This is a genomic window from Eleftheria terrae, assembly GCF_030419005.1.
In the GTDB taxonomy this organism is placed as follows: domain Bacteria; phylum Pseudomonadota; class Gammaproteobacteria; order Burkholderiales; family Burkholderiaceae_C; genus Caldimonas; species Caldimonas terrae.
Genome location: NZ_CP106951.1, coordinates 2,443,636 through 2,501,306, shown reverse-complemented (window position 1 = coordinate 2,501,306; position 57,671 = coordinate 2,443,636). Strand labels below are relative to the sequence as shown.

Genomic DNA, 57,671 nt, shown 5'->3' with positions numbered 1-57,671 from the left:
CTCCTTGTCGCGCACCTTCACCACATGCTCGTCGCCCGCATAGGCGGCCTGCAGCTGCGGCCACTGCGTGAGCAGGTGCCGGGCATGCGCGCTCAGCTGCGCCTCGCGCTCGGCGGCCAGGCCTTCGAGCGCCTGCACCGCCTTTGCCTCGCCCGGATGGGACGCCTCCAGCAGGCGGCCCGAGGCGCGCAGCTGCTGCACCTCGCGGGCCAGGACGGCCTGGCGCCGGGCCGCGTGCTTGTAGCCGCGCACGGTGTCGGCGATCTCGGCCAGGTAGCGCACGCGAGCGCCAGGCACGATGGGCGTCTGGTTGCTGCTGTGGCGCGTCTCCACGCGCGGCAGCCGGCCCGGGCCGGCCGGCAGGCCGAGGGCCTGCAGCCGCGGCAGCAGCGCCTGGTAGAGCGCCGTCACGCCGTCGTCGTTGAAGCGGCTGGCCATCGTGCCGAACACCGGCATCTGCTCGGGCCGCTGGCCGAAGGCCTCCCGGTTGCGCTGCACCTGCTTGGCCACGTCGCGCAGCGCATCGAGCGCACCCTTGCGGTCGAACTTGTTGATGGCGACGAATTCGGCGAAGTCGAGCATGTCGATCTTCTCAAGCTGGCTGGCGGCGCCGAACTCGGGCGTCATCACGTACAGCGGCACGTCCACATGCGGCACGATGGCCGCGTCGCCCTGGCCGATGCCCGAGGTCTCGACGATCACCAGGTCGAAGCCGGCGGCCTTGCAGGCGGCCACCACGTCGGGCAGCGCCTGGCTGATCTCGGAGCCGAAGTCGCGCGTGGCCAGGCTGCGCATGTACACCCGCGGGCCGCTGCCCCAGGGATGGATGGCATTCATCCGGATGCGGTCGCCCAGCAGTGCGCCGCCGCTCTTGCGCCGCGAGGGGTCAATGCTGACGACGGCGATACGCAGGCGGTCGTCCTGGTCCAGCCGCAGGCGGCGGATCAGCTCGTCGGTGAGGCTGGACTTGCCGGCGCCGCCAGTGCCGGTGATGCCGAGCACTGGCACGCTGCGCGACCCGGCCTCGGCCTGCAGGGCGTCACGCAGCGCAGCCGGGGCGCTGCCGGCCTCCAGCGCGGTGATCAGCTGGGCCAGCGCGCGCCACGCCGCTTCGCCATGGCCCTGGATGGCGGCGACATCCTGCGGCGCCAGGCCGGCCAGGTCGCGGTCGCTGCGCATCAGCATCTCGCCGATCATGCCCTGCAGGCCCATGCGCTGGCCGTCCTCGGGGCTGTAGATGCGGGTCACGCCATAGGCCTGCAGGTCGCGGATCTCCGGCGGCACGATGACGCCGCCGCCGCCGCCGAAGACCTGGATGTGCTCGCCGCCGCGCGCCTTGAGCAGATCCACCATGTACTTGAAGTACTCGACATGCCCGCCCTGGTAGGAGCTGATGGCGATGCCGTGGGCGTCTTCCTGCAGCGCGGCTGTCACCACTTCGTCCACCGAGCGGTTGTGCCCCAGGTGCACCACCTCGGCCCCCATGCCCTGCAGGATGCGGCGCATGATGTTGATCGAGGCGTCATGGCCGTCGAACAGCGAGGCGGCGGTGACGAAGCGCACCTTGTGCCGCGGCCGGTAGTCGGTGAGCGCTTTGAGGTCGGACAGGTCGGTCATCGGGCGGGCCTCCTGGCGGGCGCGAGCGGCGGCAGCGCCTCGCGGTTCGGTTCAGACAGGCGAGGCCGTGCGGGGACGGCCTCTGATTGACGTTTACGTCAACGTCAATCATGCCACAGCGGCAGGGCCGCATTGCGTCATCGCAAACCCGGTGGCCCTGGCGGCAATGCCAGGGGAGGGGGAGCACGCGTCCCGCGGCTATTCGAGCTTCAAGTCCTTCAGCCCCACCGTGGCCGGCGGATGGCGCAGCTTCATGCCCTGCAGCGTGCGCTCCATCAGCGTGGCCACCATCAGGTTGCGGTGACTCTTGGAGTCCGCGGGGATCACGGTCCACGGCGCCCAGGCGGTGCCGGTGGCGGCCAGCGCCTCCTGGTAGGCGGCCTGGTAGGCGTCCCACTGCTTGCGGGCCTCGACGTCGGCGAGGTCGAACTTCCAGTGCTTGGCCGGATCATCGAGCCGCGACTGCAGGCGGCGCAACTGCTCGTCCTTGGAGATGTGCAGGAAGCACTTGACGATGACCGTGCCGCTCTCGGTGAGCAGGCGCTCGAAGTCGTTGATCTGCCGGTAGCGCCGCTTCAGCTCTGCAGCGTCGATCCACTGCCGCACGCGGGGGACCAGCACGTCTTCGTAGTGGCTGCGGTTGAAGACCACCAGCTCGCCGGTGCGAGGAACCTTGGCATGCACGCGCCAGAGGAAGTCGTGCGCCAGCTCCTCGCTGCTGGGCGCCTTGTAGGACACGCTGTGCACGCCCTGCGGGCTCATGCGGCCGAAGACGTCACGGATGGTGCCGTCCTTGCCGCTGGTGTCCATGCCCTGCAGCACCACCAGCAGCTTGAAGCGGCCATCGGCGTACAGCAGGTCCTGCAGATCGTCCAGCCGTTCGGCCTGCCGGGCCAGCGCCTCGCGGTCGCGCTGCTTGTCGCCGAGCGTGAAGGGCTTGGCCGCCGGGTCGAAGGACTTGAGCTTGAAACCCGCGGCCGGCGGCTTGTCGCTGCTCACCTGCCACGGACGGAAGGGGGCGGAGTCGGAGGTGTTCTTGGCCATCGTGGCTGCAGCATGCCGGCAGGACGGGCACCTGGCAATAGGCAGGGGTCTGGCAGCGGGCTGCTGCGGCCCAGGGGCGGGAGACGCGCACGAGCGTTCGAATTCGGGATAATGCCGCTCGACATGTTCCTCGCCATCGACATCGGCAACACGCGCCTCAAGTGGGCGCTCTACGAGGCGCCCCAACCGCAAGCCCGGTTGCTGGCGCATGGCGCAGCCTTCCTGGAAACCATCCACCAGCTGGCCGAGGGCGACTGGAAGGACCTGCCCACGCCCACTTTGGTGCTGGGCTGCTGTGTCGCCGGCGATGCGGTGCGCCACGATGTGGAGGAGCAGCTCGAGTTGTGGGACGTCACGCCGCGCTGGGTCGTGTCCAGCCCCGCGGAGGCAGGCGTCGTCAACGGCTACGACCACCCCTCGCGCCTGGGCGCCGACCGCTGGGTGGCGATGATCGGCGCGCGCTCGCGCCTGCTGCGCGAGTCGGCACCCGGCCCGGCGCTGGTGGTGATGGTGGGCACCGCGGTGACGGTCGACGCCATCGACGCCTCGGGCTGTTTCCTCGGCGGGCTGATCCTGCCCGGCCACGGCATCATGCTGCGGGCCCTGGAGTCCGGCACCGCCGGCCTGCATGTGCCGACCGGCGAAGTGCGCGACTTCCCCGCCAACACCAGCGATGCGCTGACCAGCGGCGGCACCTATGCCATCGCCGGCGCCATCGAGCGCATGCACCGCAACATCGTGCAGCATTGCGGGCAAGCGCCGCGCTGCATCATCGGCGGTGGCGCTGGCTGGAAGATGGCGCCCTACCTCACCGTGCCCTTCGAGCTGGTCGAATCGCTGGTGTTCGAGGGCCTGCTGCACATCGCACACAGCCGCGCCAGCGGGCGCGGCTGAGGCACGGCCTCAGAGGATGTAGCGCGACAGGTCCTCGTTCTTCGACAGCTCGGCCAGCTTGCTTTCCACATAGGGTGCGTCGACCGTGACGGTCTGGCCGCTGAGCCGGGTCGCCTCGTAGGACACCTCGTCGAGCAGGCGCTCCATCACGGTGGACAGCCGGCGTGCGCCGATGTTCTCCGTTCGCTCGTTGACCTCGTAGGCAATCTGGGCAAGGCGGCGGATGCCTTCGGGAGTGAATTCGAGCTGCACGCCTTCGGTCGCCAGCAGCGCCTGGTACTGGCGCGTCAGGTTGGCATGCGTCTGCGTCAGGATGGCCTCGAAGTCGTCGACCGACAGCGAGCCCAGCTCCACCCGGATCGGGAAACGGCCCTGCAGCTCGGGAATCAGGTCGCTGGGCTTGCTCAGGTGGAAGGCGCCCGAGGCGATGAACAGGATGTGGTCGGTCTTGACCATGCCGTACTTGGTGTTCACCGTGGTGCCCTCGACCAGCGGCAGCAGGTCGCGCTGCACGCCCTGGCGCGACACTTCGGCACCGCTGCCCTCGGAGCGGGAGGTGACCTTGTCGATCTCGTCGATGAACACGATGCCGTTCTGCTCGGCATTGGCCAGCGCCTGGGTGCGCACCTCGTCCTCGTTGAGCAGCTTGGCGGCTTCCTCGTCCACCAGCAGCTTCATCGCCTCGGCGATCTTGAGCTTGCGCTGCTTGCGCTTGCCGTTGCCCAGATTGGCGAACATGCCGCGCAGCTGCTCGGTCATTTCCTCCATGCCGGGCGGGCCCATGATCTCCAGCGAGGGCTTGACGTCGGCAACGTCGATCTCGATTTCCTTGTCGTCCATCAGGCCCTCGCGCAGGCGCTTGCGCATGGTCTGGCGGGCGGTGTTGTCGGTGGCCGGCGCGGGTGCCAGGCCGAAGTCGCCACGCGGCGGCGGCACCAGGGCGTCCAGCACCCGTTCTTCGGCTGCGTCCTCGGCCCGGGTGCGGACCTTGCGCATCTCGGACTCGCGGGTCTGCTTGACCGCCATGTCCACCAGGTCGCGGACGATGGAGTCGACGTCCTTGCCCACGTAGCCGACCTCGGTGAACTTGGTCGCCTCCACCTTGATGAAGGGCGCGTCGGCCAGCTTGGCCAGGCGGCGTGCGATCTCGGTCTTGCCGACGCCGGTCGGGCCGATCATCAGGATGTTCTTCGGTGTGATCTCCGGGCGCAGCTTCTCGTCGACCTGCTGGCGCCGCCAGCGGTTGCGCAACGCGATGGCGACCGCCCGCTTGGCCTGCGCCTGGCCGATGATGTGGCGGTCGAGCTCGGAGACGATTTCCTGCGGGGTCATCGCACTCATGGGGTGTCTTTCAGCAAACGGTGGGATCGGGGACGGCAACAGGCATCAGCCCAGCGTCTCGATCGTGTGATGGTGGTTGGTGTAGATGCAGAGGTCGCCGGCGATTTCCAGTGACCGCTTCACCACGTCCCGCGGGGCCAGCTCGGTGTGGTCGAGCAGCGCCCGCGCTGCTGCCTGGGCATAGGCACCGCCGGAGCCGATGGCGACGATGCCGTATTCCGGTTCCAGCACGTCGCCGTTGCCGGTGATGATCAGCGAGGTGTCCTTGTCCGCGACGGCCAGCATGGCCTCCAGGCGGCGCAGCACCCGGTCGGTGCGCCAGTCCTTGGTCAGCTCGATGGCAGCGCGCGACAGGTGGCCCTGGTGTTTCTCCAGCTTGGCCTCGAAGCGCTCGAACAGCGTGAAGGCGTCGGCCGTGGCGCCGGCAAAACCGGCCAGCACCTGGTCGCGGTAGAGCTTGCGCACCTTGCGGGCCGAGGCCTTGACGACGATGGTGCCGAGCGTGACTTGGCCGTCGCCGCCGATGGCAACGCTGTTGCCGCGGCGGACGCTCACGATGGTGGTGCCGTGGTAGGGTTCCATGAAGGGTCCGAATGAGTCTAGTGCAAGCCGCGCCACGCCGGCTCGCCTCCGTCCGGCCGTGCCTGGCCGGCTCGGACGGCGGCGCGCGCGTTGCGGGCCATGACTGGAGGATGTGGGGACGCCGGGCCGGCCTTCAAGCGGGCCGGCCGTGAAAGTGGCGGCCGCGAATGTGACAGCCTCGAACGTGACGGCCGGCGGCCGGGTGCGCCGCTGGCGACTCAGATGTTGCGCACCTTGACCCGGGCATGCTCGGTGATGCCCATCGCGCCGAAGAACAGGGCCACCAGGCGGTGGGTTTCCTCGAACTGGATGGCGCGGTTTTCGCTGCGCCGGTTCAGCACCCAGTTGAGCAAGTCGCCGGCGGCGATGAAGTCGACGCGGATCAGGCGGGTGCAGGCGACCTTGACGATGGCGGCCTTGCCCAGTCCCTGGTCCAGGACCTTGAGGGTCTCGGAGATGTCGCCGACCAGCTGGCCGGACAGCTCCAGCGACGCCACCTCGATCACCCCCGGATCGTCCATGATCTGTGACTCGACAAAGCTCGTCGAGACGTCGCTCACCACGGACAAGGGAGCCGAAGAGGTGTTGGTCGCGCCGGTGTTGCCGCCGATCTTAATCTGGCAGCGCGCCGCTTCCCAGGAGGGCGGCGAGACTTCGTAGGTGACGCAGTAGTCGATCGCCACCTCGTCGAACTGGTCCGGCCGGTTGGCCAGGCGCAGCACCTCCAGGCGCAGCAGCCAGAATGCCGGGTCGGCGTCCTTGACGCCGGTGGGTGCCGCGTCCTGCAGCACCTGGATCAACCGGTCGCCCGACAGCCAGCGCATTTCCAGGTTGTCATCGGCCCAGCCGCGGAACACCTCGCTCAGGCGGGCCGACGCTTCGGCGTCGATGCTCTGCAGCGGCGCCCAGTCCAGCACCCAGGGCAGCGGCATCTGCAGCGTCTGCGAACGCAGCTGCGCGACGGCCTCGACATCCAGCAGCTCCGGGCAGACCCAGCCGACCTGGCCTTCCAGCTTGGCCTGCACGGTGGTCGGCACGTCCTCCACGGTGGCCTCGGCCACCATGCGCGGCAGCGAGAACCACTGCGGCGCCGACCAGCCGAACTGGTGCACGTAGTCGAGCGCCAGGCTCTCGAACTTCACCTGCTGTGCGGTGGCGCGGTAGAGGTCGAACAGCACCATCCAGGTCTCGGCGTGCTGGTTGCGGCTGGCGCCGCTCTGGATCAGCTCCGACAGCGACTGCTCGCAGGAGGTGAAATCGGCGTTGGCGAAGGCGATCACCGCCTCGTCCAGCTCAGGGTCGTGGGCGACCTCGTTGACCTCGACCGCGAATTCCTCGCCGAAGGCGGCCAGGTTGGCGCCCAGCACCGGGATCGGGCTGTGCGACGGCGGGGCCGCGGGCGGGGGCGGTGGCTGCAGTGCCGGGGCGGCCACCGGCACCGGTGCGGGCTGCACCGCGCCATTCACAGGGGCTGCGGGCGGCACCGGCAGGGCCGGCGGCATGGCGGCTGGCTCGTGCAGGGGCGAAGGCTGGGTCGGCGCGTTGTAGAACGAGGGCGAACGCCGCAGGCCGATCTGCTCGCCGACCATCTGCTGCTCGATCTCGTCGATCTTGGCCTTGACCACCCCGACGTCGGACTTCGCCACCAGGTCGCGGTCGTTCTCGTCGAGGTTGGAGGTGGCTTCCAGGGCGCCCACGGTGGCCTCGGTCAGGCCTTCGCGGCGCACCTTGCGCAGCATGTCGAACTCGCGCTTGCGGACGAAATCGTTGCGCCGCTTGCGCTCGATCATCGCCTTCAGTTCGGACTTGGCGTACTCGCTTTCGCGCGACTCCGTGCTGTTGGTGCTCAGGTCGGACCAATCGGTGGTGGGGTTCGCCACGAACCTCACCACCTTGCGCAAGAAACTCGGATTGTCTTTGTCTTTGGGGTCCGACATGGGGCTTTGCGGGACGATCAGTCTCCGAACAGCTTTTGTTTCAGCTCGCGTCGTTGCTGAGCTTCGAGAGACAGTGTAGCCGTCGGCCGCGCGATCAGCCGCCCGAGGCCGATCGGCTCGCCGGTTTCGTCACAGAAGCCGTAGTCGCCGGCGTCGATGCGCGCCAGCGCCTGCGAGATCTTCTTGAGCAGCTTGCGCTCGCGGTCGCGGGTGCGCAGCTCCAGCGCGTGCTCTTCCTCGATGGTGGCGCGGTCCGCCGGGTCGGGGACGATGCTGGTGTCCTCGCGCAGGTGCTCGGTGGTTTCGCCGGCATTGCTGAGCAGGTCTTCCTTGAGGCTTTCCAGCTTGGCGCGGAAGAACTCGAGCTGCTTGTCGCTCATGTATTCCGCCTCCGGCATGGCGAGCACCTCGGCGTCGGACAGTTCGCGCCCGGGCTTGTTCTTCCAGGCGTTGGCGAGTTTGGGGTCGGCTTGAGGCATGGTGGGGCGGGGCTGATCGAGAACCGCTGTAGCAGATGAAGGGGTCATGGATGTTCCGGAGGTGGCACGCCCGGCAGTCGCGGGCGCTGACGAAAGCGCCGGCACCGACTCGGGCGCCTCTGCCGGCGCCTGGGCGGCCCCGGCCTTGCCAGCCGTGCGCCGAGGCGCGGCCGACTTGCTGTCGGTCGTGGCCTTCTTGGCGCCGGGCTTGGGCGTCGCGGGAGGGGGGCTCACCATGTCGCTGTCACTCTCGTCGGGTTCCTGGGCCGGTACAGCGGGCGCTTTTGACGCCTTCGCTGCAGTGTTTCGCTGGGCCGCCGCGGCCTTGTTGGCCTGGGGCGCCCTCGCGATCTGGCCGGCCACTTCGCCCGCGGGTAGGGGCTCGGTTGCCGGCTGGGCACTGCTGATTCGCTGGGCCGGGGTCTTGCTCACTTTCCGTCTCCTCGCTGTGGCAGTTATATACCTGCTCTGGCCAGAATCGGCTAGGTCGTGGCCCTGGGTGGGGACCCAAGGGCGCCGCGGATTGTAGCGATCCCACAAGAAGAAGCGCTGGCGTTTTCCCCAGGGTGATGTGTCGGATCGTCACGTCCGGCCCGGGGCTCAGTCAGCCAGGCACTGCTCCAGGCCTTGCAGGAGGATGTCGCGCGGCAGGTCGATGCCGATGAAGACCATCTTGCTCATCCTGGCCTCGCCCTCGCCCCACTTGGGGCCGAGGTCGCTGCCCATCAGCTGGTGCACGCCCTGGAAGATCACCTTGCGGTCGGTGCCCACCATGTCGAGCACGCCCTTGTAGCGCAGCAGGCGCGGGCCGTAGATGTTCACCATGGTGCCGAGGAAGTCCTCCAGCTTGGCCGGCTGGAAGGGGCGCTCGGCGCGGAACACGAAGGACTTCACGTCATCGTCGTGATGGTGGTGGTGCGGGTGGTCGCAGTGCTCGCCATGCTCGTGGTCGTGATCATGGTCGTGGTGGTGATGGTGGTCGTGCTCGTCGTCCGCCTTCAGGAAGTCGGGGTCGATCTCCAGCTTGGCATTCAGGTTGAAACCGCGCAGGTCGAACACCTCGCTCAGCGGCACCTCGCCGAAATGCACCCGGCGCTGCGGGGCGCGCGGGTTCATGTGCTTGATGCGGTGGGCCAGTGCGTCAGCACTCGCTTCGTCCACCAGGTCGGTCTTGCTGATGAAGATCTGATCGGCGAAGCCGATCTGGCGGCGTGCCTCGAGCCGGTCGTTGAGCTGCTGGTTGGCGTGCTTGGCGTCGACCAGGGTCAGCACCGAGTCGAGCAGGTACTGCTCGGCGATCTCGTCGTCCATGAAGAAGGTCTGCGCCACCGGGCCGGGGTCGGCCAGGCCGGTGGTCTCGATGACGACGCGGTCGAACTCCAGCTCGCCCTTGCGGCGGCGGGCCGCCAGGTCGGAGAGGGTGGCACGCAGGTCTTCGCGGATGGTGCAGCAGATGCAGCCGTTGCTCATCTGGATGACCTGTTCCTTGGACTCGGCGACCAGGATGTCGTTGTCGATGTTCTCTTCGCCGAACTCGTTCTCGATGACGGCGATCTTCTGCCCGTGGGCTTCGGTCAGCACCCGCTTGAGCAGGGTCGTCTTGCCGCTGCCGAGGAAGCCGGTCAGGATGGTGGCGGGAATCAGGCCTTGGGACATGGGGGCACCTTGTAGTCAGGGAAGGCCGGCGGGCGCGGCCCCTCGGGCCTGCGCGGGCTGCCGGCGGCCGCTGCGCGGCAGCGGCATGGCGAAACGATCAGTGTAGCGAGGCCGCGGCCGGCGCGCCGGCCGCGGTGGAAGCGCTGCCGCCCGTGGGGTATCCTTGGCATTCCCCAACTCCGACGCATGCTTGTGTCCGAACCGCACCCGAGTCGTTCGCACGGCCACCGCACCGGTGACAAGCGAACCCTCTTCGAACGTCTGGTCGAGTTCATTTCACCCGGACCCGACTCCAAGGACGAGCTGATCGAGACCCTCGCCGAAGCCGAGGACCGCGAGCTGATCGAGCCCGAATCCCGCCTCATGCTCGAGGGCGTGCTGCGCATGGCCGACATGACCGCCGGAGACGTCATGGTCGCCGCGCCCCGCATGGACCTGCTGGACATCGACGCTCCCTACGAAGAACTGCTGGCCATCGTGATCGACACCGCCCACTCGCGCTTTCCCGTCTACCAGGAGCAGCGCGACAACGTGATCGGCATCCTGATGGCCAAGGACCTGCTCAAGCTGCAACGCGCGCCGGAATTGAACCTGCGCACCCTGCTGCGGCCAGCAGTTTTCGTGCCTGAGTCCAAGCGGCTGAACGAACTGCTGCGCGATTTCCGCTCCAACCGCAACCACCTGGCCATCGTGATCGACGAGTTCGGCAAGACCGCCGGGCTGATCACGATCGAGGACGTGCTGGAAGAAATCGTCGGCGAGATCGAGGACGAGTTCGACGACGACGACGCGCCGACCGGCATCTACACGCTGGCGGACGGCACCCACCGGGTGGCGGGCGACGCCGACATCGAGGCCGTCAACACCTTCTTCGCCACCGAGCTGCCGGACGACCATTTCGAGACGATCGGCGGCCTGATCTCGCACGAGCTGGGCCATGTGCCGCGGCGCGGCGAGGTGGCCGAGATTGGCGGCCTGCGCTTCTCCGTGATGTTCACCCGGGCCGGCGCGGTGCGCTGGTTCAAGGTGTCGCGGGCGCCGGCGCCCGAGCCTGCCGCCGCGGATCACTGATGCCGCTCTGGCTTGAATTGCTGGCCGCCGCTGGCGCGGGGGCGGCCCACGCCTGGAGCTTCGGCAACACCTCGCTCTGGTGGGTGCAACTGCTGGCCATCGCGCTGCTCGCTTGGCGGGTGCAGCAGGCCGGCTCCGCCTGGCGTGCCGCCGGCATCGGCTGGGTGTTCGGCACCGTCTGGCTGGTGGGGGGCACCTGGTGGCTCTTCATCAGCATGCACCGCTACGGCGGGCTGCCGGCCTGGCTGGCCGCGGCGGCGGTGCTGCTGTTGAGCGCCTTCCTGTCGCTCTACCTGGCCGGCGCGATGGCGCTGCATGCGCGCCTGGCGGCGCGCACCCGCTTGTGGCTGGCGCCGTTGTTCGCGGCGCTGTGGCTGTTGGCCGAGCTGGCCCGCGGGCTTGTCTTCACCGGCTTTCCGTGGGCGGCTTCCGGCTACGCCCATGTCGATGGACCGCTGGCCCCGCTTGCGCCCTGGGTGGGTGTCTACGGCATCGGCTTCGTCGCCGCGTGGCTGGGCGCAGCGCTGGGCAAGCTGCTGAACACGGGCGGCCGTCCGTGCGGCTGGGCGCCGCTGCTGTCGGCGCTGGCGTTGTGCGTGGCGGCCTCGGCCGTCAGCGAGGGGTTCACCACCCCCACCCGCAACCTGACCGTCACCCTGCTGCAGGGCAATGTGCCGCAGGACGAGAAGTTCGACGCCGCCCGCCTGCCCGCGGTGCTCGACTGGTATGCCGACCAGCTGCAGGCGGCCACCGGCGACCTGGTGATCACGCCCGAGACCGCCATTCCGCTGTTGCCGCAGCAGCTGCCGCCGGGCTACTGGGACGCCCTGGAGCGGCAGGTGGCGCAGGGCCAGACCGCGGTGCTGCTGGGCCTGCCGCTGGGCGACCTGGACACCGGCTACACCAACTCGGTGCTCGGGCTGGCGCGTGGGCGCCAGCCGCACTACCGCTACGACAAGCACCACCTGGTGCCCTTTGGCGAAGTGATCCCGACCGGTTTCCGCTGGTTCGTCGACCTGATGCGCATGCCGCTCGGTGACTTCGACCGCGGCCCGCTGAACGCGCCGTCGTTCGAGGTGCGTGGCGAGCGGGTGGCGCCCAACATCTGCTACGAGGATCTGTTCGGCGAGGAGCTGGCGGCGCGCTTTGCCGATCCGGCCCGCGCGCCCACCGTTTTCGCCAACATGAGCAACATCGGCTGGTTCGGCGACACGGTGGCGCCTTACCAGCATCTGCAGATCTCGCGCATGCGCACGCTGGAGTTCCAGCTGCCGATGCTGCGCGCCACCAACACCGGCGCCACCGCGGTGATCGACCACACCGGCCGCGTCACCCAGCAACTGCCCACCTTCACCCGCGGCGTGCTCACCGGACCGGTGCAGGGCCGTGCCGGCCTGACGCCGTTTGCACGCTGGGCCTCGGCGGCGGGGCTCTGGCCCCTGCTGGCATTGGCGGCAGGCGTGCTGCTGGCTGCCTGGGTGTGGCGCCGGCGCGATGCCTGAGGGCATGCACCCCGCCCAGGCGCCACTTCCCAAATAGAATCAATCATTTAGCCCGGGCGTCCAGGCGACCGGGCCTTCTGCGACTCACCTCACCACACACGATGCTGACCTTCCAGCAAATCATCCTGCGGCTGCAGGAGTACTGGGCCGCCCAGGGTTGCGCGCTGCTGCAGCCCTACGACATGGAAGTGGGCGCGGGCACCAGCCATACGGCCACCTTCCTGCGCGCCATCGGGCCCGAGCCCTGGCGGGCCGCCTATGTGCAGCCCAGCCGCCGGCCCAAGGACGGCCGCTATGGCGAGAACCCGAATCGCCTGCAGCACTACTACCAGTACCAGGTGGTGCTGAAGCCGGCACCGGCCAACATCCTGGAGCTCTACCTGGGCTCGCTGCAGGCGCTGGGGTTCGATCTGAAGAAGAACGACGTGCGCTTCGTCGAGGACGACTGGGAGAACCCGACGCTCGGCGCCTGGGGCCTGGGCTGGGAGGTCTGGCTCAACGGCATGGAGGTGACGCAGTTCACCTACTTCCAGCAGGTGGGCGGCATCGACTGCAAGCCGCTGACCGGCGAGATCACCTACGGCCTGGAGCGCCTGGCGATGTACCTGCAGGGCGTGGAGAACGTCTACGACCTGCAGTGGACCGAGGGCCTGAGCTACCGCGACGTCTACCACCAGAACGAGGTCGAGCAGTCGACCTACAACTTCGAGCACAGCGACGTCGATTTCCTGCTCTCGGCCTTCGGCGCGCACGAGAAGCAGGCCAAGCACCTGATGGAGCAGCAGCTCGCGCTGCCGGCCTACGAGCAGGTGCTGAAGGCGGCCCACACCTTCAACCTGCTGGACGCCCGCGGCGCCATCAGCGTGACCGAGCGGGCCGCCTACATCGGCCGCATCCGCAACCTGGCGCGCAGCGTGGCGCAGAGCTACTACGAGAGCCGCGAGCGGCTCGGCTTCCCGATGGCCCCGCGCGACTGGGTGGCGCAACTGCCGGCGAAGAAGGCAGCCTGAACATGAGCAACACACACAACCTGCTGGTCGAACTTTTCGTCGAGGAACTGCCGCCGAAGGCGCTGAAGAAGCTGGGCCAGGCCTTCGCCGCCGGCCTGGCCGACAGCCTGCGCGCCCAGGGCCTGGCCGGCGCCGACAGCGCTGTCACGCCGTTTGCGTCGCCGCGCCGGCTGGCCGCCCATGTGAGCGCGGTGCTGGCTCAGGCGGCCGACAAGCCGGTGCAGCAGAAGCTGATGCCGGTCAGCGTCGGCCTGGACGCGAGTGGCCAGCCGACGCCGGCACTGCTCAAGAAGCTGGCCGCCCTGGGCGCTGACGCCAGCGCGGTGCCGCAGCTCAAGCGCGCGATGGACGGCAAGGCCGAGGCCCTGTTCTACGACAGCGTGCTGAAGGGCGCAACGCTGGCCGAAGGCCTGCAGAAGGCGCTGGAGGACACGCTCGGCAAGCTGCCCATCCCGAAGGTCATGACCTACCAGCTGGCCGACGGCTGGAGCAGCGTCAACTTCGTGCGCCCGGCGCACGGGCTGGTGGCGTTGCACGGCGACCAGGTGGTGCCGGTCGGTGTGCTGGGCTTGCAGGCCGGCCGCCACACCGAGGGCCACCGCTTCGAGGCGGCGCACAGCCCGGTCGCGCTGCGCGATGCCGACAGCTACGCGGCCCAGCTGGAGACCGAAGGCGCGGTGATCGCGAGCTTCGAGGCGCGCCGCGCCGAGATCGTGCGCCAGCTGCAGGCCGCAGCGGCCTCGGTGGGTGGCGGTGTGCGTCCGATCGAGGACGAGGCGCTGCTGGACGAGGTGACGGCGCTGGTGGAGCGGCCCAATGTGCTGGTCGGCCAGTTCGAGCGCGAGTTCCTGGAAGTGCCGCAGGAATGCCTGATCCTGACGATGAAGGCCAACCAGAAGTACTTTCCGCTGCTGGACGCCGACGGCCGGCTGACCCACCGCTTCCTGCTGGTCAGCAACATCCGTCCGGAGGATCCGTCGGCGGTGGTCGGGGGCAACGAGCGGGTGGTGCGCCCGCGCCTGGCCGACGCGAAGTTCTTCTTCGACCAGGACCGCAAGCGGACGCTGGAGTCGCGCGTGCCCGGCCTCGCCAAGGTGGTCTACCACGGCAAGCTGGGCACCCAGGGCGAGCGGGTGGAGCGGGTGCGGGCGATCGCCCGGGCCATCGGCGCCCAGCTCGGCGGCGAGGTGCTGGCGGCGCGGGCCGACCAGGCCGCCATGCTGGCCAAGGCCGACCTGCTGACCGACATGGTGGGCGAGTTCCCCGAGCTGCAGGGCGTCATGGGGGGCTACTACGCCCGCCATGACGGCCTGGACGCCGAGGTCGCCACCGCTATCGAGGACCACTACAAGCCCCGCTTCGCTGGCGACGAGCTGCCGCGCCACCAGATCGGCGTCGTGGTGGCGCTGGCCGACAAGCTGGAGACCCTGGTGGGCCTGTTTGGCATCGGCCAGGTGCCCACCGGCGACAAGGACCCCTTCGCCCTGCGCCGCCATGCGCTGGGCGTGATCCGCATGCTGGGCGAGAAGGAGCTGCCGCTGGCGCTGGATGCGCTGCTCGCCCTGGCGGCCGCGCCGTTCGGCGACAAGCTGAGCGCACCGCTCGCGCCGCTGGCCGACTTCATCTACGACCGGTTGAGCAGCGGCCTGCGCGAGCAGGGCTACACCGCCCAGGAAGTGGAGGCGGTGCTGGCGCTGCGGCCGCAGCACCTGGCCGACGTGCCGAAGCGGCTGCAGGCGGTGCGCGCCTTTGCCTCGCTGCCCGAGGCCGAGAGCCTGGCCGCCGCCAACAAGCGGGTGGGCAACATCCTGAAGAAGGCCGATGGCCTGGTGGTGCCGCAGGTCGATGTCTCGCTGCTGGCCGAGCCGGCCGAGCAGGCGCTGCACGGCGCGCTGCAGGCGGCCCGTCCGCAGGCCGACGCGGCCTTCGAGCGAGGCGACTATGCCTCGTCGCTGCAGGCGCTGGCCGCGCTGAAGGTGCCGGTGGATGCCTTCTTCGACGACGTGATGGTCAATGCCGAGGACGCCGCCCTGCGCGCCAACCGCCTGGGCCTGCTCGCCACCCTGCACGCGGCGATGAACCGCGTGGCCGACCTGTCCAAGCTGGCCGCCTGAGGAGCGCGACGTGGAACGTGCGATGAAGCTGGTGGTACTGGGCCGCGACGGCATCATCAACCGGTTCCGCGAGGAGCATGTGGCCTCGCCCAGCGAGTGGGAGCCACTGCCGGGGGCACTGGAGGCGGTGGCCCGGCTCAACCATGCCGGCTGGCAGGTGGTGCTGGCCACCAACCAGCCGGGCCTGGGCACCGGCCTGCTCGACATGGCGAGCCTGAACGCGGTGCACCGGCACATGAACGAGCTGCTGGCACGCCACGGCGCGCGGGTGGATGCGATCTTCATCTGCCCGCACACCGCCGCCGACCGTTGCGACTGCCGCAAGCCGGCGCCGGGCCTGCTGCTGAAGATCGGCGAGCGCTTCGGCGTCAACCTCGACCAAGTGGCGGTGGCTGGCGACACGGTGCGCGACCTGCAGGCCGCGCATGCCGCCGGCTGCGAACCGCACCTGGTGCGCACCGGCCGCAGCGCCCTGCTGAGCGCCGAGGAGGCCGAGTCGCTGGCCGCCCAGGTGCCGGGCAGCCGGGTGCATGCCGACTTGGCCGCCTTTGCCGAGCATCTGGTGCAGCGGGCCCGGGCCGCGCGTGGCGAAAGCGGCAATGCGGGCTACGGCGACCTGATGAAGTGAGCCCGAAGTGAAACTCGTCATCCTCGACCGCGACGGCACCCTCAACGAAGACCGCGACGATTTCGTCAAGAGTCCCGACGAGTGGCAGCCCATTCCCGGCGCGCTGGAAGCCGTGGCACGCCTGTGCCAGGCGGGCTGGCACGTGGCGGTGGCCACCAACCAGTCGGGCCTGGCGCGCGGCCTGTTCGACATGGGCGCCCTGAACGAGATGCACCTCAAGATGAACCGGCTGCTGGCCCAGCATGCCGGCCGCATCGACGCGGTGTTCTTCTGCCCGCATGGCCCGGACGACGGCTGCGACTGCCGCAAGCCCCTGCCCGGCCTGTTCCACCAGATCGCCGAGCACTACGGCATCGGGCTGGACGGCGTGCCGGTGGTCGGCGACACGCTGCGCGACCTGCAAGCCGGTGCTGCCGCCGGCTGCCGGCCCCACCTGGTGCTCACCGGCAAGGCGGCCCGGCTCGACCCGGCCGGCATCCAGCACATCGTCAGCCGGGTGCCCGGTACCGTCGTGCATGCCGACCTGGCCGCGTTCGTCGATCACCTGCTGGCGTCTTCCCCTTCTTCCTCGATCCCCCATTTTCCGAAGGCCGCTGGAGGCCACGACTGATGCTGCTGTTGTCTTTCCTGCGTTCGCTGCTGTATGCCCTGTGGCTGGTGGTGACGGTGATGCCCTGGGCCATTGCGGTCGTGATCGTCTCGATCGTCGTGCGCGGCGAACCGCTGTACTGGATGTGCGTGGGCTGGCTGCGAGTGGCCATCTTCGGCGCACGCTGGATCTGCGGCATCCGCCCCCGGGTGCAGGGCATGGAGCACCTGCCCAACGGCCCGGCCATCCTGCTGCCCAAGCACCAGTCCACCTGGGAGACCTTTGCCTTTCCCTGCCTGATGCCGCGCCCGCTGAGCTATGTCTTCAAGCGCGAGCTGCTGTTCCTGCCATTCTTCGGCTGGGCCATCGGGCGGCTGGACATGGTGCACATCGACCGCAGCAAGCGCAACGAGGCCTGGACCAAGGTGGCCGAGCAGGGCCGTCGTTTCATGCAGCAGGGCAACTGGGTCATCATGTTCCCGGAAGGCACCCGTACGCCACGCGGCGGTCAGGGCCCGTACAAGACCGGCGGCTCCCGCCTGGCGGTGGCCACCGGCACCCCGGTGGTGCCGATTGCGGTGACTTCGGCCCGCTGCTGGCCGCGCAAGGCCTTCATCAAGCGGCCCGGGGTGGTGGACGTGTCCATCGGCCCCGCCATCGCTACCGCCGGCCGGGATGCCGACGAGGTGATGCGCGAGGTGGAAGCCTGGATCGAGGCCGAGATGCGCCGCCTCGACCCCGAGGCCTACACCGCTGCAGCGCCGACAGCGCCCGCGGCTGGTGGCCCGGCCGGCCGCGGCGCCTGAGGCAGCGACACCCGGCAGCTGCCGGGTGTTGCGACGGCCGGCCCACGCCGGCGTCGATTTCCGCGTCCGTCCACGCCCCAGTTCCTATACTTGCCGCCCATGAAAAAGAGCCGGGCCAGCGAACTTCTGCCTGCGCAGCTCTCGCTGCCTTTCGCGTCGGGTGAGGCGCCTGCCGCTCCGGGCGGCGACCCGCGAGCGCTGCCGCCGCCGTCCGGTGGCAGCGGTGCCAAGGCGCCGGAGGCGACCCTCCGGGCGCCGGCGATCTGGCGCCATCCGCGTGCCAGCCGCGAGATCCGGCTTGACGGCCATCCGGTGGCCTATGAATTCAGGCGGGCCAAGCGCCGCTCCATCGGCTTTGTCGTCAGCACCGAGGGCTTGAGCGTCAGCGCGCCGCGCTGGGTGGCTCTGGCCGAGGTCGAGTCGGCCCTGCAGGGCAAGGCGGCCTGGATCCTGCGCAAGCTGGTCGAGCAGGACGAGCGCAACAAGCGCCTGCAGCAGTCGCGCGTGGCCTGGCACGACGGCACCAGCCTGCCCTACCTGGGCGAGACCGTCATCGTGGTGCTCGATGCCCGCGTCAGCGGCGCCGTGCTGAACACCGATCCGCACGCCTTGCCCGGCGTGCCGCGGTTGACGCTGCACGTGGGCCTGCCGCAGCAGGCGGCGCCGGAGCAGATCCGCGACGCGGTGCAGAGCTGGCTGCAACAGCAGGCGCGCCAGCTCTTCGAGGCGCGCTGCCGGCACTTCGCTGCGCAGCTCGGCGTGCGCTATGAACGCCTGGCGCTGTCCTCGGCACAGACACGCTGGGGCAGTGCCTCGGCGGACGGCTCCATCCGGCTCAACTGGCGGCTGATCCACTTCGCGCTGCCCACCATCGACTATGTGGTGGCCCATGAGCTGGCCCACCTGCGCGAGATGAACCACAGCCCGCGCTTCTGGGAGGTGGTGCGTTCGGTGATGCCCGACTACGAGCAGCTGCGCGGGCACTTGAAGGACACCGTGCTGCCGCAGCTGGACTGAACGATCCGTCCGGCGGCGCTTGCGCCCAGCGGCCGCAGGCCCGGGCGCCGGGCCGCCCGCCTCAGGGGCGTGAGGCCAGCATGACCCCGGTCACCGCCACCGCCCCGCCGACCAGCATGCTGGGCAGCAGCGGCTCGCCCAGCAAGGCGAAGCCGAACGCAGCGCCGAACACCGGCACCAGGTTGTTGAACACCACCGTGCGAGCCGCGCCGATGCGTTGCACGCCCTGCGAGTACCAGACGAAGCCGAGCGCCGTGCCGCACACGCCCAGGTACAGCGCCGCCAGGCCCACGTCGGCGGTGAACATCGAGAGCTGCAGGCTCGGCAGCTCGAAGGCCGCCACGCCGGCCAGCAGCAGGCAGCCCCACAGCGAGGCATAGGTGGTGGCGGCCAGTGGCGTCAGCCCCTTGAGTGCGACGCGGCCGATCAGCGTGTAGGCCGCCCAGCTGCAGACGCCGCCGAACATCAAGGCTTCACCGATGCCCACCGCCTGGCCCAGCGCCGCGGTGACCTCGCCGCGCGAGATCACGATCCACACGCCCGCCAGCGCCAGCACCACCCCCGCCCAGCGGCGCGCATTCAGCCGCTCATGCAGCAGCACCGAGGCCAGCGCGATGGTGACGGCCGGGTTGAGCGCGATGATCAGGGACGTGCGGCTGGCCGGCAGGTGCGACAAGGCGCCGAGGAAGAACAGGTTGTAGGCGAAGATGCCGGTGGCGCCGAGGGCAAAGGTCACCGCCATCTGCCGCCGCGTCAGCCGTGGCAGGCCACCTTCGAGCCACCAGGCCGCCAGCAGCAGCGCGATGCAGGCCACCACGTAGCGCAGCACCGATCCGGTGGCCAGCGGCACGTGCAGCGCCACCACCCGGCCGGCAATGAAGGTGCCGCCCCAGATCGCCGGCACGCAGACCAGGCGGGCGTAAAGAGACCACAGGCCCGCCGAAGCAGGCGGCGTGACGGGAAGGACAGCGCTCATGGACAGGCTTTCTTCAATCGGGCCGGGCCCGCGGGAAAGGGCGGGCGCCGGCAACGGGTGGGTATCGGGTCTGCATGAGTTTATGCTTGCGCCATTTCATAGTGAAATGAGCGTTTGCTCATCAACAAGAAGAGCCCTGCATCATGACTTTCACCCAATTGGAAGTGTTCGCCACGCTGGCCCAGGCCGGCAGCTTCTCGCGGGCGGCGGCCCTGCTCGGCATCACGCAGTCGGCCGTCAGCCATGCGCTGCGTGCGCTCGAGCGCGAGCTCGGGGTGACCTTGTTTTCGCGCGACCGTGCGCAGCCGGAACTGACGCCGGCCGGCAGCCGCCTGCTGGCGCGTGCCCATGAGATCCGCACGCTGCACGAGGCGCTGGTGCAGGATGCCAAGGACGCCCGTGGCCTGCATGAAGGCGTGCTGCGGGTCGGCTCCTTCGGCTTCACGTCCAGCCTGCGCATCCTGCCCGACCTGCTGGTCCGCTTTCGAGCGCTGCATCCCGGCATCGAGGTGCACATCGACGAGGACAGCGACGACACCGTGGTGCGCTGGTTGACCGAGCGGCGGGTGGAGATCGGTTTCGTGGTGCTGCCGGACGAGCGCTTCGAGACGCTGGCGCTGGTGGAGGACGAGTTTGTCGTGCTGCTGCCCGAGGCGCACCCGCTGGCGGCCAAGCGCGCGATCGCGGTGACCGACCTGAACGACCAGCCCTTCGTGTTGACCGAGGCCGGCTGCGGCGACCTCATCCGCAGCCTGGTGGAGGCAGGCGGCGGTCGGCCGCACATCCTCTACCGCTTCCCGCAGCTGCTCTCCATCCTCGGCTTCGTCGAGCGCGGGCTGGCGGTGTCGGTGGCGGCCCGGCTGGCGTTGCCGGACGACCATCCCGGCGTGGTCTACCGGCCGCTGTCGCCGCGGGCGCCGCGCCGCGTCGGGCTGGCGGTGCGCGACATGGCCAAGCTGTCCCCCGCGGCCAAGGCCTTCGTGGGAGTGGCGCGCGAGATGTACGGCGGCAGGCGGCTTCGCGGCTGAGGCTGGCTCAGGCCGCGGCGCCGGCGGCGAAACGGTGCACGCCGTCGGGGCCGGTGGTGCGCCGCAGTTCGCCGGCCAGCCACAGGGCGTGCAGGTGGGCGACGGCCTCGCCCATCGCGAAGGTGGTCTGGTGCAGGTCGAGCTGGCGCTTGAACATCACCGGCAGCAGCTCGGCGGCCGAGCAGGGCGCCTGGCGGCAGGCGGTGCGCACTTCGTCCAGGCGGTCCTGGTGGTGGGCCACCAGCTGGGCCACCCGCTCGTGGACGCCGCGGAAGGGCCGGCCGTGCGCGGGCAGCACCAGCACGTCGTCCGGCATCAACTCGCGCAGCCGGGTCAGCGAGGCCAGGTAGAGCGGCAGCGGATTGCCTTCGGGCTCGACGTCGAAGACGCTGATGTTGGTCGAGATGCGCGGCAGCAGCATGTCGCCCGAGATCATCACGCCCAGCGTCTCGCTGTACAGCGAGATGTGCTCCGGCGCATGCCCGTAGCCCGCGATGCAGCGCCACCCGTGGCCGCCGATGGACAGCGCCAGCCCGTCGATCAGGCGGCGGTACTGCGGCGGCACCTGCGGCACCATGGAGGCGTAGTAGTTCGAGCGGGCCCGCACCTTGGCGACCGCCTCCGGGTCGGTCAGGCCGTGGCTGGCGAAGAAGCGGGCGGCCGCCTCGCCGCCATAGCCGGTGGTGCTCTGGCTGGCGATGCGGGCGGCGTTGTAGTCGGTGGCGCTGATCCACAGGCGGCAGCCCCAGCGCTCGGTGAGCCAGTGGGCCAGGCCGATGTGGTCGGGGTGCATGTGGGTCACCACCACCCGCAGCACCGGCAGGCCCTGCAGCTCGTGCTCGAACACCTGCTCCCAGGTGGCCCGGGTGGTGTCGTCGGTGATGCCGCAATCCACCACCGTCCAGCCGGCCACGCCGTCGATCTCGTCGCGCAGCAGCCAGAGGTTGATGTGGTTGAGTACGAAAGGCAGGCCCATGCGCACCCAGCGGACGCCGGGCGCCACTTCCAGCGTGTGCCCCGGCTCCGGCAGTTGCTCGCCCAGCGGGTACTGCAGGCGTTGTTCAAGTTCGTTCATTCGCTACACTTTACGTAAACGTCAATCCAGTATAGAGATTCATGGCTGCAACCGCTGTCTCCTTGGCGTCGCCCCCGGCTGCCACCACCTACACGATCAGCGACCTGGCCCGCGAGTTCGACCTCACCACCCGAGCGATCCGCTTCTACGAAGACTGCGGCCTGCTGAGCCCTGAGCGCAGCGGCCCGAGCGGCCGCAACCGCGTCTACACCTCGCGCGACCGCACGCGGCTCAAGCTCACGCTGCGCGGCAAGCGCCTGGGGCTGAGCCTGGCCGAGATCAAGGAACTGGTGGACATGTACGAGTCCCCGCGCGACACCTTGCCGCAGCTGAAGAAGTTCCTGCTGGTGCTGGCCGCCCACCGTGAGCAGCTGGAGCAGCAGATGGCCGACCTGCAGGTCACGCTGGAGGAAGTGCGCACCCACGAGAAGGAAACCCGGCGCCTGCTGGCGCTTGGGGAAAGCGAGAAGAAGAAAAAAGCGTGAGCGGCGCGGCCGCGCCTACAATTGACGTTTACGTCAACGTCAATTCGTGGGCGGCCGTCCCGTGGGCCGCCGCCTGTCTCCTGAAAGGCCTCTTCTCATGCAACTGCCCGGACTCAACTTCCAGCTTGGCGAAGATGTCGATGCACTGCGCGACGCGGTGCGCAGCTTCGCGGAGGCCGAGATCGCGCCGCGCGCCGCCGAGATCGACCGCAGCGACCAGTTCCCGATGGACCTGTGGCGCAAGATGGGCGAGGTCGGCGTGCTCGGCATCACTGTCGAGGAAACCTACGGCGGCGCCGCCATGGGCTACCTGGCGCACATGGTGGCGATGGAGGAGATCAGCCGCGCCTCGGCCTCGGTGGGCCTGAGCTACGGCGCGCACTCGAACCTGTGCGTGAACCAGATCCGCCGCAACGGCAGCGAGGCGCAGAAGCGCAAGTACCTGCCGAAGCTGATCAGCGGCGAGCATGTCGGCGCGCTGGCCATGAGCGAGCCGGGCGCCGGCTCCGACGTCGTCAGCATGAAGCTGCGGGCCGAGGACAAGGGCGGCTACTACCTGCTCAATGGCAGCAAGATGTGGATCACCAACGGCCCCGATGCCGATACCCTGGTGGTCTATGCCAAGACCGAGCCCGAGCTGAACGCCCAGGGCATCACCGCCTTCCTGGTCGAGAAGGGCATGAAGGGCTTCTCCATTGCGCAGAAGCTGGACAAGCTCGGCATGCGCGGCTCGCACACCGGCGAGCTGGTGTTCCAGGATGTGGAAGTGCCGGCCGAGAACGTGCTGGGCGCCGTCAACGGCGGCACCAAGGTGCTGATGAGCGGCCTGGACTACGAGCGGGCGGTGCTGGCGGCCGGCCCCATCGGCATCATGCAGGCGGTGATGGACAACGTCGTGCCCTACATCCACGACCGCAAGCAGTTCGGCCGCAGCATCGGCGAGTTCCAGCTGGTGCAGGGCAAGGTGGCCGACATGTACACCGTGCTGCAGGCGGCGCGGGCCTTCTGCTACACCGTGGGCAAGAACCTCGACAGCCTGGGCGCCGGTCATGTGCGGCAGGTGCGCAAGGACTGCGCCTCGGTGATCCTGTGGTGCGCGGAGAAGGCCACCTGGATGGCCGGCGAGGGCATCCAGATCTTCGGCGGCAACGGCTACATCAACGAGTATCCGCTCGGCCGCCTGTGGCGCGACGCCAAGCTCTACGAGATCGGTGCCGGCACCAGCGAGATCCGCCGCATGCTGATCGGCCGCGAGCTGTTCGCAGAAACGGCCTGAACGCGCGGCGCGGCCGGCTCCGGCAGGCCCGGCCGTGCCGGGGCGCCGGCAGGCCCGGGCCCGGCGGACGGCCAGTTTGACACCCGCTTGAAACCCGGGGCTTCGGGCGGGTGCGTAAACTCCGCACTGCATTTTCTGGACAGCGCCATGAGCAACGCACTTCAAGACCTCTTCGACCGTAACCGGGCCTGGGCCCAGAGCCTGGAGCAGCGGCAACCTGGCTTTTTCTCGCGCCTGCTGGAGCAGCAGGCCCCCGAGTACCTCTGGATCGGCTGCTCCGACAGCCGCGTGCCGGCCAACGAGATCGTCGGGCTGATGCCCGGCGAGCTGTTCGTGCACCGCAACGTCGCCAACGTGGTGGTGCATTCCGACCTGAACTGCCTGTCGGTGATGGAATTCGCCATCGACCTGCTGAAGGTCCGGCACATCATGGTGGTCGGCCACTACGGCTGCAGCGGCGTCAAGGCCGCGATGAACGGCGTGCGCATCGGCATCGCCGACAACTGGCTGCGTCATGTCGAGGACGTGCGCAACCGCCACCAGGAATGGCTTGACACGCTGGAAGAGGAAAACCAGCGACATGCCGCCCTGTGCGAGCTGAACGTGCTGGAGCAGGCGGTGCATGTCTGCCAGACCTCGGTGGTGCGCGACGCCTGGTCGCGCGGGCAGGAGGTGATGGTGCACGGCTGGGTGTACGGCGTGCACAACGGCCTGGTGCAGGACCTGCGGATGGCCGTGCGCAACGCCGAGGACGTGCAGCCGGTCTATGCCGAAGCCGTCAGCCAGCTGAAGGCCCGCTACGACCGCAAGCAGGAACTCGGGGGGCGCTGATGTTCCCGGAACAGCTCGATGACCGCCGGGCCTTCGGCATCGCACAGGCGCTGCTGGATGGCTTCAACCGGCACTATCGGCTGTTCCGCGAGGCCAGCGCCGCGGCCAAGCAGCGCTTCGAGGCGGCCGACTGGCATGGCCAGCAGCGCGCCCAGCGCGAGCGCATCGAGTTCTACGACAAGCGCGTCGACGAAGCGGTGGAGCGGCTGCAGTCCGAGTTCTCGGCCCACGAGCTGCCGATGAACGTCTGGCAGCAGGTCAAGCTGCACTACATCGGGCTGCTGACCAACCACCTGCGGCCCGAGCTGGCCGAGACCTTCTTCAACTCGGTCACGACCAAGATCCTGCACCGCAGCTATTTCCACAACAGCTTCATCTTCGTGCGGCCGGCCATCTCGACCGAGTACATCGAGAACGAGGAGCCGGGCTCCCAGCCGACCTACCGCGCCTACTACCCCACCCGTGAGACCATGCGGGAGGCACTGCACCGCATCGTCACCAATTTCCAGCTGGCGCGCGAGTTCGAGGACCTCGACCGCGACGTCGACAACGTGCTGCGGGCGGTGAACCAGCAGTTCGGTGACTTCCGCCTGCGCACCAACTTCCAGATCCAGGTCCTCAGTTCGCTGTTCTTCCGCAACAAGGGCGCCTACATCGTCGGCAAGATCATCAACGGCTTCCGCGAGACGCCGTTTGCCATGCCCATCCTCCACAACAGCAAGGGCCGGCTCTACATCGACGCGGCGCTGTTCGGCGAGGACGAGATGCAGATGCTGTTCAGCTTTGCGCGGGCCTACTTCATGGTGGAGATGGAGATCCCGGCGGCATATGTGCACTTCCTGCGCTCGCTGATGCCGCGCAAGCCGCGCTCGGAGATCTACAACGCGCTGGGGCTGCACAAGCAGGGCAAGAACCTGTTCTACCGGGACTTCCTCTTCCACCTGCGCCATTCCAGCGACCGCTTCCGCATCGCGCCCGGCATCAAGGGCATGGTGATGCTGGTGTTCGACCTGCCGTCCTTCCCCTATGTCTTCAAGGTCATCAAGGACTTCTTCCCGCCGCAGAAGGACACCACCCGAGAGCTGATCAAGAGCAAGTACCTGCTGGTGAAGACCCACGACCGTGTCGGCCGCATGGCCGATACGCTGGAATACTCCAACGTGGCTTTCCCTCGCGGCCGCTTCGACGAGGAGCTGGTGGCCGAGCTCAAGCATTTCTGCCCCAGCCTGATCGAGGAAGACCAGAACGACCTGGTCATCAAGCACCTGTACATCGAGCGGCGCATGGTGCCGCTCAACATCTACCTGCAGGAAGGCACGCCCGAGCAGATCGAGCACGGCGTGATCGAGTACGGCAACGCCATCAAGGACCTGGTGGCCGCCAACATCTTCCCCGGCGACATGCTGTGGAAGAACTTCGGCGTGACCCGCAACGGCAAGGTCGTGTTCTACGACTACGACGAGATCGAATACCTCACCGACTGCAACTTCCGCAAGGTGCCCGAGCCGCGCACCGAGGAAGACGAGCTGTCCGGCGAGGTCTGGTACCCGGTAGGCCCGAAGGACATCTTCCCCGAGACCTTCCGGCCCTTCCTGCTTGGCAACGAGCAGGTGCGCGAGGTGTTCCAGCGCCACCATGCCGACCTGCTCGACCCGGCCTTCTGGCAGGGCCACCAGGAGCGCATCCGCGCCGGGCATGTGCACGACGTCTTCCCCTACGATGTGAACAAGCGCTTCGCCCGCCAGGCGCGGCCACGCAGCGAGCCCCGCCAGAACGGTGGCGCAGCGGCGTCCGACACATCGACCGCTTCTTCTGTTATTTGATCGAGACAAGGAGATCATCATGTCGGATCCCATCGTGATTGTTTCGGCGGCTCGCACGCCGATGGGCGGCCTGCTCGGCGACCTGGCGTCGCTGTCGGCCTGGGAATTGGGGGCGGTGGCCATCCAGGCTGCCGTCGAGCGCGCCGGCGTGCCGGGCGACGCGGTGCAGGAAGTGCTGATGGGCAACTGCCTGATGGCCGGGCAGGGCCAGGCGCCGGCCCGCCAGGCGGCGCTGAAGGCCGGTCTGCCGCAGTCCGCCGGGGCGGTGACCCTGTCGAAGATGTGCGGCTCGGGCATGCGAGCGCTGATGTTCGGCCACGACATGCTGGCCGCCGGCAGCGCCGAGGTGGTGGTGGCTGGCGGCATGGAAAGCATGACCAACGCGCCGCACCTGGCCTTCGTGCGCAAGGGCCAGAAGTACGGCGCCACCACCTTCTACGACCACATGGCGCTGGACGGTCTGGAAGATGCGTATGAGCGGGGCAAGGCCATGGGCGTCTTCGCGGAGAATTGCGTGGCGAAGTACACCTTCACTCGCGAGGCGCAGGATGCCTTTGCCATCGCCTCGACTGAACGCGCGCTGAAAGCCAACCAGGACGGCAGCTTCGACTGGGAGGTGGCGCCCGTGACGCTGGCCGGCAAGGGCGGCGAAGTGAAGGTGGCGAAGGACGAGCAGCCCTTCAAGGCCAAGCTGGACAAGATTCCTGGCCTGAAGCCTGCTTTCAAGAAGGACGGCACCATCACCGCCGCGACCTCGTCGAGCATTTCCGACGGGGCGGCGGCGTTGGTGCTGATGCGCGAATCGACCGCCCGCCGCATGGGCGTCGAGCCGCTGGCGCGTGTGCGGGCCCACGCCGTGCATGCCCAGGCGCCGGAGTGGTTCACCACTGCGCCGGTCGGTGCCATCGACAAGGTGCTGAAGCAGACCGGCTGGACGGCGGCGGACGTGGACCTGTGGGAGATCAACGAGGCCTTTGCGGCGGTGACGATGGCGGCCATGGCCGAGCACAAGTTGCCGCACGAAAAGGTCAACGTGCACGGCGGCGCCTGCGCGCTGGGGCACCCGATCGGTGCGAGCGGCGCACGCATCGTGGTGACCCTGCTTGGTGCCCTGCGCAAGCAGGGCCGCAAGAAGGGGGTGGCCGCCCTGTGCATCGGCGGTGGCGAAGCCACTGCCTTGGCTGTGGAGCTCTTCTGAGCTCCCATTTTTGAGCTTGGAGGACAACTTGTGAGTGCAGTAGCGGAAAACGAAATCGTCAGCATCGGCGAGACCTTCGGGAAAACGGTGCGTTTCACGCTGCAGGACATCGCCACCTTCGCGGCGGCCTGTCAGGACAGCAACCCTCTGCACAGCGACGAAACCGAGGCGGGCCAGTCCCGCTTCGGCGAAGTCATCGCCAGCGGCCCGCACACGGCCTCGATGCTGATGGGCCTGGCGGCGAGCCATTTCTCGCGCCGCGACGATGGCGTGAAGCGGCAGATGGTCTGCCTGAATTTCAACTTCGCCTACAAGGCGCCGGTCTACGCCAACGAGGACATCACCCTGCACTGGGTCGTCTCGTCGGTGGAGTTCAACCGCAAGCTGGGCGGCTATGTGGTGCTGGTCGACGGTGCGGCCAGCACGCAGCGCTCCGGCGTCGCCGTGGTAAGCCGCGGCACGCTGCTGGTCAAGGAAGTGGTGTGACGGCGCTGGTGCTCGGCGCCTCGCGCGGCATTGGCCATGAGTTCGCCCGCCAGTGGCGGGCCGACGGCGAGCGGGTGGTGGCCACGGCGCGCGACGAGGCGGGCCTGGCGCGGCTGCAGGCGCTCGGTTGCGACACCGTGGCGCTGGATGTCACCGACACCGCAAGCGTGGCCGGCCTGGGCTGGCGGCTCGACGGCGAGCGCTTTGACTGGGTGGTGGTGAACGCCGGCGTCTACGGCCCCCGCACCACCGCCCTGCAGGCACCCAGCCAGGACGATTTCGATCGCGTGATGCACACCAACGTGCTGGGCACCATGCGCGTCGTGTCCCAGCTGCAGGAGGTGCTCGCCCCCGGGGCGAGGCTGGCGGTGCTGTCCTCCCTGATGGGCTCGCTGGCCGAGCGCAACGGCACCTCGGGCTGGCTGTACCGGGCATCCAAGGCGGCGCTCAACTCGGTGCTGCGCGACACGGCCCAGGTTTTCGGCCCGCTCGGCGCCATCTGCGTCGCGGTGCATCCGGGCTGGGTGCAGACCGACATGGGCGGCGCCGGCGCCGCGCTCACCGTCGAGCGCAGCGTGTCCGACCTGCGCCGGCTGCTGACCGAACTGCAGCCGGCCGACAACGGCGGATTCTTCAACCACGACGGCCGCCCCATCGCCTGGTGACGCGAGGCGGCCGCCTGCACGGACTCAACCCATGCTCTTGAACGAGGACCAGACCCTGATCCGCGACGCGGTGCGCGCCTTCGTGCGGGAACAGATCGCCCCGCATGCGGCCCGCTGGGACAAGGAACACCACTTTCCCAAGGACGTGCACCGCGGCCTGGCGGCGCTCGGCACCTACGGGGTCTGCGTGCCGGCCGAGTACGGCGGTGCGGGTCTGGACTACCTGAGCCTGGCGCTGGTGCTGGAGGAAATCGCGGCCGGCGACGGCGGCACCAGCACCGCGGTCAGCGTCAACAACTGCCCCGTCTGCGCCATCTTGATGCGCTATGGCGACGAGGCGCAGAAGCAGCGCTGGCTGGCTCCGCTGGCCCAGGGCGAGCTGCTGGGCGCCTTCTGCCTGACCGAGCCGCATGTGGGCTCCGACGCCTCGGCCCTGCGCACCACGGCCCGGCGCGACGGTGACGACTACGTCATCGACGGCGTCAAGCAGTTCATCACCAGCGGCAAGAACGGCCAGGTGGCCATCGTCATCGCGGTCACCGACAAGGCGGCCGGCAAGCGCGGCATGAGCGCCTTCATCGTGCCCACCGACACCCCCGGCTACCAGGTGGCGCGGCTGGAGGACAAGCTGGGCCAGCATTCGAGCGACACCGCGCAGATCCTCTTCGAGCGGTGCCGCGTGCCGGCCTCGCAGCGCATCGGCGAGGAGGGCGAGGGCTACCGCATCGCGCTGTCCGCGCTGGAGGGTGGACGCATCGGCATCGCGGCGCAGAGCGTCGGCATGGCCCGGGCGGCCTTCGAGGCCGCGCTCGACTATTCCAAGCAGCGCGAGAGCTTCGGCAAGCCGCTGTTCGAGCACCAGGCGCTGCAGTTCCGCCTGGCCGAGATGGCCACCCGCATCGAGGTCGCGCGCCAGATGGTGTGGCATGCCGCGGCCTTGCGCGACGCCGGGCAGCCCTGCCTGAAGGAGGCAGCGATGGCCAAGCTGTTCGCCTCCGAGATGGCCGAGCGCGTCTGCTCCGAGGCCTTGCAGGTGCACGGCGGCTACGGCTATGTGAGCGACTTCCCCGTGGAGCGCATCTACCGTGACGTGCGCGTCTGCCAGATCTACGAGGGCACATCGGACGTGCAGAAGATCCTGATCGCCCGCGCGCTGGCCTGAGGGCGGGCGCGGGTTTTCCGCTAGCGTCGCGCTGTGCGGCGCTGTCTAGGATGGGACCATGCGCAAGCCGATCGACTTCTACTTCGACTTCTCTTCGCCCTACGCCTACATTGCGTCCGAGTGGATCGACGCGCTGGCGGCTCGCCATGGCCGCACGGTGCGCTGGCACGCCATCCTGCTCGGCGTCACGTTCCAGGCGGCCGGCCTGCGGCCGCCGATGGACCACCCCATCAAGCGCGAATACACGCTGCGCGACTTTGCCCGCTCGGCTCGCGCCGAAGGCGTGCCCTTCGTGCAGCCCGAGACCTTCCCCATCTCCACGCAGAACGCCGCACGGGTGTTCTGGTGGTTGTCCGAGAGCGACCCCGCCCGGGCGGTCGCCTGGGCCCGTGCCGGCCTGCGCGCTTACTTCGGCCGTGGCGTCAACCTGGCCGAGCCCGAGGCGCTGAAGGCGCTGGCGGCCGACTTCGGCCTGGTGTCCGAGGAAGCCGAGGCGGTCTGGAACGACGGGCACTGGAAGGAGCGGCTGAAGCATGCCAACGAAGCGGCGGTCGACGCCGGCGTTTTTGGCGCGCCCTTCTTCATCGTCGACGGCGAGCCCTTCTGGGGCAACGACCGCAAGGCCCAGATCGAGCGCTGGCTGTCGGCCGGGCCCTACTGAGTTCCCCGGGGCAGCCGCCCTGTTCATCACCCTCGAAGCCGCGTAAGATTGACGTTTACGTAAACGTCATAAGCGGGCCGCCTTCCGACCGGGAAGCCGGACCCGGGCCGACTTCGAGGACTCCATGCCCGTTTTCGAATCCAAGCTGAATCCTCGTGCCGAGGATTTCAAGGCCAATGCCGCGGCGATGCAGGCCCTGGTGGCCGACCTCCATGCCCGGCTGGCCCAGATCGCGCAGGGTGGCGGCGAGGCCGCACGCGCCAAGCACCTGGCCCGCGGCAAGCTGCTGCCGCGCGACCGGGTCGAGATGCTGCTCGACCCCGGCACGCCCTTCCTCGAGATTGCGCCGCTGGCGGCGATGGGCATGTATCCCGAGAAGGACGGCCGCGACGCCGCCCCGGGCGCCGGCCTCATTGCCGGCATCGGCCGGGTGTCGGGCGTCGAGTGCGTGATCGTCTGCAACGATGCCACCGTCAAGGGCGGCACCTACTACCCGATGACGGTCAAGAAGCACCTGCGGGCGCAGGAGATCGCGCAGCAGAACCGCCTGCCCTGCATCTACCTGGTGGACTCCGGCGGCGCCAACCTGCCGAACCAGGATGAGGTCTTCCCCGACCGCGACCACTTCGGCCGCATCTTCTACAACCAGGCCACCATGAGCGCCGACGGCATCCCGCAGCTGGCGGTGGTCATGGGTTCCTGCACCGCGGGCGGCGCCTATGTGCCGGCAATGAGCGACGAGACCATCATCGTCAAGGAGCAGGGCACCATCTTCCTGGGCGGCCCGCCGCTGGTGAAGGCCGCCACCGGCGAAGTGGTGAGTGCCGAGGACCTGGGCGGCGGCGATGTGCATACCCGCCTGTCCGGCGTGGCGGACCACCTGGCGCAGGACGACCTGCATGCGCTCGCGCTGGCTCGCGCCTCGGTGGCGCGGCTGAACTGGCGCAAGCCCGCATCGCTGGCCACCGTGGCTTCGCGACCGCCGAAATACGCTCCCGAGGAACTGCAGGGCGTCATCCCGACCGACACCCGCAAGCCCTTCGATGTGCGCGAGGTCATCGCCCGCATCGTCGACGGCAGCGAGTTCGATGAATTCAAGGCCCGCTACGGCAGCACGCTGGTGACCGGCTTCGCCCACATCGACGGCATGCCGGTGGGCATCGTCGCCAACAACGGCATCCTGTTCGCCGAGAGCGCCAACAAGGGGGCCCATTTCATCGAGCTGTGCTGCCAGCGCAAGGTGCCGCTGGTGTTCCTGCAGAACATCACCGGCTTCATGGTGGGCCGCAAGTACGAGAACGACGGCATTGCCCGCGCCGGCGCCAAGATGGTCACCGCAGTGGCCTGCGCCCAGGTGCCCAAGTTCACCGTGATCATCGGCGGTAGCTTCGGCGCCGGCAACTACGGCATGTGCGGCCGCGCCTACAGCCCCCGCATGCTGTGGATGTGGCCCAACGCCCGCATCAGCGTGATGGGCGGCGAGCAGGCCGCCAGCGTGCTGGCCACTGTCAAGCGCGATGGCCTGGAGGCCAAGGGCGGCCAGTGGAGCGCCGAGGAAGAGGAGGCCTTCAAGGCCCCCATCCGCGCCCAGTACGAGGCCCAGGGCCATCCGTACTACGCCTCGGCCCGGCTGTGGGACGACGGCGTGATCGACCCTGCCGACACCCGCCAGGTGCTCGCGCTCGCGCTCAGCGCCAGCCTCAACGCCCCGATCCCCGACACCCGCTTCGGCGTGTTCCGCATGTGAGGTCCGCGATGCAGATGCTCGATGTCCGACGCGAAGGCCCCGTGGCCCGCGTCTACCTGAACCGCCCCGAGGTGCGCAATGCATTCAACGACGCCACCATCGGCGAGCTGACCGAGGCCTTCCAGTCGCTGGGCGAGGACCCTGCCGTGCGGGTGATCGTGCTCGGCGCGCATGGCAAGGCCTTCAGCGCCGGCGCCGACCTGAACTGGATGCGCTCGATGGCCGACTACAGCTGGCAGCAGAACCATGACGACGCCGCCCGCCTGGCCGGGATGCTGTGGCGCCTCTACAGCTGCCCGGTGCCGGTGATCGGCCGCATCCAGGGCGACTGCTATGCCGGCGGCGTCGGCCTGGCCGCGGCCTGCGACGTGGTGGTGGCGGCCGACACGGTGCAGTTCTGCCTCTCCGAGGCGCGCCTGGGCCTGCTGCCGGCCACCATCAGCCCCTACGTGGTCCGCGCGATGGGCGAGCAGGCGGCACGCCGCTACTTCGTCACCGCCGAGCGCTTCAGCGCCGCCGAGGCGCACCGCATCGGCTTCGTGCACGAGGTCTGCGCAGCCGAGCAGCTGGACGCCCGCATCGAGGCCCTGGCCCAGGCCATCGCCGCCAACGGCCCGCAGGCGGTGAAGGCCTGCAAGCGCCTGGTGCAGGACGTGGCCGGCGCGCCGATCACGCCCGAGCTGCGTGCCGACACCGCGCGCCGCATCGCCGATGTGCGCGCCAGCGCCGAAGGCCGCGAAGGCGTGCGCTCCTTCCTCGACAAACGGCCGGCAGGCTGGACCCTGGAAAGCTGACGATGTTCAAGAAGATCCTGATCGCCAACCGTGGCGAGATCGCCTGCCGCGTGGCGGCCACCGCGCGCCGCCTCGGCATCCGCACCGTGGCTGTCTACTCCGACGCCGACGCCCAGGCCAAGCATGTGCGGGCCTGTGACGAGGCGGTGCACATCGGCGCTCCGGCGCCGCGCGAGAGCTACCTGCTGGCCCAGCGCGTGCTGGAGGCCGCCCGCGCCACCGGCGCCGAGGCGGTGCACCCCGGCTACGGCTTCCTGAGCGAGAACGAAGGCTTCGCCCGCGCCTGCGCGGAAGCCGGCATCGCCTTCATCGGCCCGCCGGCGTCGGCCATCGCGGCCATGGGCAGCAAGGCCGCCGCCAAGGCGCTGATGGAGAAGGCCGGCGTGCCGCTGGTGCCGGGCTACCACGGCGACCGCCAGGAACCGGACTTCCTCAAGGCCCAGGCCGACCGCATCGGCTATCCGGTGCTGATCAAGGCGAGCGCCGGCGGCGGTGGCAAGGGCATGCGGCTGGTGGCCAGTGGCGAGGAGTTCGAGGCCGCGCTGGCCTCCTGCAAGCGCGAGGCGGCCGCCAGCTTCGGCGACGACCATGTGCTGGTGGAGCGCTATGTCACCCGCCCGCGCCACATCGAGATCCAGGTCTTCGGCGACAGCCTGGGCGGCTATGTCTACCTGTTCGAGCGCGACTGCTCGGTGCAGCGGCGCCACCAGAAGGTGCTGGAGGAGGCGCCCGCGCCCGGCATGACGCCCGAGCGGCGCGCCGAGATGGGCGAGGCCGCGGTGGCGGCGGCGCGGGCCGTCGGCTATGTCGGCGCCGGCACGGTGGAGTTCATCGCCGAGCAGGACGGGCGCTTCTACTTCATGGAGATGAACACCCGGCTGCAGGTCGAGCATCCGGTGACCGAGGCCATCACCGGGCACGACCTGGTGGAGTGGCAGCTGCGTGTGGCGGCCGGCCAGCCGCTGCCGGCGCGCCAGGAGCAGCTGCGCATCCACGGCCATGCCATCGAGGCGCGGCTGTGCGCCGAGAACCCGGAAGCGCAGTTCCTGCCTGCCACTGGCCGCCTGCGGGTGTTCCGCACGCCGGCCGCGGCCGCCGAGTTCCAGGTGGCGCCGGTGCGCATCGACGCCGGCGTGCGCGAGGGCGACGAGATCTCGCCCTACTACGACTCGATGATCGCCAAGCTCATCGTCTGGGGCGAGGACCGCGCACAGGCGCTCGCACGGCTGGATGCCGCGCTGGCCGAGACGCACATCGTCGGGCTGCACACCAACACCGCCTTCCTGCGCCGCGTGGTGGCGAGCCGCTCCTTCGCGGGGGCGGACCTGGACACCGCCCTGATCGAGCGCGAGCGCGCCGTGCTGTTTGGCCAGGCCGGATTGCCGCTGCAGGCCGCGCTGGCCGGCCTGGCGGCCCGCCTGCTGGGCGAAGAGGCGGGGGCCGAGACCGCCGACCCCTGGTCGCGCCGCGGCGGCTGGCGCCTGCACGGCGTGGCCCGGCGCCGCCTGGAGGTGCTGGACGGCAGCGGCCAGCGCCATGTGGCCGGCCTGCACTACCTGCACGACGGTTCGCACCGGCTTGAGCTGGGCGAGGACCGCCGCGCGCTGCTGGTGCGCCCGCTCGGCCCGGACCGCTACGACGTGACGCTCGGCGACGAACGCTGGCAGCTGGCGGTCTACCGCCATGGCGAGACCTATGCGGTGTTCGCGCCGCAGGGCTCGGCCTCGCTGCAGTGGGTGGACCCCATCGCCCATGCCGGCGAAGCGGGGCACGATGCCGGCCGGCTGACCGCGCCGATGCCCGGCAAGCTGATCGCGCTGCATGTGGCGCCCGGCCAGGCGGTCACCAAGGGCCAGCCGCTGGCGGTGATGGAGGCGATGAAGATGGAGCACGCCATTGCCGCGCCGGCCGACGGCGTGGTGGACGAAGTGCTGTACCGCGTCGGCGACCAGCTGGCCGAGGGCGCCGAGCTGCTGCGCCTGAAGGCGGCCTGACGCCATCCACGGCAGAATGAGGCGGCCGGCACCATCGCCGGCCCGCAAAGCAACCCTGGAGAGACGACGATGATGCTGCCCCAGCGCGTCACCCTGGTCGAGGTGGGCCCGAGAGACGGGCTGCAGAACGAGAAGCAGGCGGTCGAGGCCGCGAGCAAGGTGGAGCTGGTGCACCGGCTGCAGTCCGCCGGCCTGCGCGAGATCGAGGTCACCAGCTTCGTCAGCCCGAAGTGGGTGCCGCAGATGGCCGACAACGCCGAGGTCATGGCTGGCCTGCAGCGGCAGGACGGCGTGCGCTACTCGGTGCTCACGCCCAACCTGAAGGGCCTGGAAGCGGCACTGCCGACCCGGCCCGACGAGATCGTCGTCTTCGGCGCCGCCAGCGAAGCCTTCAGCCAGCGCAACATCAACTGCTCGATCGAGGAATCGATCGAGCGCTTCCGCCCGGTGGTGGCCCAGGCGCAGGCGCAGGGCCTGAAGGTGCGCGGCGCAATCTCCTGCGCGCTGGGCTGCCCCTACCAGGGCGAGGTCTCGCCCGACGAGGTCGAGCGGGTGGTGCGGCTGATGAAGGGCATCGGCGTGGACCATGTCGGCGTGGCCGACACCATCGGTGTCGGCACCCCGCGGCGGGTGCAGGCGGCCATGGAGCGGGCGCTCAGACACTACCCGCTGGCCGAGGTCAGCGGTCATTTCCACGACACCTACGGCCAGGCGCTCGCCAACATCTACGCCTGCCTGGAGCTGGGCGTGCACACCTTCGACACCAGCGTCGCCGGCCTCGGCGGCTGCCCCTATGCCAAGGGCGCCACCGGCAACGTGGCGACCGAGGACGTGGTGTTCCTGCTGCAGGGCCTGGGCATCGACAGCGGCGTGGACCTCGACCGCCTGGTCGACGCGGCGCACTACATCTCCGGCGTGCTGGGTCGCAAGCCGGTTTCCCGCGTCAGCAATGCACTGCTGGCGAAGCGCACTTCCAGCGTGGCGGAGGCCGCATGAGCGCACCGGACGAGGCGCCCTCCGAGGGCTACCAGCGGGTCAGCGTCGCGTTGCAGCGCCTCGGGCACCCGCACGCACCGGTGCTGCTCGAGCTGCCCGCACGCACCGCCCGCGAGGCGGCCGATGCGCTGGGCGTGAGCGTCGGGCAGATCGCCAAGAGCGTGATCTTCCGCCGCCGCAGCGACGATGCCGCAGTGCTGGTGGTGACCTCGGGCGACAAGCGCGTCGACGAGCGCAAGGTGGCCGCGCTGGCCGGCCCGGTTGGCCGGGCCGATCCGGACTTCGTGAAGGCCCGCACCGGCTTCACCATCGGCGGCGTGTCGCCGGTGGCCCACCTGAGCGAGCCGGTGACCCTGATCGACCGCGAGCTGTTCCGCTTCGCCGAGGTCTGGGCGGCGGCAGGCCATCCCAAGGGCGTGTTCCGGGTGGCGCCGCAGGAGCTGGCCCGGCTGACCGGCGCGCCGGTCGAGGACGTCACCGAATGATCGCCGGCTGCCCGGCCCCGGCACGATGACGCGCCCGGTGCCCGAGGCCGCTGCCGTGCCCAGCCCCTGCATCGGCATCTGCCGCATGGACGCCCGCAGCGGCTGGTGCGAAGGCTGCCTGCGCAGCCTGGACGAGATCGCAGCCTGGTCCACCATGAGCGAGGCCGACAAGCGGCAGGTGTGGCAACAGCTGCCGCTGCGGCAGCAGGCCGGCACCGCCCCGGCCGGACGCAACGACGGGAGCAGGGAATGAAACAGCTGCGCTTTTATTTCGACCTGCTGTCGCCGTATGCCTGGCTGGCCTTCCACCGGCTGCCGGTGGCGCTGCTCGGCTGTTCCTACGAGGTGCGCTATGAGCCGGTGCTGTTCGCCGGCCTGCTGCAGCACCATGGCCAGCTCGGCCCGGCCGAGATCGCACCGAAGCGGGCCTGGACCTACCGCCAGATCCTGTGGCAGGCGCGCCGACAGGGCGTGCCGCTGCGCCAGCCGGCCACCCATCCCTTCAACCCCTTGCCGCTGCTGCGCCTGGCGCGCGCCTGCGCACCCGCGGGCGGCACGCCCAACCGCTGGGTCTGCGAGACCCTGTTCCACCATGTCTGGGACAGTGGCCTCGACGCCGAAGACCCGGCCCGGCTGCCAGCGCTGCTCGAGCGCCTGTCGCCCCGGCGCGATCCCGCCAGCCAGGCCGTCAAGGACGAGCTGCGCGACGCCACTGCCGAGGCCGCCCGGCGCGGTGTCTTCGGCGTGCCCACCATCGAGCTGGAGGGCCGCCTGTTCTGGGGCGCCGACTCGCTCGAGATGCTGCGCGCCTGCCTGCAAGGCGATCCCTGGTTCGACAGCCCCGAATGGATGGGCGCCGCCGACTGGCCGGCCGGGTCGCAGCGCCGCCAGTCGCGCATTGGCGGCGACCCCGGGTCCGCACCAGCACCCTGAGGAAAACCCCCATTCGGCGCGGCGTGCAAAAGTGCCGCCGCGGGCCTGATCGTTTTCCCGGGTGCGGCTGCCGTGTTCGCATTCGGTTGCACATCAAGAAAAGGCAACTCAGGGTTACACCTTAATTTGTCAGCTCCCGTTGGCTGGGCGTCAGCACGCGGTCAGAGCCCGCGCTGATAGTCGGCCTCGCGACCGCCCTCGCCGGCGGGGTTCTGCAAACCGGAGACACATTCATGGCAGCAACGCTGACGAAGCAGGCGCCCGCACCGAGCAAGGCGCCGATGACCAAGGAGGAACAGAAGGTCATCTTCGCGTCCTCCCTGGGCACCGTTTTCGAGTGGTACGACTTTTACCTTTATGGCTCGCTGGCGAGCATCATCGCGGCCCAGTTCTTCAGCGGGCTGGACCCGACGTCGGCCTTCATCTTCGCGCTGCTGGCCTTCGCCGCCGGCTTCATCGTGCGGCCCTTCGGCGCACTGGTGTTCGGCCGGCTCGGCGACATGATCGGACGCAAGTACACCTTCCTGCTGACCATCCTGCTGATGGGCCTGTCGACCTTCATCGTCGGCGTGCTGCCCAGCTATGCCTCCATCGGCGTGGCCGCGCCGGTGGTGCTGATCGTGCTGCGGCTGCTGCAGGGCCTGGCGCTCGGCGGCGAGTACGGCGGCGCGGCCACCTATGTGGCCGAGCATGCGCCGCACGGCCGGCGTGGCGCCTTCACCTCCTGGATCCAGACCACCGCGACGCTGGGCCTCTTCCTGTCGCTGATGGTCATCCTCGGCACCCGCACCCTGGTCGGCGAGGACGCCTTCAAGGAATGGGGCTGGCGCATTCCCTTCGTGCTGTCCATCCTGCTGCTGGCCGTGTCGGTGTGGATCCGCATGAGCATGAACGAGTCGCCGGCCTTCCAGAAGATGAAGGCCGAGGGCAAGACCTCCAAGGCGCCGCTGGCGGAGTCCTTTGGCCAGTGGAAGAACCTGAAGATCGTGATCCTCGCGCTGGTGGGCCTGGTGGCTGGCCAGGCGGTGGTCTGGTACACGGGCCAGTTCTACGCGCTGTTCTTCCTGCAGCAGACGCTGAAGGTCGACATGGGCACCGCCAACGTGCTGGTTGCGCTCGGCCTGCTGCTGGGCACGCCCTTCTTCGTGGTGTTCGGCACGCTGAGCGACAAGATCGGCCGCAAGCCCATCATCCTGGCCGGCTGCCTGATCGCGGCGCTGACCTACATGCCGCTGTTCAAGGCCCTGACCCAGGCCGCCAACCCGGACCTGGCGCGCGCCCAGGCTTCGGCCCCGGTGTCGGTGGTGGCCGACCCGGCCGAGTGCTCCTTCCAGTTCAACCCGACGGGCACGGCCAAGTTCACCAGTTCCTGCGACGTGGCCAAGCAGGTGCTGGCCGCCAACTCGGTGAACTACGAGACGGTGGACGGCAGCGGCGCCGCGGTGATCAAGGTCGGCGACAAGACCATCCCGTCCTATGACGCCAAGGCCTTCAGCGGCGATGCGCTGAAGGCCAAGGACGCCGAGTTCAAGAAGGCCGTGTCGACCGCCATCAAGGAAGCCGGCTATCCGGCCAAGGCCGATCCCGCCAAGCTGAACAAGCCGATGATCGTGGCCATCCTGACCCTGCTGGTGATCTACGTCACCATGGTCTACGGCCCGATCGCGGCGATGCTGGTCGAGATGTTCCCCACCCGCATCCGCTACACCTCGATGAGCCTGCCGTACCACATCGGCAACGGCTGGTTCGGCGGCCTGCTGCCCACCATCTCGTTCGCCATCGTGGCGCAGACGGGCAACATCTATAACGGCCTCTGGTATCCCATCATCATCGCGCTGGCCACGGTGGCCATCGGCACGCTGTTCGTGCGCGAGACCAAGGACAACGACATCTTCGCCAACGACTGACGCCCTCGAAAGGATCTGACCCATGTGGAAAATCGCGGCCGGTTTCGCCCTCTTCTCGGCGCTGGCAGTGGCCATGCTGATGAATGGCGGCGACATCGACATGAGCGGTGAGAAGCACGGTGCCGATGCGACACATGCGCCGGCGCCCGAACCCGCGGCCAGCAAATAGCGCGCGCACCGCTGCCTCGAACGGCCCCCGGCTTGCCTGGGGCCGTTTTCTTTTTGGGGAGGGCGCGGTCGTCGCGGGTGCGCGGTGGTGGTCACCAAAAGTTGCGATGTGCGGGCGGAAGCGGCGCTTGTGGCCGCTACCATGGGGCCACCCTTCTTGCGGCCGACACCGGCCTTCGGCCCGGTGATGGCGACCGCTTCGCGCGGTGCCCCTTGCGGCTGCCGTGTCCAACCCCCGCTGTCGCCTCACACGTGCAAAGAAGACGTTTCCTCTCCCACACCAGCAAAGCGGTCGGCCTGGCCGCCCTCGCACCCACCACCCCCTGGTTCTCCATCGCCGCGCATGCCGCCCAGCTGCAGGCCATCGGCAAGCCGCAGGCTTTCGACCTGGCGTGGCTCAAGGGTCATGCGCGCAGCCTGGCCGCCAAGCCCTACCAGGCGCCCCGCACCACGCTGCCCAAGTCGATCGAGTCGCTCGACTGGGACCAGTACCAGTCGATCCGCTTCAACAAGGACCATGCACTGTGGCGCGACGACAAGCTGCGTTTCCAGGCGCAGTTCTTCCACCTCGGCCTGTTCTTCAAGTCACCGGTGCGGCTGTATGAGGTGGTCGAGGGCCGGGCCCGGGAGCTGGCCTACGACCCGGCCATGTTCGACCACACCAAGAGCGGTGTGAATGCCGCCAGCCTGCCGCAGGACCTCGGCTTCGCCGGCTTCCGGCTGAACTTCCATACCGACCTGGAGCGTGACATCTCCGCCTTCCTCGGCGCGAGCTACTTCCGCGCGGTGGGGGGAGAGTGGCAGTACGGCCAGTCGGCCCGCGGGCTGGCGATCGATTCCGGCCTGCCGCGACCGGAGGAGTTCCCCAACTTCGTGGCCTACTGGCTGGAGAAGCCGGCGCCGCAGTCGAACACCGTCATCGTCTACGCGCTGCTCGACTCACCCAGCGTGGCTGGCGCCTACCGCTTCGCCATCACGCCGGGCGACACCCAGGTGATGGACATCGATGCCGCGCTGTACCCGCGCAAGACCATCGAGCGCCTGGGCATTGCGCCGTGCACCAGCATGTTCCAGTTCGGCGAGAACGACAAGCGCATGGCCAACGACTGGCGCCCCGAGATCCACGACACCGATGGCCTGCAGATGTGGACCGGCAACGGCGAATGGATCTGGCGCCCGCTGACCAATCCGGCCCAGCTGCGCTTCAACGCCTACCAGGACAACAACCCGCGTGGCTTCGGCCTGCTGCAGCGCGACCGCGACTTCAACAACTACCAGGACGACGGCGTGTTCTACGACAAGCGCCCCTGCCTGTGGGTGGAGCCGAAGGCCGGCTGGGGCGCGGGCTCGGTGCAACTGGTCGAGATCCCCACCGTCGACGAAACCTTCGACAACATCGTCGCCTTCTGGAACCCGGCCGCCAAGCCGCAGCCGGGGCAGGAGCTGCTGTTCTCATACCGGCTCTACTGGGGGGCCCAGCCGCCGGCAAGGCCGCCGCTGGCCCATGTGGTGGCCACCCGCACCGGGCTGGGCGGCGTGGTGGGGCAGCCGCGCAAGTACTTCTCGTGGCGCTTTGCAGTCGACTTCGCTGGCGGCGACTTCTCGCTGCTGGGCAAGAACGCCAAGGTCGAGCCGGTCATCACCGCCTCGCGCGGCAAGGTGGAGATCACCTCGGCCCGGCCGCAAGGCGCCATCGAAGGCTGGCGGGCCATGTTCGACCTGCGGCCCACCGACAACAGCACCGAGCCGATCAACCTGCGCATGCACCTGCAGTGCGACGGCCAGCCGCTCAGCGAGACCTGGCTCTACCAGTGGACGCCGCCGCCGGTGGCCGAGCGCAAGTTCGTCTGAGGCAGGGCGCCTCGCGCCGGCTTGCGATTCGTCAAGCCGGCCCGCCGCGGTCCTGCCTAGAGTCGCGGCATGCACACTACGCCACGTTGCAGCCTGGGCAGCAAGCTGCTGCTTCTGGGCGCCGCCTTCCTGCTGATTGCGCTGGCCTCCATCGGGCTGACCTTGTGGGTGAGCTGGCACCTGGAGGGCGGGGCGGCGGCTGTCAACGAGGCGGGGCGCCTGCGCATGCTGAGCCTGCGGCTGGCAGTGTCGGCCGCAGCCGGGGGCGAGCCGGTGTCGCTGCAGCGGCAGGCCGAGGCCTTCGACGCCGGCCTCGACATGCTGAGGCGCGGCGAGCCGGCCCGGCCGCTGTTCGTGCCCTGGGACCGGGAGGCGCTGCGGCAGTTCCGCCAGATTGAAACGCACTGGGCTGACCTGCATACCAGCTGGCTGCGCACGCCGCCCGCCACGCCGCAGGCGCTGCGCCAGGCCGACGAATTCGTGGCCTCCATCGATGCCTTTGTCGGCACGCTGGAGACGAGCCTGTCGCGCTGGACCACGCTGCTGCACGGCTTCCAGTTCGCGCTGATGGTGCTGGCCATCGGCGGCGCGGTGGCCTTGATGTATGCCGGCCACCTGTTCGTGCTGGAGCCGCTCAAGCGCCTGCATGCCGGGCTGCAGCGCATCGCGCAGCACGACTTCGGGGCCCGCGTGGAGCTGCCGGCGCATGACGAATTCGGCGAGCTGGCCCAGGGCTTCAACCGCATGGCCGAGCACCTGGGGCAGGCCTACGAGGACCTGGAAGCCAAGGTGCAGGAGAAGACACTGCGCCTGGAGCACCAGCGCGAGCGGCTGGCGGCGCTCTACGAGGTGAGCAGCTTCCTGTCCGAGTCCACCACGCTGGCCCAGCTGGCCGACGGCTTCGCGGCCAAGATGCGCCGCATCGCCCGTGCCGACGCAATCGCCCTGCGCTGGTCGGACGCCGGGCAGCAGCGCTACATCATGCTGGCCAGCGAAGGGCTGCCCGCTCCCCTGCTCGAAGCCGAGCAATGCCTGCGCACGGCGCGTTGCCTGTGCGGCGGCGCCGATGCACAGGCGCCGGTGCGCGTCATCCCCATCCGCCGCGCCGAGGGGGCCTCCATGCCGCATTGCGAGCAGGCGGGCTACACCACGCTCGTCACGGTGCCCATGCGGGCGCAGCACCGGCTGGTGGGCGAGATCGACCTGTTCTACCGCTGCAGCGCCGCCCCCTGCGAGGAGGAGCGCTCGCTGTACGAGACGCTGGCGCGCCATCTCGCATCGGCCCTGGACGGCCTGCGCGCGGCGGCCATGGAGCGGGAAGCGGCGGTGTCGGACGAGCGGGCCTTCATCGCCCGTGAGCTGCACGACTCCATCGCCCAGTCCCTCGCCTTCCTGAAGCTGCAGGTGCCGGTGCTGCGCAACGCAGTCGCGCGGGGCGACGCGGCTGCCATGGCCCGTGCCACCGACGACATCGAGGCCGGCGTGCGGGAAAGCTCCGGCGACGTGCGGGCGCTGCTGCTGCATTTCCGTACACGAGCACATGCGGAGGACATCTCGGTGGCCCTGCGCACCACGCTGCAGAAATTCGAGCACCAGACCGGCCTGCAGACCACCCTGCAGGTGACCGGCGAAGGCCTGCCGCTGCCCGCCGATGTGCAGATCCAGGTCTTGCACGTGGTCCAGGAGGCCTTGTCCAATGTGCGCAAGCATGCGCATGCCTCGCATGTCTGGCTCACCGTGAAGCAGGGCCGGGAGTGGCTGTTTGCCGTGCGCGACAACGGGCGCGGCTTCGACGTCGAAGGCGGCGCCCCCAACGCCACGCACGTGGGGCTGGACATCATGCGGGAGCGGGCCGGCCGCATCGGCGCCCGCGTGCAGATCCGCTCGCAGCGGGGCGAAGGCACCGAGCTGCAGCTCACGGTGCCGGCGAGCGCCCCGCCTGCGGCGACCCCGGCCACCCGGCCCGAACCCCTGGCGGAGGCCTCATGACTCCAACGCTCCGACTCCTCCTCGTGGACGACCACAGCCTGTTCCGCCGTGGCCTGGCCGCGCTGCTGGCGGATGAACCTGGCTGGCAGGTGGCCGGCCAGGCGGCCGATGCCAGCGAAGCGCTGCGATGCGCAGCGGAACTGCAGCCCGACCTGATCCTGCTCGACAACCACCTGCCCGGCGTGCGGGGCGTGGATGCCGTCCCCGGCCTGCGCGAGGTGGCACCGCGGGCGCGCGTGCTGCTGCTCACCGTCAGCGAGGAAGGCGAGGACCTGGCCGCTGCACTGAAGGCCGGCGCGAGCGGCTATCTGCTGAAGACGATCGAACGGGAAGCCCTCGTCAGCGGCATCGTGCGGGCACTACAGGGGGAGCTGGTGGTGAGCCCGCAAATGACGGGCAAGCTGATGGACGCCTTGCGCGGTGGCGGTGCGCCTCCCGCGGTGCCGGTCGAGGACGAGCCGGGGGACGGCTTGTCGCCACGCGAGCTGGAGATCCTGGCCGAGATCGCGCAAGGGGCCAGCAACAAGGGCATCGCCCGCACGCTGGGCATCGCCGAAACGACGGTGAAGATCCATGTCCAGCGCATCCTGCGCAAGCTGAAACTCAGCTCCCGCGTCCAGGCGGCCGTCTATGCGACCGAACGCGGTATAGACAAACAGTAACGATTGTTTCGTCGACAAGCTAGGGAGAGCCAGAACCGGGGTGCCGTCCTACGATGGTCTGCCACTGGCGGCGGCAGCGCGGTCGTGCCCGGCGCTTCTCCGGCCTTGTGTCCAACGGGACAGGAGAAGCAGCGGCCTGCCTGACCAGTGCGACGGGATACCTGCCTCTGCGGGCCGGCCAGGCCGGCTGCAGGGTGTGGCCTGTCACAACTGCGAGTCTTCAGGTGGGTCCATCATGGCAAGAACCTTCGAATTGATCACTCCGCTGGGCGCAGATGTCCTGCGCTTTCACCGCATGAACGGCCGGGAGGAGATGGCGCGGCTCAGCGAGTTCGAGATCGAGGCGGTCAGCGAGCGGGAAGACCTGGACCCGGACCAGGTGCTGGGCGAGAAGGTCGCGGTGAAGATGGAGCTGCCCGACGGCGGCTTCCGGCATTTCAGCGGCCATGCCACCCGCTTCGAGCAGGTGGGGGTGCGGGGCCGCATGAACCTGTACCGGCTGACGATGCGGCCCTGGCTGTGGCTGCTGACGCGCACGGCCAACTGCCGCATCTTCCAGAAGATGGCGGTGCCCGACATCCTCAAGCAGGTCTTCGACACGCATGCCGACGTGGCGGCCACGCAGGTGAAGCTGAGCGGCAGCTACCCCACGCTCGACTACTGCGTGCAGTACCGCGAGAGCGACTTCGACTTCGTCAGCCGGCTGATGGAGCAGGAAGGCATCTACTACTACTTCCTCCACGAAGCCAACCGCCATGTGCTGGTGCTGTGCGACTCGGTGAGCGCGCATGCGGAGTTTCCCGGCTACGGCCAGTTTCCCTACCTGCCGCACGATCGCTCGGCGCGTGCCGAGACCGAGCACATCGACCGCTGGAGCTTTGGCCGCGAGATCCAGACCGGCCGCTATGTGCACGACAACTACGACCCCGAGAAGCCGCGGGTGGAACTGCAGGGCAAGGCAGCGGTCGTGCGCCGCCATGCCCAGGCGCAGTACGAGGTCTACGACTACCCCGACCGGCACCTGACGGCCGCCGAAGGCGAGCAGTACGCGCGGGTGCGCATCGAGGAGCTGCAGGCGCGCTTCGAGCTGGCGCGGGGCGAGGCCAACACCCGCGGGCTGTGCGTGGGCCACCTGTTCACGCTCACCGGACAGCCGCGGCAGGACCAGAACCGCGAGTATCTGGTGCTGTCGGCGCAGTACCAGCTGGAAGGCGAGGAATACGAATCGGCCGGCGGCGAGGGCGCGCGCTTCAACTGCCGCTTCACCGTGATGCCCAGCAGCGAGCCCTACCGCCCGGCGCGGCTGACGCGCAAGCCCATCGTCCAGGGGCCGCAAACGGCGGTGGTGGTGGGGCCGGCCGGCGAGGAGATCCACACCGACGACCAGGGCCGCGTGAAGGTGCAGTTCCACTGGGACCGCTACGGCACGGGCGACGAGAACAGCTCCTGCTGGATCCGCGTCTCCCACCCCTGGGCCGGCAAGGGCTGGGGGGCGGTCAGCATCCCCCGCATCGGGCAGGAAGTGGTGGTGGACTTCCTGGAAGGCGACCCTGACCGACCGCTCATCACCGGGCGGGTCTACAACGCCGAGCTGATGCCGCCGTTCGCGGCGCCAGGCGTCGTCAGCGGGCTGAAATCGCAGACGCACAAGGGGGCGGGCTTCAACGAGATCTCGATGAACGACACCGCGGGCAAGGAGCTGATGAACATCCATGCCCAGTACGACCAGACCACCACCGTCCAGCACGACCAGACCAACACCATCAACAACAACCGCAGCACCACCATCAAGGTGGACGACACGCTGACGGTGAATGCCAACCGCACCATGAGCGTGGTGGGCAAGCTGGTGGAGAAGATCGACACCGGGCAGGACGTGACGGTGGCCTCGGGCTACACCCAGACCATCACCGGCGGCGCCACGCGCACCGTGACCGGCGGGCTGACCAGCACCGTCAACGGCAAGCGCGAGAACACCGTGAACGGGCATTTCGTCGAGACCGTCACCTCCGGCGAGGAGAAGACGGTGCACTCCGGCAAGGTGCTGACGGTGACCGGCGGTGGCTACACCGAGAACGTCACCGGGCTGTTCGAGAGCACCGCCACCGGGCCCATGAAGCAGGGCGCCACCGCAACGATGGACCTGCATGCCGACGGCGCCGGCACCTACACCTCGGCCACCTCGCTGAAGTTCGGCGTGTCGGGCTCGACCATCGACATCGGCCCGGGGGCCATCACCATCAGCGCCGGCGGCGCCACGATCAAGATCGATGCCAGCGGCGTGGCCGTCAATGGCACCCAGATCTCGCTGAACTGCTGAACCAACTGCTGAAGCAAGGAAAGGAGCCGCCATGGCCTTGAACCCGGTGGAGCGCAAGCTCGTCGAGTTGCTGCAGCTGTGGGAGGACTTCCGGGCCGAGCCCGGCAAGCGCCTGCTGCTGTGGCAGGCACCCGACAACGGCAAGCGGATGATCGAGTGCTTCTGCGAAGTGCAGCGGCATGCCTCGCCGTATACGAGCGGCGACACCTTCATCGTCTTCGACGCCGCCTTCGAGCAATCGGTGGGCTATGCGCGGGCGTTGAAGGAGGCGCTGGCGGGGCAGTACGCCGCGAGCCACGAGGACCTGCAGCGCGAAGGGCTGCAGCCGGACTGGCGCTTCGAGCCCGAAGGGCTGCCCGAGACCGCGGCCGCTTTCGTACAGGGGCTGGCTTCGTTGGCCGCGCATCATCCGCAGCTGGGGCACCTGGTGGCGGTGCTGCTGCCGAGTGCCGTGGCCCAGGACGAAGCCTGGGCGGCCTGGGTCGGCCGGGCGCTGGAGGCGGCGGGCAGCGTGTCCGGCGTGCGTTTGCTGGTGCCCGACTTCAGCCAGGCCCCCCGCCTCGGCGAGTTGGCAGCGGCCCACCATCCGCTGGTGACGGTGCAGGCGCCGGCGGTGGAGGCCTGGTCCACCGCGCAGGAGACCTTCGCGCAGGAGCCGGCGGTGGGCGCGCCGGGCGTGTTCCGCAGCCTGCTGACCGCCTTGTTCGCGTTGGCCGAGAAGGGCAGTGCCGACCATGTGCTGCTGAAGGCGCGCGACGTGCTGGCGTTTGCGAACAAGCAGGGCTGGGCCGACCAGGAAGTGGCGGTGCGGCTGGTGACGGCCGGCGCGATGCTGAAGGCGCAGCGCTTCGACGATGCCCTGAACCACTACCAGCATGCACGCGCCTCGGCTGAGGTGGCGAGTGCCGCGAACCATCCCGCCGGCAAGCAGCTGGTGCTGCAGACCTGGTTTGGCGAGGCGGCCGCGCAGCTCGCTGCCGGCCAGCCGAAGGAGGCGGTGCCGTGCTATCGGGAGGCGGCCCGGCTGGCGGCGGCCTTGCCGAATGCGCCGCTGCTGATCGAGGCCTTGCGCATGGGCGCCTTCTGCCACGCGCGCGCTGGCGAAGCCGAGCCGGCGCTGGCCCTGAGCCGCAAGGCCTTGTCGGTGGGTGCCAAGCTGCAGCCCGAGGCACGTGCCATGACCACACTGCCGCTGCTGGCCTTCGAGTCGCTGCGCTTGCTGGAGCCGGAGCGGGTGGCGGCCATCGAGGCCGTCAAGCACCAGCTGGACCAGGCGAGCAGCCGCCTCGGGGCCGACACCGAGCGGCAGATGGCGGCTCTCGAGCGACATCCCGACCCGTCGGCGCTGCGCCGGCTGGAGCAGGTCCACGCGGCGCAGGTGCTGCAGCTGCAGCAGCAGGCGCGTGACCGCGGCGACCGGCTGGCCGCGGCCGGCACGCCGGAATTCATGGCTGTCTTCGAGCAGGCCCGGGCGCTGCTGGGGGCGCAATGGCCGGTGACGATGAAGGGCGCGATCGCCTCGCTGCCCGCCGGCGCACAGGCCGAAGAAGGGGCTGCGGCATGATGCCCGCTGCCAAGCACGGCGATCCGCAGATGGGGGTGGACATCCACCTCTGCGTGGTGCCGCCGTCGCCCTCGCCGGTGCCCTTGCCGACGCCGCACATGTCGGTGGTGTTCGATCCCTTCGACTACGTGCCCTTCATCGGCGCCACGGTGTCGGTGTTCGGCATGAAGCGCGCCACCGCCGGCACCGGGGCCATCGTGGTGCACATCCCGCCGGGCTTTCCGTTCGCGCCGATGCTGCCGGAGAAGGACGACGAGCTGTTCATGGGCAGCTCCACCGTGACGGCCGATGGCGACCCCTTCTCCTACCTGGCGCTGCCGGTGCTGGGCTGCCAGGTGGCCGGCATGCCGAGCCCGCCACGGCCGAAGAAGAAGCGCATCCCGCTGCCGACGCTGCTGCCGACCACCTTCAACCTGGCGATACCGACCACGGTGAAGGTCGGCGGGCCGCCGACCATCTCCCTGATGGGGATGGCGTTCAAGGGTGCCTTCGCGGGGCTGGGGAAGCTGGCGAAATCGAAGTTCGGCAAGGCGCTGGGCGACCGCTTCAAGAAGTTCCGGCAGAAGGTGTTCAAGAACATGGACCCCGGCTTCCTGAAGTGCAAGGTGCTGCGGGCCGAGCCGGTGAACATCCTGACCGGGGAGGTGGTGGTCGAGCAGGTCGACTTCACGCTGCAGGGCATGATCCCGCTGCCCTGGGTGCGGTCGTACAGCTCCGGCAGCCAGCGCCGCGGCGCCTGTGGCCACGGATGGGAATGCCCGGCCGATGCCAGGCTGGAGATCGACCGCAAGGACGGGACCGTGCTGTTCCGGCACCCGTCTGACGGCTTGTCGCTGTTTCCGCAGCTGCCCACTGCGCGGGGAGCGGCTGGCGCGGTCCTCGAATTGATGGACGGTGCGCTGCTGAGTGACGAAGGCGATGAGTTCCAGGTGCGCACCAAGAACGACCTGGTCTACCACTTCCCGAAGGCGGCGGCATGTGTCACCGAGGACGACCTGACCGAAGTCCCGATCAGCCGGATCAGCGACCTGTGCGGCAACTGGCTGGCCTATGAGAGGTCGGGAGGCCGGCTGGTCGCGCTGCGGGAATCCGGCGGGCGCTGCCTGATGGTGGAGCATGGCGAGGCCGGCATACGCGCGCTGTCGCTGTATGTGGCCGACACCGGATTCAGCCACACCTTCGTCACCTACGAGCAGGACGACCAGGGCAATCTCGTGGCCGCGCGCGACGAGCTGGGGCATCCCTACTGCTTCGCCTATGACGGCCACCGCATGGTGCAGCACACGAACCGCACCGGGCTGTCCTTCTACTACGAGTACGACCCGAGCGAGGCGGAGCCCCGCGTGGTGCATGCCTGGGGCGATGACGGGCTGTACGACTACCGTTTTGCCTACTGGCCGACCAGCCGCGAGGTTCGCATCCGCGATTCGCTGGGGGGCGTCTCGACGGTCCAGTGCGATGAACGCGGGCTCCCGGTCCTGGAGATCGACCCGCTCGGTGGGCGCACGATCTTCGAGTACGACGACGCGGGACGGACGACAGCGGTCATCGATGCCGCCAACGCCCGAACCGAGTATGTGTATGACGAGCGAGGCAACCTGCGGGTGCTGAAGCGCCCGGATGGCAGCACCACCACCATCGATGTGGACGCGGCCAACAAGGCCACGCGCATCACCAACCCGAACGGCGCCGCCTGGCAGCAGGTGTGGGACGAGCGCGGCTTGCTCGTCTCGCAGACCAGCCCGCTGGGCGCTGTCACCGCCTACGAGTACAGCGACAAGGGCTTGCTGCTCGCCGTGCAGGACGCGACGGACGCCCGCACCTGCTTTGCCTATGACACCGACGGGCAGGTGAGCGCGGTGATCGATGCCCTCGGACAGGCGATCCATGTGAAGCGCGACCCGCTCGGGAACGTGCTGCAGAGCATGGACCCCATGGGCCGCGCAACCCGTTATGAATACGATCGGAAAAGCCGCCTGGTCCTGGTGACGACGCCCGGTGGGGCGAAGATGCGCTGCACCTACGATGCGCAGGACAACCTGACGCAGTACGAGGACGAGCACGGCGCGCGCACCCGGTTCGAGTACTTCGGCCAGGGCCTGCTGCGCAAGCGGCACCAGCCCGACGGGCACACGGTGGAGTACCTCTATGACACCGAAGAGCAGCTGATCGGTGTGCGGAATCAGCGTGGCGAACGCTATCAGCTCCAGCGCGACGCCTTGGGGCGCGTGGTGCGCGAGGTCGACTTCTGGGGCCAGACGACGACGTTCGAGTTTGACCTGGCCGGCAACCTGAAGCAGAGCTGCGACCCGCTCGGCCGTGTCATCCAGTTCACGACAGACAAGCTCGGCCGCATCAGGCGCAAGTCCTTTGCGCACCCCGAGCGTGCCGGGCAGCTGTTCGAGGAAACCTTCGATTTCGACGCCAACGGCAACCTCACCGCGTGCAGCAACGAGCACGCCAGCGTGCAGCGCAGCTTCGATGCCGAGGGGCGGCTGATCGAGGAGCGGCAAGGCGATTTTGTCGTCAAGAATGCCTACGACCTGCTGGGCCGCCGCATCCGGCGCGAGACCAGTGCCGGCAGCACGATCGTCTACGAGTACGACGCGCTGGGTCGCCCGTCGTCGATCCGCATCAACGACGAGCCCGCCATCGTGATGGAGCACGACGCGGCCGGCCAAGTGGTGAAGGAAACGCTGGGGCCGACCCTGCAGCGGTACTGCAAGTACGACGCCGAGGGGCGGCTGGCGGCGCAGGGCTTGAAGCGCGATGAGGACTGGTTGTTCCACACCCGGTATGTCTACGACGCGGCCGGCAACCTCTCCCAGCGCAACGACAGCCAGCAGGGCGTGGACCATTACCGGTGCGATCCGCTGGGCCAAATCGTCGAGCACATCGACCCGCAGGGCCGCCTCAAGCGGTTCTTCCAGGATCCTGCCGGGGACCGTCTCGTCACCCGGACGGTGGAGCGGCAGCAGGTGCAGGACGGCCGCGACGGCCCGGAAGACTGGCGCCGGGAGGGGGCGTACCAGGGGCTGTCCTACCGCTTCGACCGGGCCGGCAACCTGGTGGAGCAGCGCGGCGAAGGAGCGGGGGGGCCGGCGCACCGCACACGCAAGGACATGCGTCTTCGCTGGGACGCCAACCAACGGCTGGTCGCCAGCACGACCGATGGGGTCGAAACCCGCTATGGATACGACCCGCTGGGCCGCCGGCTGTTCAAGCGGACGGCGGGCAAGACGGTCGTGTTCGCCTGGGACGGCAACAGCCTGCTGGCGCATGCCACGGTCGAGTCCGCGCCGGCGTCTCCCGGTGCTCAGGCTGTCGGCCAATCCAGCGACGCAGGCGGCCCCTGGCTCGGGGCACGGGAGTATCTGTATTACCCCGACAGTTTCGTTCCGCTGGCCCTGATCGCCGAAGGCAAGGCAGCCAGCTACCGCTACCACAATGACCCGAACGGATGCCCCACGCGGCTGACGTCCGTCGACGGCGACGTGGTGTGGTCGGCTCGCTATGACGTGTGGGGCCAGCTGGCCCCGGACAGCAGGGCGGCGCCGCAGGACGGGGGAATCGACAATCCGCTGCGCTTCCAGGGCCAGTTCTTCGACGAGGAGACCGGGCTGCACTACAACCGGCACCGGTACTACGACCCGCACTCCGGCCACTACATCAGCCACGACCCGATCGGGCTGGCGGGCGGGATTCGCACACATGGCTACGTCCACAACCCGCTGACCTGGATCGATCCACTCGGCTTGACCGGCTGTCAGGTGACGGTGTACCGGGTGCAGCCGAGGACGCGCGACGGCCTGGTCACCGGCGGTGCTTTCCGGCGTGCGCGCGAGAAGGGCGCGAGCCTTCAGGAGGCGCTGGACAAGCGAAAGAAACTGCTGGACGCAGTGAATTCGCCCAATCCCAACAAGCGGGTGCGAGCGATGCAAGACGCCCAAGCCAGCGGCGACAAGAGCCCGTTCATCTCCACCACCTTCAACGAGGCGAAGGCGAGAGCCGATTTCGCGCACCAGAAGAGCCTCGGGCGGGATGTGGAGTTGGTTACCATCCAAGGCCCTCGCAGCGCAGGCCTGGACTTCGAGGACGAATTCCAGGCGCTTGGCGGTCGCAAGAGCCCGGGCCGGGCGAAGGATGCCGACATGGAAGAGTTCGGCATTCCGGACCTGTTCGTTCCTGGCAAGGGGCAAGGCAAGAGCAAGTCCGGTTTCGAGGTCATCGACAGAGAGTGAAACATGTCCGATACGCTACGGTTGTTCTGGAACGGCAAGTTGCTGGGTTCGATGCTCAATCCCCGGCCGGACATGTTCTTCCTCTATGGTGACTGGCGCCGCGAATGCGACGACGCCTTGCACGAGGCGCTGCTGGCGGCCCTGGACCAGGACGGCGAGGTGCTGTTGCAGGTGCAGGGCCCGGGGAAGACCTTGCAGGCCTACTTGCTGGTGGAGCCGGACGACTCCATCGAGGTTCGGCTGGACCCGGGGTTGAATGCGGTGTCCGGGGAGTGAGGCTCTGCCGGTCGGGCGATGCTGGCATCAGCGCTGGAGCGGCCGAGGTGGCATAGGCAGCCTTCAAGGGAGCACTGGACCATCACGGCCTCAGGCCGGCTCCCGAAGTGTGCCGGAGATGCGGGAACTGCTGCGCCGGCAGACGCAAAAGGAGCGGGCACGCCAGGGCTCGGACGAGACGGCCGGCTGAAGTGCAGCCTCTGGCTGCTCCCGCGCTGCTCACCGGGCGATCAGGCTTCCCCGCTGTCCATGCCGTTGAAGATCCACGCCAGCGGCAATTCGCACCTCACGCTTTGCAAGGCCAGCATGCCGTGGCCGCTCGTCTCGGTGAAGGCCCAACTGCCGTCCGCCTGAGGCTGGAACACCTCGGCGAACCGGCTCCCGGGATCAGTGAGGACGTATTCGCGCAGGGAGGCAAGCTGGCGATACAGCGCGAACGTCCTGCCTCGGTTGTGTGGGCCTCGGTGCGGGGGGCAGCCCCTCGATGGCGAGCACCGGCGCCGTCACCGCCGGCTCGCTCGCCTTGAAGAGCCGCTCGCACGTCACAAGCACGTCCGGATAAAAGACGGTGTCATTGCCGACCTGCACCTTCATGGCTTCGCTGAACACCTGGCAGCCCGTGTCGTCAAGCTGGTTGCCGAGGTGGCGCGCCACAATGGCAATCACCCGATGATGGCCGCGGGTGCCTTCCACACCATGGCGACGATCTTGCCGCCAAGGAACTCGTGGCGTTCTGGCTGTTCATCTTCCCATGTCAGGAACCCGGCGACAGTCGTCGTGGAAAGAGGCCATCCCATCCGACACCTTTCGAGAAGAGGCCGGGCACACATCGCCGTGTGTGCCGGGACGCCATCGCGGCCATGGCAGCTTCCCCGGGGCGCACTTGGCCCGGCAACGCTGCCTGCCGCCGCCATTCCTTCACCGTCCCTTCTGAGTTGAATCGCATGTTTCACACATTCACTGACGCCCCGCTGGCACGCTGGGATGCTCCGTGGTGGCGATGCGGGCGTTCACGATTGGCTGCGGCCCTGGCCAGGGCCCTCCTGCGCGCGCCGCCAGAATCAACAATCACGGAGGATCACCTTGTCGTACTCTTCTTGCCTGCGGTCGGCGCCCCGCCTGGCCGCCATCGCGCTCGCGGCACAGGCCGCCCTGGCGCCCGCCCTCGCTGCCGACCGCATCTGGAACGGTGGCGCCGGCACCGACTCGCCCTACTGGGACCTGACGTCCAACTGGCTGGACGGCCCACCCGCCAACGTCGCCGACCGCGCGGTGCTCGGCAGCTTCGACTCGCTGCTGCGTGACGGCGTCTTCAGCGCCTTCAGCGTGCACGGCAGCGGCAAGCTGATGATGAGCGGCGGCCAGTTGAACCTGGGGGGCGGTGCCTCGTCGCTCGCCGCGCTGGACCTGCGTGGCGGCTGGCTGCGGCCTCTGGCCGACAGCTCGCTGACGCTGGGCAGCCTGAACTGGTCTGGCGGCAGCCTGGGCGATGCCGATGACTTCGACAGCATCAATCACACCCTCAAAGTGGTGGTTAACGGTCGCGCGGACCTGCAGGCCGGCGCGGGTGGCCTCACCAGCAACCGCGGTCTCGACCTCGAACTCAATGGCCAGACCTTTTGGCATGGCGGCGACTTCAGACCTTATCTTTCGAAGGTCACCATCGGTGCCGGCGGCACCTTCCATGACCATGCAGCGTCGGGCCGGTACCGCGAGCTGGACGTGTTCTTCTCAGACCTCGTCAACAACGGTCACTACCTGAAGACCGGCTCGCATTCGACCGTCCTGCGCACGCAGGCGAACCTCTTCCTCAACGCCGGCACCATCACCGTCAAGAGCGGCCAACTGGACATCTCGCCCTATCCCAACGGTGACTTCCAGAGCACCGGCACCATCAACGTCGACGGTGGCACGCTGACCGTGTCGTCCGGCAAGGGCGAAACCAGCAACCAGGTCGATGGCGCCGTGAACGTTCGTGGGGGCACGATGTTCGCCGGGAATGTCTACGGGTCGGCGAGATGGCAGGTGGCTGCGGGCGCCAAGTTGAACATCGGCGTCGGCAGCGGCTTCACCGGCAGCATCCACAACGACGGCACCTTGCGTCTGCAGGGGCACTTGGCCGACGCCTCCCGCCTTTCCAGCCGCCGAGGCCGCGTGGAAGTGATCGACGGCGGTGAGCTGACCGTCAAGGGCCAGCTGGAGGTGGGCAGCCTGGAGGTCGGGCGATCGACCTTTTTTGACGGTGGCCGCCAGAACAGCAGACTCTCGCTCGACGGATCTGCCGTCGTCGGCGACCTGGACTGGGGCAACGGCTACTTGGACACCACCGGCACCATGGTCGTGACCGGCAACGCCAGGTTGCACGGCGTCGCCGACTACTGGGAAGGCTGGGGTCCCGACATCTACGGCAAGCGCATTGACGGCACGATGGAATTCCGCGGCAAGGCCGACTGGGAGGGCGATGCCGCCGACCTGTTCGGCAAGGGCCGCATCCTGGTGGCCGAGCAGGGCATCTTCGAAGACCGCAATGCCCTTGGCAACCGCGATCCGTCCACCGACCAGCCGCGCCCCACGGAGATTCGCGTGGCCCGCTTCGACAACGCCGGCACCTTCCTGAAGACCGGCGTCGGTGCCACCGACGTGCAGTCGGCCTTCAACAACCAGGGGCGGATCCAGGTGACCAGCGGCAGTGGCACCCTGCGCTTCCTCGGTGCGCTGGACAACGCAGGCAGCCTGGAGGCGGTGCGCTCCCGCGTCCTGGTGGCGGGAGCGCTGAAGCAGTGGGACGCCGCCACCCAGCGGCTGACCGGCGGCGGCTGGGTGGTGCGCGACGGCACCCTGGCCCTCAACCTCGGCAAGGTCGATGGCGAAGCCGCCGGCATCCGCGACAACGCAGGCCGCATCGTGCTGGACGGCCGGGCCGCGAAGCTGGTCAACATCGTCGATGGCCAGGAGGTGGCCGCGCTCGGCCGCCTGAACCGCAACACCGGCGACATCGGCCTGCAGAACCAGGCCAGCCTCTCCACCAGCGGCGATCTGCTCAACGAAGGCGCGGTGCGGCTGGAAAGCGGCAATACCACCTGGAATGTCTGGGGCGACTACACCCAGCGCGGCGCTGCCAGCGCCACCTGGGTCGACGGCACGCTGCAAGCCAAACGCTTCCAACTGGAAGGCGGCACCTTGGGCGCGGGCGGCAAGGACACCGTCGGCGCCGGGCAACTGGCGGGCGATGTCAACTTCGCCGGCACGGTGCTCGATGTGGACATCGCCAGCCTGGCGAGCTTCGACGTCCTCACCATCGACGGCCAGGTGAGCTACGGTGGCACGCTGCAGGTCGACTTCCTTGGCACGCCGGTGCTGGGCAGCTACAAGGTGGTGGACGTCAGCTACTTCCACAGCGGCTCCGGGTCCTTCGACCAGATCGTCAGCAACCTCGACAGCCGCTACTACCGCCTCGACGTCGAGTACCTCTACGGCGACCTGACATTGACGGTGGCCGCGGTGCCCGAGCCCGGCACCTATGCCCTGATGGGCCTGGGCCTCGGCGCGCTCGCCTGGGCGCAACGCCGCCGCTCCCGCGGGCAGGCCGCCGCCTGACGCGGCGCGCCACCGGGGGCTGCTGCGGGCCCCGGTGGCGCGGGGCACCTGCCGGTCACTGACGCGGCAGACGCCACCGGGGCCACCACCTTAGCCCCTTATCACGCGTCCTGGCTTGCGCTGGCGCAAGCCGGCGGCCCCCGATCCCTCCAGTACTCCTTCAGAACGACAGCAGTGCAGCCGCTGTCGTTCTTCTGCATGCGTCGGTGCCCCCCACCGACCGATCCCGGCATCCCCTGTTCCTTCCTACAGTGGCTTCACCACGGTGAGAAGGAGAAAACAAGATGTCCCGCGTCCCCTCGACGCCAGCGGCCGGTGCGGCCGCCCCGGACCCGGCGCGCCAGCGCCAGGCCCTGTCGGTGCTGTGCGTCAGCACCCTGGCCTTCACGGTGTGCTTCATGGTGTGGATGATGTTCGGCGTCATCGGCATCCCCATCCGCAAGGCGCTCGACCTCTCCGCCACCCAGTTCGGCCTGCTGACGGCCACGCCGGTGCTCACCGGCTCGCTCGTGCGGGTGCCGCTGGGCCTGTGGACCGACCGCTTCGGCGGCCGCATCGTCATGGTGCTGCTGATGCTGGCCTGCGTGCTGCCGATCTGGCTGATCGCCTACGCCACCGAGTTCTGGCACTTCCTGGTGCTGGGGCTGTTCGTCGGCCTGGCGGGCGGCTCCTTCTCGGTCGGCACGCCCTATGTCGCGCGCTGGTTTCCGCCGCAGCGCAAGGGCTTCGCGATGGGTGTCTACGGTGCCGGCAACTCGGGCGCCGCGGTGAACAAGTTCGTCGCACCGGCCCTGGTGCTCGCGCTCGGCTGGACGGCGGTGCCCCAGGTCTACGCGGCCGTGCTGCTGGGCACGGCCCTGCTGTTCTGGATGTTCAGCCACAGCGATCCGTCCCACACGGTGCCGGCCTCGGTCACGCTGGCCGATCAGCTCAAGTGCCTGAAGGACCCGCGGGTGCTCAAGTACTGCCAGTACTACTCCATCGTGTTCGGCGGCTATGTGGCGCTGTCGCTGTGGATGGTGCAGTACTACGTCGGTGAATACGGGCTGGACCTGCGGGTGGCGGCTTTGCTGGCGGCCTGCTTCTCGCTGCCGGGCGGCGTGCTGCGGGCCATTGGCGGCTGGCTGTCCGACAAGTACGGCGCCCACAGCGTCACTTGGTGGGTGCTGTGGGTCAGCTGGATCTGCCTGTTCCTGCTGAGCTATCCGCAGACCGAGTTCACGGTGACCACCGTGGCCGGCCCGCGCAGCTTCTCGCTCGGCCTGAACGTCTACGCCTTCACCGCGCTGATGTTCGTGCTGGGCATCGCCTGGGCCTTCGGCAAGGCCAGCGTCTTCAAGTACATCGCCGACGACTACCCCGAGCGCATCGGCGCCATCTCCGGCGTCGTCGGCCTGGCCGGCGGCCTCGGCGGCTTCGTGCTGCCCATCCTGTTCGGCCTGCTGCTGGACCTCACCGGCATCCGCGCCAGCGCCTTCATGTTGCTGTACGGCGTGGTGTGGGTCTCGCTGATCTGGATGTACTTCACCGAGGTGCGCCGCACCCGCGTCATGGGCGCGGCGGCCGCGGCCTGACTTTTCCGCCTTCTTCGCTAGGAGCACCTGCATGGCTTCCTCTCACGTCATCGGCGCCTGGAACCCGGAAGACCCCGGCTTCTGGCGCAGCCGCGGCCAGTCCGTCGCGCAGCGCAACCTGTGGCTGTCCATCCCCGCCCTCACGCTGGCCTTCGCGGTCTGGATGGTGTGGTCGGTGGTGGTGGTCAACCTGCCCGCGGCCGGCTTCCGCTTCTCCACCAACCAGCTGTTCTGGCTCGCCTCGCTGCCGGCGCTGTGTGGCGCCACGCTGCGCATCTTCTATTCCTTCGCGGTGCCCATCTTCGGCGGGCGGCGCTGGACCGCGCTGTCCACCGCCTCGCTGCTGCTGCCGGCCGCTGGCATCGGGCTGGCGGTGCAGAACCCGGACACGCCCTACGAGGTGTTCGTGCTGCTGGCGCTGCTGTGCGGCTTCGGTGGCGGCAACTTCGCCTCGTCCATGTCCAACATCAGCTTCTTCTTCCCGAAGGCGCAGAAGGGCATGGCGCTGGGGCTGAACGCAGGCCTGGGCAACCTGGGCGTCTCGCTGGTGCAGTTCGTGGTGCCGATGGTGATCACCACCGGCGTGTTCGGCTCGCTCGGCGGTGAGCCGCAATGGCTGA

49 protein-coding genes (2 of these 49 only partly in view) are annotated in these 57,671 nt (G+C 69.0%); 38 read left to right on the top strand and 11 right to left on the bottom strand.

Annotation, left to right across the window (positions count from 1 at the left end; genetic code table 11):
- On the bottom strand, positions 1–1,617 hold the beginning of the coding sequence (gene icmF, locus N7L95_RS10940) for a fused isobutyryl-CoA mutase/GTPase IcmF (RefSeq protein WP_301259853.1). 1,674 nt of this gene lie to the left of the window's left edge; the window shows 1,617 of its 3,291 coding nt (coding positions 1–1,617); it begins with the start codon at positions 1,615–1,617; its stop codon lies beyond the left edge, outside the window.
- A gap of 198 nt (positions 1,618–1,815) precedes the next feature.
- On the bottom strand, positions 1,816–2,661 hold the full coding sequence (locus tag N7L95_RS10935; protein ID WP_301259852.1) for a polyphosphate kinase 2 family protein: 846 nt from the start codon (positions 2,659–2,661) through the stop codon (positions 1,816–1,818).
- 123 nt (positions 2,662–2,784) lie between these two features.
- Here N7L95_RS10935 and N7L95_RS10930 point away from each other — a divergent pair, with 123 nt between their 5' ends.
- The gene (locus tag N7L95_RS10930; RefSeq protein ID WP_301259851.1) at positions 2,785–3,555 is read left to right on the top strand and encodes a type III pantothenate kinase; all 771 of its coding nucleotides are present in this window, start codon (positions 2,785–2,787) and stop codon (positions 3,553–3,555) included.
- 9 nt (positions 3,556–3,564) lie between these two features.
- On the opposite strand, the gene hslU is transcribed toward N7L95_RS10930, so the two are convergent.
- The 5 genes from hslU to N7L95_RS10905 all read right to left on the bottom strand — a co-directional run bounded on the left by hslU (position 3,565) and on the right by N7L95_RS10905 (position 9,550).
- Entirely contained in the window at positions 3,565–4,896 is a 1,332-nt protein-coding gene (hslU, locus tag N7L95_RS10925; protein WP_301259850.1) for an ATP-dependent protease ATPase subunit HslU, read from the bottom strand.
- A gap of 45 nt (positions 4,897–4,941) precedes the next feature.
- Positions 4,942–5,478, bottom strand: a complete 537-nt coding sequence (gene hslV / locus N7L95_RS10920; RefSeq protein WP_301259849.1) for an ATP-dependent protease subunit HslV — start codon at positions 5,476–5,478, stop codon at positions 4,942–4,944.
- A 218-nt stretch (positions 5,479–5,696) separates the two neighbouring features.
- On the bottom strand, positions 5,697–7,415 hold the full coding sequence (locus N7L95_RS10915) for a hypothetical protein (protein WP_301259848.1): 1,719 nt from the start codon (positions 7,413–7,415) through the stop codon (positions 5,697–5,699).
- Positions 7,416–7,432: 17 nt separating this feature from the next.
- Entirely contained in the window at positions 7,433–8,326 is an 894-nt protein-coding gene (gene dksA, locus N7L95_RS10910) for an RNA polymerase-binding protein DksA (protein ID WP_301259847.1), read from the bottom strand.
- Positions 8,327–8,494: 168 nt separating this feature from the next.
- Positions 8,495–9,550, bottom strand: coding sequence for a CobW family GTP-binding protein (locus tag N7L95_RS10905; protein WP_301259846.1), 1,056 nt, complete (start codon positions 9,548–9,550; stop codon positions 8,495–8,497).
- Between the two features lie 186 nt (positions 9,551–9,736).
- Between N7L95_RS10905 and N7L95_RS10900 the strand changes: the two genes are divergently transcribed.
- The 8 genes from N7L95_RS10900 (at position 9,737) to N7L95_RS10865 (ending at position 18,287) form a co-directional block, all read left to right on the top strand.
- Positions 9,737–10,621 (top strand): CorC family transporter, encoded by an 885-nt coding sequence (locus N7L95_RS10900; RefSeq protein ID WP_301259845.1) that lies wholly within the window; start codon positions 9,737–9,739, stop codon positions 10,619–10,621.
- Positions 10,621–12,123: an apolipoprotein N-acyltransferase gene (lnt, locus tag N7L95_RS10895; protein ID WP_301259844.1), complete on the top strand. Its 1,503-nt coding sequence runs from the start codon at positions 10,621–10,623 to the stop codon at positions 12,121–12,123. Before N7L95_RS10900 ends, lnt begins: the two co-directional genes overlap by 1 nt.
- Before the next feature lie 101 nt (positions 12,124–12,224).
- A complete protein-coding gene (gene glyQ / locus N7L95_RS10890; RefSeq protein WP_301259843.1) occupies positions 12,225–13,133 on the top strand; it encodes a glycine--tRNA ligase subunit alpha in 909 nt (302 codons plus the stop codon).
- A gap of 2 nt (positions 13,134–13,135) precedes the next feature.
- Complete coding sequence (gene glyS, locus N7L95_RS10885) at positions 13,136–15,247, top strand: glycine--tRNA ligase subunit beta (protein ID WP_301259842.1); 2,112 nt, start codon at positions 13,136–13,138, stop codon at positions 15,245–15,247.
- A 22-nt stretch (positions 15,248–15,269) separates the two neighbouring features.
- Entirely contained in the window at positions 15,270–15,875 is a 606-nt protein-coding gene (gmhB, locus tag N7L95_RS10880; RefSeq protein ID WP_301260125.1) for a D-glycero-beta-D-manno-heptose 1,7-bisphosphate 7-phosphatase, read from the top strand.
- A gap of 7 nt (positions 15,876–15,882) precedes the next feature.
- Positions 15,883–16,485: a D-glycero-beta-D-manno-heptose 1,7-bisphosphate 7-phosphatase gene (gene gmhB / locus N7L95_RS10875; RefSeq protein WP_301259841.1), complete on the top strand. Its 603-nt coding sequence runs from the start codon at positions 15,883–15,885 to the stop codon at positions 16,483–16,485.
- A gap of 8 nt (positions 16,486–16,493) precedes the next feature.
- Positions 16,494–17,270, top strand: coding sequence for a lysophospholipid acyltransferase family protein (locus N7L95_RS10870; protein WP_301260124.1), 777 nt, complete (start codon positions 16,494–16,496; stop codon positions 17,268–17,270).
- Positions 17,271–17,369: 99 nt separating this feature from the next.
- The gene (locus tag N7L95_RS10865; protein ID WP_301259840.1) at positions 17,370–18,287 is read left to right on the top strand and encodes a M48 family metallopeptidase; all 918 of its coding nucleotides are present in this window, start codon (positions 17,370–17,372) and stop codon (positions 18,285–18,287) included.
- Positions 18,288–18,348: 61 nt separating this feature from the next.
- Here N7L95_RS10865 and N7L95_RS10860 read toward each other — a convergent pair whose 3' ends face one another.
- Positions 18,349–19,263, bottom strand: a complete 915-nt coding sequence (locus N7L95_RS10860) for a DMT family transporter (protein ID WP_301259839.1) — start codon at positions 19,261–19,263, stop codon at positions 18,349–18,351.
- A gap of 143 nt (positions 19,264–19,406) precedes the next feature.
- On the opposite strand from N7L95_RS10860, the gene N7L95_RS10855 reads away from it, so the two are divergent.
- Positions 19,407–20,291, top strand: a complete 885-nt coding sequence (locus N7L95_RS10855) for a LysR family transcriptional regulator (RefSeq protein WP_301259838.1) — start codon at positions 19,407–19,409, stop codon at positions 20,289–20,291.
- Positions 20,292–20,298: 7 nt separating this feature from the next.
- On the opposite strand, the gene N7L95_RS10850 is transcribed toward N7L95_RS10855, so the two are convergent.
- Complete coding sequence (locus N7L95_RS10850; protein ID WP_301259837.1) at positions 20,299–21,366, bottom strand: MBL fold metallo-hydrolase; 1,068 nt, start codon at positions 21,364–21,366, stop codon at positions 20,299–20,301.
- Between the two features lie 41 nt (positions 21,367–21,407).
- On the opposite strand from N7L95_RS10850, the gene N7L95_RS10845 reads away from it, so the two are divergent.
- The 25 genes from N7L95_RS10845 (at position 21,408) to N7L95_RS10725 (ending at position 51,880) form a co-directional block, all read left to right on the top strand.
- Complete coding sequence (locus tag N7L95_RS10845) at positions 21,408–21,851, top strand: MerR family transcriptional regulator (protein WP_301259836.1); 444 nt, start codon at positions 21,408–21,410, stop codon at positions 21,849–21,851.
- Positions 21,852–21,948: 97 nt separating this feature from the next.
- Positions 21,949–23,127: an isovaleryl-CoA dehydrogenase gene (locus tag N7L95_RS10840; protein ID WP_301259835.1), complete on the top strand. Its 1,179-nt coding sequence runs from the start codon at positions 21,949–21,951 to the stop codon at positions 23,125–23,127.
- A gap of 147 nt (positions 23,128–23,274) precedes the next feature.
- Positions 23,275–23,958, top strand: a complete 684-nt coding sequence (gene can / locus N7L95_RS10835) for a carbonate dehydratase (RefSeq protein ID WP_301259834.1) — start codon at positions 23,275–23,277, stop codon at positions 23,956–23,958.
- Entirely contained in the window at positions 23,958–25,781 is a 1,824-nt protein-coding gene (gene aceK, locus N7L95_RS10830; RefSeq protein ID WP_301259833.1) for a bifunctional isocitrate dehydrogenase kinase/phosphatase, read from the top strand. The genes can and aceK overlap by 1 nt, the downstream gene beginning before the upstream one ends.
- A gap of 19 nt (positions 25,782–25,800) precedes the next feature.
- Positions 25,801–26,979: an acetyl-CoA C-acyltransferase gene (locus N7L95_RS10825; protein ID WP_301259832.1), complete on the top strand. Its 1,179-nt coding sequence runs from the start codon at positions 25,801–25,803 to the stop codon at positions 26,977–26,979.
- Between the two features lie 30 nt (positions 26,980–27,009).
- Positions 27,010–27,465, top strand: a complete 456-nt coding sequence (locus N7L95_RS10820; protein WP_301259831.1) for a MaoC family dehydratase — start codon at positions 27,010–27,012, stop codon at positions 27,463–27,465.
- The gene (locus N7L95_RS10815) at positions 27,462–28,130 is read left to right on the top strand and encodes an SDR family oxidoreductase (protein ID WP_301259830.1); all 669 of its coding nucleotides are present in this window, start codon (positions 27,462–27,464) and stop codon (positions 28,128–28,130) included. The genes N7L95_RS10820 and N7L95_RS10815 overlap by 4 nt, the downstream gene beginning before the upstream one ends.
- Positions 28,131–28,161: 31 nt before the next feature.
- A complete protein-coding gene (locus tag N7L95_RS10810) occupies positions 28,162–29,292 on the top strand; it encodes an acyl-CoA dehydrogenase family protein (protein WP_301259829.1) in 1,131 nt (376 codons plus the stop codon).
- 58 nt (positions 29,293–29,350) lie between these two features.
- Positions 29,351–29,953, top strand: a complete 603-nt coding sequence (locus N7L95_RS10805) for a 2-hydroxychromene-2-carboxylate isomerase (RefSeq protein ID WP_301259828.1) — start codon at positions 29,351–29,353, stop codon at positions 29,951–29,953.
- Between the two features lie 124 nt (positions 29,954–30,077).
- Positions 30,078–31,700 carry a carboxyl transferase domain-containing protein gene (locus N7L95_RS10800; protein WP_301259827.1) on the top strand — a complete coding sequence of 541 codons (1,623 nt, stop codon included), beginning with the start codon at positions 30,078–30,080 and terminating at the stop codon, positions 31,698–31,700.
- Between the two features lie 8 nt (positions 31,701–31,708).
- Positions 31,709–32,494, top strand: a complete 786-nt coding sequence (locus N7L95_RS10795; protein WP_301259826.1) for an enoyl-CoA hydratase/isomerase family protein — start codon at positions 31,709–31,711, stop codon at positions 32,492–32,494.
- A gap of 2 nt (positions 32,495–32,496) precedes the next feature.
- The gene (locus N7L95_RS10790) at positions 32,497–34,488 is read left to right on the top strand and encodes an acetyl/propionyl/methylcrotonyl-CoA carboxylase subunit alpha (RefSeq protein ID WP_301259825.1); all 1,992 of its coding nucleotides are present in this window, start codon (positions 32,497–32,499) and stop codon (positions 34,486–34,488) included.
- 72 nt (positions 34,489–34,560) lie between these two features.
- Positions 34,561–35,484: a hydroxymethylglutaryl-CoA lyase gene (locus tag N7L95_RS10785; RefSeq protein ID WP_301260123.1), complete on the top strand. Its 924-nt coding sequence runs from the start codon at positions 34,561–34,563 to the stop codon at positions 35,482–35,484.
- Positions 35,481–35,969: a YbaK/EbsC family protein gene (locus tag N7L95_RS10780; protein WP_301259824.1), complete on the top strand. Its 489-nt coding sequence runs from the start codon at positions 35,481–35,483 to the stop codon at positions 35,967–35,969. Before N7L95_RS10785 ends, N7L95_RS10780 begins: the two co-directional genes overlap by 4 nt.
- A 25-nt stretch (positions 35,970–35,994) precedes the next feature.
- Positions 35,995–36,222, top strand: coding sequence for a DUF1289 domain-containing protein (locus N7L95_RS10775; RefSeq protein WP_301259823.1), 228 nt, complete (start codon positions 35,995–35,997; stop codon positions 36,220–36,222).
- Positions 36,219–36,902 carry a 2-hydroxychromene-2-carboxylate isomerase gene (locus N7L95_RS10770; RefSeq protein ID WP_301259822.1) on the top strand — a complete coding sequence of 228 codons (684 nt, stop codon included), beginning with the start codon at positions 36,219–36,221 and terminating at the stop codon, positions 36,900–36,902. The genes N7L95_RS10775 and N7L95_RS10770 overlap by 4 nt, the downstream gene beginning before the upstream one ends.
- Positions 36,903–37,135: 233 nt before the next feature.
- The gene (locus tag N7L95_RS10765) at positions 37,136–38,809 is read left to right on the top strand and encodes an MFS transporter (RefSeq protein WP_301259821.1); all 1,674 of its coding nucleotides are present in this window, start codon (positions 37,136–37,138) and stop codon (positions 38,807–38,809) included.
- A 22-nt stretch (positions 38,810–38,831) separates the two neighbouring features.
- Positions 38,832–38,978, top strand: coding sequence for a hypothetical protein (locus tag N7L95_RS10760; protein ID WP_301259820.1), 147 nt, complete (start codon positions 38,832–38,834; stop codon positions 38,976–38,978).
- 251 nt (positions 38,979–39,229) lie between these two features.
- A complete protein-coding gene (locus N7L95_RS10755; protein WP_435870076.1) occupies positions 39,230–40,828 on the top strand; it encodes an OpgD/OpgG family glucan biosynthesis protein in 1,599 nt (532 codons plus the stop codon).
- A 69-nt stretch (positions 40,829–40,897) separates the two neighbouring features.
- Positions 40,898–42,817 carry a type IV pili methyl-accepting chemotaxis transducer N-terminal domain-containing protein gene (locus tag N7L95_RS10750; RefSeq protein ID WP_301259819.1) on the top strand — a complete coding sequence of 640 codons (1,920 nt, stop codon included), beginning with the start codon at positions 40,898–40,900 and terminating at the stop codon, positions 42,815–42,817.
- Positions 42,814–43,479: a response regulator gene (locus N7L95_RS10745; RefSeq protein ID WP_301259818.1), complete on the top strand. Its 666-nt coding sequence runs from the start codon at positions 42,814–42,816 to the stop codon at positions 43,477–43,479. The genes N7L95_RS10750 and N7L95_RS10745 overlap by 4 nt, the downstream gene beginning before the upstream one ends.
- Before the next feature lie 235 nt (positions 43,480–43,714).
- The gene (locus N7L95_RS10740; protein WP_301259817.1) at positions 43,715–45,799 is read left to right on the top strand and encodes a type VI secretion system Vgr family protein; all 2,085 of its coding nucleotides are present in this window, start codon (positions 43,715–43,717) and stop codon (positions 45,797–45,799) included.
- A 31-nt stretch (positions 45,800–45,830) separates the two neighbouring features.
- A complete protein-coding gene (locus tag N7L95_RS10735) occupies positions 45,831–47,363 on the top strand; it encodes a hypothetical protein (protein WP_301259816.1) in 1,533 nt (510 codons plus the stop codon).
- The gene (locus N7L95_RS10730) at positions 47,360–51,604 is read left to right on the top strand and encodes an RHS repeat-associated core domain-containing protein (protein WP_301259815.1); all 4,245 of its coding nucleotides are present in this window, start codon (positions 47,360–47,362) and stop codon (positions 51,602–51,604) included. Before N7L95_RS10735 ends, N7L95_RS10730 begins: the two co-directional genes overlap by 4 nt.
- A 3-nt stretch (positions 51,605–51,607) precedes the next feature.
- Complete coding sequence (locus N7L95_RS10725; RefSeq protein ID WP_301259814.1) at positions 51,608–51,880, top strand: hypothetical protein; 273 nt, start codon at positions 51,608–51,610, stop codon at positions 51,878–51,880.
- A gap of 230 nt (positions 51,881–52,110) precedes the next feature.
- On the opposite strand, the gene N7L95_RS10720 is transcribed toward N7L95_RS10725, so the two are convergent.
- Positions 52,111–52,245: a hypothetical protein gene (locus N7L95_RS10720; protein ID WP_301259813.1), complete on the bottom strand. Its 135-nt coding sequence runs from the start codon at positions 52,243–52,245 to the stop codon at positions 52,111–52,113.
- Between the two features lie 22 nt (positions 52,246–52,267).
- Complete coding sequence (locus N7L95_RS10715; RefSeq protein WP_301259812.1) at positions 52,268–52,573, bottom strand: Uma2 family endonuclease; 306 nt, start codon at positions 52,571–52,573, stop codon at positions 52,268–52,270.
- 390 nt (positions 52,574–52,963) lie between these two features.
- Between N7L95_RS10715 and N7L95_RS10710 the strand changes: the two genes are divergently transcribed.
- From N7L95_RS10710 to N7L95_RS10700, 3 genes are all read left to right on the top strand, one after another.
- The gene (locus tag N7L95_RS10710; RefSeq protein ID WP_301259811.1) at positions 52,964–55,477 is read left to right on the top strand and encodes a PEP-CTERM sorting domain-containing protein; all 2,514 of its coding nucleotides are present in this window, start codon (positions 52,964–52,966) and stop codon (positions 55,475–55,477) included.
- 284 nt (positions 55,478–55,761) lie between these two features.
- The gene (locus N7L95_RS10705) at positions 55,762–57,051 is read left to right on the top strand and encodes an MFS transporter (RefSeq protein ID WP_301259810.1); all 1,290 of its coding nucleotides are present in this window, start codon (positions 55,762–55,764) and stop codon (positions 57,049–57,051) included.
- A 31-nt stretch (positions 57,052–57,082) separates the two neighbouring features.
- Positions 57,083–57,671, top strand: partial view of a NarK family nitrate/nitrite MFS transporter gene (locus N7L95_RS10700; RefSeq protein ID WP_301259809.1) — the beginning only. Its footprint extends 797 nt past the window's final position; only the first 589 of its 1,386 coding nucleotides appear in the window; the start codon lies at positions 57,083–57,085; its stop codon lies off the right edge, out of view.

Coding starts and splice junctions, on each gene's coding strand:
- N7L95_RS10935 (WP_301259852.1), bottom strand. CDS start 2,661: ATGGCCAAGAACACCTCCGACTCCGCCCCCTTCCGTCCGTGGCAGGTG.
- N7L95_RS10930 (WP_301259851.1), top strand. CDS start 2,785: ATGTTCCTCGCCATCGACATCGGCAACACGCGCCTCAAGTGGGCGCTC.
- hslU (WP_301259850.1), bottom strand. CDS start 4,896: ATGAGTGCGATGACCCCGCAGGAAATCGTCTCCGAGCTCGACCGCCAC.
- hslV (WP_301259849.1), bottom strand. CDS start 5,478: ATGGAACCCTACCACGGCACCACCATCGTGAGCGTCCGCCGCGGCAAC.
- N7L95_RS10915 (WP_301259848.1), bottom strand. CDS start 7,415: ATGTCGGACCCCAAAGACAAAGACAATCCGAGTTTCTTGCGCAAGGTG.
- N7L95_RS10905 (WP_301259846.1), bottom strand. CDS start 9,550: ATGTCCCAAGGCCTGATTCCCGCCACCATCCTGACCGGCTTCCTCGGC.
- N7L95_RS10900 (WP_301259845.1), top strand. CDS start 9,737: ATGCTTGTGTCCGAACCGCACCCGAGTCGTTCGCACGGCCACCGCACC.
- lnt (WP_301259844.1), top strand. CDS start 10,621: ATGCCGCTCTGGCTTGAATTGCTGGCCGCCGCTGGCGCGGGGGCGGCC.
- glyQ (WP_301259843.1), top strand. CDS start 12,225: ATGCTGACCTTCCAGCAAATCATCCTGCGGCTGCAGGAGTACTGGGCC.
- glyS (WP_301259842.1), top strand. CDS start 13,136: ATGAGCAACACACACAACCTGCTGGTCGAACTTTTCGTCGAGGAACTG.
- gmhB (WP_301260125.1), top strand. CDS start 15,270: ATGAAGCTGGTGGTACTGGGCCGCGACGGCATCATCAACCGGTTCCGC.
- N7L95_RS10865 (WP_301259840.1), top strand. CDS start 17,370: ATGAAAAAGAGCCGGGCCAGCGAACTTCTGCCTGCGCAGCTCTCGCTG.
- N7L95_RS10860 (WP_301259839.1), bottom strand. CDS start 19,263: ATGAGCGCTGTCCTTCCCGTCACGCCGCCTGCTTCGGCGGGCCTGTGG.
- N7L95_RS10855 (WP_301259838.1), top strand. CDS start 19,407: ATGACTTTCACCCAATTGGAAGTGTTCGCCACGCTGGCCCAGGCCGGC.
- N7L95_RS10850 (WP_301259837.1), bottom strand. CDS start 21,366: ATGAACGAACTTGAACAACGCCTGCAGTACCCGCTGGGCGAGCAACTG.
- N7L95_RS10845 (WP_301259836.1), top strand. CDS start 21,408: ATGGCTGCAACCGCTGTCTCCTTGGCGTCGCCCCCGGCTGCCACCACC.
- N7L95_RS10840 (WP_301259835.1), top strand. CDS start 21,949: ATGCAACTGCCCGGACTCAACTTCCAGCTTGGCGAAGATGTCGATGCA.
- can (WP_301259834.1), top strand. CDS start 23,275: ATGAGCAACGCACTTCAAGACCTCTTCGACCGTAACCGGGCCTGGGCC.
- aceK (WP_301259833.1), top strand. CDS start 23,958: ATGTTCCCGGAACAGCTCGATGACCGCCGGGCCTTCGGCATCGCACAG.
- N7L95_RS10825 (WP_301259832.1), top strand. CDS start 25,801: ATGTCGGATCCCATCGTGATTGTTTCGGCGGCTCGCACGCCGATGGGC.
- N7L95_RS10810 (WP_301259829.1), top strand. CDS start 28,162: ATGCTCTTGAACGAGGACCAGACCCTGATCCGCGACGCGGTGCGCGCC.
- N7L95_RS10805 (WP_301259828.1), top strand. CDS start 29,351: ATGCGCAAGCCGATCGACTTCTACTTCGACTTCTCTTCGCCCTACGCC.
- N7L95_RS10800 (WP_301259827.1), top strand. CDS start 30,078: ATGCCCGTTTTCGAATCCAAGCTGAATCCTCGTGCCGAGGATTTCAAG.
- N7L95_RS10795 (WP_301259826.1), top strand. CDS start 31,709: ATGCAGATGCTCGATGTCCGACGCGAAGGCCCCGTGGCCCGCGTCTAC.
- N7L95_RS10790 (WP_301259825.1), top strand. CDS start 32,497: ATGTTCAAGAAGATCCTGATCGCCAACCGTGGCGAGATCGCCTGCCGC.
- N7L95_RS10785 (WP_301260123.1), top strand. CDS start 34,561: ATGCTGCCCCAGCGCGTCACCCTGGTCGAGGTGGGCCCGAGAGACGGG.
- N7L95_RS10780 (WP_301259824.1), top strand. CDS start 35,481: ATGAGCGCACCGGACGAGGCGCCCTCCGAGGGCTACCAGCGGGTCAGC.
- N7L95_RS10775 (WP_301259823.1), top strand. CDS start 35,995: ATGACGCGCCCGGTGCCCGAGGCCGCTGCCGTGCCCAGCCCCTGCATC.
- N7L95_RS10770 (WP_301259822.1), top strand. CDS start 36,219: ATGAAACAGCTGCGCTTTTATTTCGACCTGCTGTCGCCGTATGCCTGG.
- N7L95_RS10765 (WP_301259821.1), top strand. CDS start 37,136: ATGGCAGCAACGCTGACGAAGCAGGCGCCCGCACCGAGCAAGGCGCCG.
- N7L95_RS10760 (WP_301259820.1), top strand. CDS start 38,832: ATGTGGAAAATCGCGGCCGGTTTCGCCCTCTTCTCGGCGCTGGCAGTG.
- N7L95_RS10750 (WP_301259819.1), top strand. CDS start 40,898: ATGCACACTACGCCACGTTGCAGCCTGGGCAGCAAGCTGCTGCTTCTG.
- N7L95_RS10745 (WP_301259818.1), top strand. CDS start 42,814: ATGACTCCAACGCTCCGACTCCTCCTCGTGGACGACCACAGCCTGTTC.
- N7L95_RS10740 (WP_301259817.1), top strand. CDS start 43,715: ATGGCAAGAACCTTCGAATTGATCACTCCGCTGGGCGCAGATGTCCTG.
- N7L95_RS10735 (WP_301259816.1), top strand. CDS start 45,831: ATGGCCTTGAACCCGGTGGAGCGCAAGCTCGTCGAGTTGCTGCAGCTG.
- N7L95_RS10730 (WP_301259815.1), top strand. CDS start 47,360: ATGATGCCCGCTGCCAAGCACGGCGATCCGCAGATGGGGGTGGACATC.
- N7L95_RS10725 (WP_301259814.1), top strand. CDS start 51,608: ATGTCCGATACGCTACGGTTGTTCTGGAACGGCAAGTTGCTGGGTTCG.
- N7L95_RS10705 (WP_301259810.1), top strand. CDS start 55,762: ATGTCCCGCGTCCCCTCGACGCCAGCGGCCGGTGCGGCCGCCCCGGAC.